General features: G+C 72.6%; 55 protein-coding genes and 2 pseudogenes. 28 read left to right on the forward strand and 29 right to left on the reverse strand.

Features of this window, described 5'->3' with window-relative positions; genetic code table 11:
* Positions 1-6: 6 nt before the first annotated feature.
* Entirely contained in the window at positions 7-1,032 is a 1,026-nt protein-coding gene (locus tag ACH4FX_RS30730; protein WP_398484425.1) for a Ku protein, read from the reverse strand.
* Between the two features lie 150 nt (positions 1,033-1,182).
* Between ACH4FX_RS30730 and ACH4FX_RS30735 the strand changes: the two genes are divergently transcribed.
* The 3 genes from ACH4FX_RS30735 to ACH4FX_RS30745 are packed head-to-tail and all read left to right on the forward strand — an operon-like array spanning position 1,183 to position 3,253.
* Positions 1,183-2,067, forward strand: a complete 885-nt coding sequence (locus ACH4FX_RS30735; protein ID WP_398484426.1) for an SDR family oxidoreductase — start codon at positions 1,183-1,185, stop codon at positions 2,065-2,067.
* Positions 2,068-2,102: 35 nt separating this feature from the next.
* The gene (locus ACH4FX_RS30740) at positions 2,103-2,222 is read left to right on the forward strand and encodes an LPFR motif small protein (RefSeq protein WP_398484428.1); all 120 of its coding nucleotides are present in this window, start codon (positions 2,103-2,105) and stop codon (positions 2,220-2,222) included.
* Positions 2,219-3,253, forward strand: a complete 1,035-nt coding sequence (locus ACH4FX_RS30745; RefSeq protein ID WP_398484430.1) for an SDR family oxidoreductase — start codon at positions 2,219-2,221, stop codon at positions 3,251-3,253. Before ACH4FX_RS30740 ends, ACH4FX_RS30745 begins: the two co-directional genes overlap by 4 nt.
* A gap of 63 nt (positions 3,254-3,316) precedes the next feature.
* On the opposite strand, the gene ACH4FX_RS30750 is transcribed toward ACH4FX_RS30745, so the two are convergent.
* Both ACH4FX_RS30750 and ACH4FX_RS30755 read right to left on the reverse strand, forming a co-directional pair.
* Positions 3,317-3,922 (reverse strand): flavodoxin family protein, encoded by a 606-nt coding sequence (locus ACH4FX_RS30750; RefSeq protein WP_398484432.1) that lies wholly within the window; start codon positions 3,920-3,922, stop codon positions 3,317-3,319.
* A 112-nt stretch (positions 3,923-4,034) separates the two neighbouring features.
* Positions 4,035-4,526, reverse strand: coding sequence for a DUF6328 family protein (locus tag ACH4FX_RS30755; RefSeq protein ID WP_398484433.1), 492 nt, complete (start codon positions 4,524-4,526; stop codon positions 4,035-4,037).
* A 120-nt stretch (positions 4,527-4,646) separates the two neighbouring features.
* On the opposite strand from ACH4FX_RS30755, the gene ACH4FX_RS30760 reads away from it, so the two are divergent.
* Entirely contained in the window at positions 4,647-5,450 is an 804-nt protein-coding gene (locus tag ACH4FX_RS30760; RefSeq protein WP_398484435.1) for an acyltransferase, read from the forward strand.
* 37 nt (positions 5,451-5,487) lie between these two features.
* On the opposite strand, the gene ACH4FX_RS30765 is transcribed toward ACH4FX_RS30760, so the two are convergent.
* Positions 5,488-6,234, reverse strand: a complete 747-nt coding sequence (locus tag ACH4FX_RS30765) for a Mut7-C RNAse domain-containing protein (RefSeq protein ID WP_398484437.1) — start codon at positions 6,232-6,234, stop codon at positions 5,488-5,490.
* A gap of 147 nt (positions 6,235-6,381) precedes the next feature.
* Here ACH4FX_RS30765 and ACH4FX_RS30770 point away from each other — a divergent pair, with 147 nt between their 5' ends.
* The gene (locus ACH4FX_RS30770) at positions 6,382-7,356 is read left to right on the forward strand and encodes a DUF3048 domain-containing protein (RefSeq protein ID WP_398484439.1); all 975 of its coding nucleotides are present in this window, start codon (positions 6,382-6,384) and stop codon (positions 7,354-7,356) included.
* Positions 7,357-7,379: 23 nt separating this feature from the next.
* On the opposite strand, the gene ACH4FX_RS30775 is transcribed toward ACH4FX_RS30770, so the two are convergent.
* Positions 7,380-8,597 (reverse strand): cytochrome P450, encoded by a 1,218-nt coding sequence (locus ACH4FX_RS30775; protein ID WP_398484441.1) that lies wholly within the window; start codon positions 8,595-8,597, stop codon positions 7,380-7,382.
* Between the two features lie 61 nt (positions 8,598-8,658).
* Positions 8,659-8,985, reverse strand: coding sequence for an STAS domain-containing protein (locus ACH4FX_RS30780; RefSeq protein WP_398484443.1), 327 nt, complete (start codon positions 8,983-8,985; stop codon positions 8,659-8,661).
* A gap of 66 nt (positions 8,986-9,051) precedes the next feature.
* Between ACH4FX_RS30780 and ACH4FX_RS30785 the strand changes: the two genes are divergently transcribed.
* From ACH4FX_RS30785 to ACH4FX_RS30795, 3 genes are all read left to right on the forward strand, one after another.
* Complete coding sequence (locus ACH4FX_RS30785; protein WP_398484445.1) at positions 9,052-9,660, forward strand: TetR/AcrR family transcriptional regulator; 609 nt, start codon at positions 9,052-9,054, stop codon at positions 9,658-9,660.
* A gap of 252 nt (positions 9,661-9,912) precedes the next feature.
* Complete coding sequence (locus ACH4FX_RS30790; RefSeq protein ID WP_398484447.1) at positions 9,913-10,479, forward strand: YbaK/EbsC family protein; 567 nt, start codon at positions 9,913-9,915, stop codon at positions 10,477-10,479.
* A gap of 66 nt (positions 10,480-10,545) precedes the next feature.
* Positions 10,546-11,601, forward strand: a complete 1,056-nt coding sequence (locus tag ACH4FX_RS30795) for a helix-turn-helix domain-containing protein (RefSeq protein ID WP_398484449.1) — start codon at positions 10,546-10,548, stop codon at positions 11,599-11,601.
* Here the strand turns inward: ACH4FX_RS30795 and ACH4FX_RS30800 are convergent.
* From ACH4FX_RS30800 to ACH4FX_RS30810, 3 genes are all read right to left on the reverse strand, one after another.
* Positions 11,598-12,086 carry a GNAT family N-acetyltransferase gene (locus ACH4FX_RS30800; protein ID WP_398484451.1) on the reverse strand — a complete coding sequence of 163 codons (489 nt, stop codon included), beginning with the start codon at positions 12,084-12,086 and terminating at the stop codon, positions 11,598-11,600. The two genes, ACH4FX_RS30795 and ACH4FX_RS30800, sit on opposite strands and share 4 nt — an antisense overlap.
* Positions 12,087-13,070: 984 nt before the next feature.
* Positions 13,071-14,192, reverse strand: coding sequence for an epoxide hydrolase family protein (locus ACH4FX_RS30805; RefSeq protein ID WP_398484453.1), 1,122 nt, complete (start codon positions 14,190-14,192; stop codon positions 13,071-13,073).
* 52 nt (positions 14,193-14,244) lie between these two features.
* On the reverse strand, positions 14,245-15,690 hold the full coding sequence (locus ACH4FX_RS30810) for an MFS transporter (protein WP_398484454.1): 1,446 nt from the start codon (positions 15,688-15,690) through the stop codon (positions 14,245-14,247).
* A 78-nt stretch (positions 15,691-15,768) separates the two neighbouring features.
* Here ACH4FX_RS30810 and ACH4FX_RS30815 point away from each other — a divergent pair, with 78 nt between their 5' ends.
* The 4 genes from ACH4FX_RS30815 (at position 15,769) to ACH4FX_RS30830 (ending at position 17,536) form a co-directional block, all read left to right on the forward strand.
* A complete protein-coding gene (locus ACH4FX_RS30815; RefSeq protein ID WP_398484456.1) occupies positions 15,769-16,326 on the forward strand; it encodes a CGNR zinc finger domain-containing protein in 558 nt (185 codons plus the stop codon).
* Positions 16,327-16,570: 244 nt separating this feature from the next.
* Positions 16,571-16,762, forward strand: a complete 192-nt coding sequence (locus ACH4FX_RS30820; RefSeq protein ID WP_398484458.1) for a hypothetical protein — start codon at positions 16,571-16,573, stop codon at positions 16,760-16,762.
* A 34-nt stretch (positions 16,763-16,796) separates the two neighbouring features.
* Entirely contained in the window at positions 16,797-17,297 is a 501-nt protein-coding gene (locus tag ACH4FX_RS30825; protein WP_398484460.1) for a recombinase family protein, read from the forward strand.
* Entirely contained in the window at positions 17,183-17,536 is a 354-nt protein-coding gene (locus tag ACH4FX_RS30830; protein ID WP_398484462.1) for a hypothetical protein, read from the forward strand. Before ACH4FX_RS30825 ends, ACH4FX_RS30830 begins: the two co-directional genes overlap by 115 nt.
* Positions 17,537-17,699: 163 nt before the next feature.
* Here the strand turns inward: ACH4FX_RS30830 and ACH4FX_RS30835 are convergent, their stop codons facing one another.
* Both ACH4FX_RS30835 and ACH4FX_RS30840 read right to left on the reverse strand, forming a co-directional pair.
* Positions 17,700-18,896 (reverse strand): HEAT repeat domain-containing protein, encoded by a 1,197-nt coding sequence (locus ACH4FX_RS30835; RefSeq protein ID WP_398484464.1) that lies wholly within the window; start codon positions 18,894-18,896, stop codon positions 17,700-17,702.
* A 92-nt stretch (positions 18,897-18,988) separates the two neighbouring features.
* Positions 18,989-19,933: an amidohydrolase family protein gene (locus tag ACH4FX_RS30840; protein WP_398484466.1), complete on the reverse strand. Its 945-nt coding sequence runs from the start codon at positions 19,931-19,933 to the stop codon at positions 18,989-18,991.
* A gap of 59 nt (positions 19,934-19,992) precedes the next feature.
* Here ACH4FX_RS30840 and ACH4FX_RS30845 point away from each other — a divergent pair, with 59 nt between their 5' ends.
* Positions 19,993-20,520: a MarR family winged helix-turn-helix transcriptional regulator gene (locus ACH4FX_RS30845; RefSeq protein WP_398484467.1), complete on the forward strand. Its 528-nt coding sequence runs from the start codon at positions 19,993-19,995 to the stop codon at positions 20,518-20,520.
* A 192-nt stretch (positions 20,521-20,712) separates the two neighbouring features.
* On the opposite strand, the gene ACH4FX_RS30850 is transcribed toward ACH4FX_RS30845, so the two are convergent.
* Complete coding sequence (locus ACH4FX_RS30850; RefSeq protein WP_398484469.1) at positions 20,713-21,408, reverse strand: DUF4232 domain-containing protein; 696 nt, start codon at positions 21,406-21,408, stop codon at positions 20,713-20,715.
* A gap of 366 nt (positions 21,409-21,774) precedes the next feature.
* Here ACH4FX_RS30850 and ACH4FX_RS30855 point away from each other — a divergent pair, with 366 nt between their 5' ends.
* Together ACH4FX_RS30855 and ACH4FX_RS30860 are read left to right on the forward strand one after the other, a co-directional pair.
* The gene (locus tag ACH4FX_RS30855; RefSeq protein ID WP_398484471.1) at positions 21,775-22,230 is read left to right on the forward strand and encodes a helix-turn-helix domain-containing protein; all 456 of its coding nucleotides are present in this window, start codon (positions 21,775-21,777) and stop codon (positions 22,228-22,230) included.
* A 9-nt stretch (positions 22,231-22,239) separates the two neighbouring features.
* Complete coding sequence (locus ACH4FX_RS30860) at positions 22,240-22,860, forward strand: YigZ family protein (RefSeq protein ID WP_398484473.1); 621 nt, start codon at positions 22,240-22,242, stop codon at positions 22,858-22,860.
* Between the two features lie 47 nt (positions 22,861-22,907).
* Here ACH4FX_RS30860 and ACH4FX_RS30865 read toward each other — a convergent pair whose 3' ends face one another.
* The 4 genes from ACH4FX_RS30865 to ACH4FX_RS30880 are packed head-to-tail and all read right to left on the reverse strand — an operon-like array spanning position 22,908 to position 25,952.
* A complete protein-coding gene (locus tag ACH4FX_RS30865) occupies positions 22,908-24,017 on the reverse strand; it encodes a serine hydrolase domain-containing protein (RefSeq protein WP_398484475.1) in 1,110 nt (369 codons plus the stop codon).
* Positions 24,014-24,949: a DUF6895 family protein gene (locus ACH4FX_RS30870; RefSeq protein ID WP_398484477.1), complete on the reverse strand. Its 936-nt coding sequence runs from the start codon at positions 24,947-24,949 to the stop codon at positions 24,014-24,016. The genes ACH4FX_RS30865 and ACH4FX_RS30870 overlap by 4 nt, the downstream gene beginning before the upstream one ends.
* Positions 24,946-25,761: a hypothetical protein gene (locus ACH4FX_RS30875; RefSeq protein ID WP_398484478.1), complete on the reverse strand. Its 816-nt coding sequence runs from the start codon at positions 25,759-25,761 to the stop codon at positions 24,946-24,948. The genes ACH4FX_RS30870 and ACH4FX_RS30875 overlap by 4 nt, the downstream gene beginning before the upstream one ends.
* Positions 25,758-25,952, reverse strand: coding sequence for a hypothetical protein (locus tag ACH4FX_RS30880; RefSeq protein WP_398484480.1), 195 nt, complete (start codon positions 25,950-25,952; stop codon positions 25,758-25,760). Before ACH4FX_RS30880 ends, ACH4FX_RS30875 begins: the two co-directional genes overlap by 4 nt.
* Positions 25,953-26,294: 342 nt before the next feature.
* Here ACH4FX_RS30880 and ACH4FX_RS30885 point away from each other — a divergent pair, with 342 nt between their 5' ends.
* Complete coding sequence (locus ACH4FX_RS30885; RefSeq protein WP_398484482.1) at positions 26,295-26,702, forward strand: RidA family protein; 408 nt, start codon at positions 26,295-26,297, stop codon at positions 26,700-26,702.
* A 61-nt stretch (positions 26,703-26,763) separates the two neighbouring features.
* Here ACH4FX_RS30885 and ACH4FX_RS30890 read toward each other — a convergent pair whose 3' ends face one another.
* Positions 26,764-27,309 (reverse strand): cysteine hydrolase family protein, encoded by a 546-nt coding sequence (locus tag ACH4FX_RS30890; protein WP_398484484.1) that lies wholly within the window; start codon positions 27,307-27,309, stop codon positions 26,764-26,766.
* Position 27,310: 1 nt separating this feature from the next.
* The gene (locus ACH4FX_RS30895; protein WP_398484486.1) at positions 27,311-28,789 is read right to left on the reverse strand and encodes an aminotransferase class I/II-fold pyridoxal phosphate-dependent enzyme; all 1,479 of its coding nucleotides are present in this window, start codon (positions 28,787-28,789) and stop codon (positions 27,311-27,313) included.
* Between the two features lie 350 nt (positions 28,790-29,139).
* Here ACH4FX_RS30895 and fdh point away from each other — a divergent pair, with 350 nt between their 5' ends.
* The 8 genes from fdh (at position 29,140) to ACH4FX_RS30935 (ending at position 38,612) form a co-directional block, all read left to right on the forward strand.
* Positions 29,140-32,388, forward strand: coding sequence for a formate dehydrogenase (gene fdh / locus ACH4FX_RS30900; RefSeq protein ID WP_398484488.1), 3,249 nt, complete (start codon positions 29,140-29,142; stop codon positions 32,386-32,388).
* The gene (locus ACH4FX_RS30905; RefSeq protein WP_398484490.1) at positions 32,385-33,323 is read left to right on the forward strand and encodes a 4Fe-4S dicluster domain-containing protein; all 939 of its coding nucleotides are present in this window, start codon (positions 32,385-32,387) and stop codon (positions 33,321-33,323) included. The genes fdh and ACH4FX_RS30905 overlap by 4 nt, the downstream gene beginning before the upstream one ends.
* Positions 33,320-34,408 (forward strand): NrfD/PsrC family molybdoenzyme membrane anchor subunit, encoded by a 1,089-nt coding sequence (gene nrfD, locus ACH4FX_RS30910; RefSeq protein WP_398484492.1) that lies wholly within the window; start codon positions 33,320-33,322, stop codon positions 34,406-34,408. Before ACH4FX_RS30905 ends, nrfD begins: the two co-directional genes overlap by 4 nt.
* Positions 34,405-34,791: a hypothetical protein gene (locus tag ACH4FX_RS30915; RefSeq protein WP_398484494.1), complete on the forward strand. Its 387-nt coding sequence runs from the start codon at positions 34,405-34,407 to the stop codon at positions 34,789-34,791. Before nrfD ends, ACH4FX_RS30915 begins: the two co-directional genes overlap by 4 nt.
* Positions 34,792-34,941: 150 nt before the next feature.
* A complete protein-coding gene (locus tag ACH4FX_RS30920) occupies positions 34,942-35,520 on the forward strand; it encodes a MarR family winged helix-turn-helix transcriptional regulator (protein ID WP_398484495.1) in 579 nt (192 codons plus the stop codon).
* Positions 35,511-36,848 (forward strand): FAD-dependent oxidoreductase, encoded by a 1,338-nt coding sequence (locus tag ACH4FX_RS30925; protein ID WP_398484497.1) that lies wholly within the window; start codon positions 35,511-35,513, stop codon positions 36,846-36,848. The genes ACH4FX_RS30920 and ACH4FX_RS30925 overlap by 10 nt, the downstream gene beginning before the upstream one ends.
* Positions 36,849-37,050: 202 nt before the next feature.
* Positions 37,051-37,458 carry a YciI family protein gene (locus tag ACH4FX_RS30930; protein WP_398484499.1) on the forward strand — a complete coding sequence of 136 codons (408 nt, stop codon included), beginning with the start codon at positions 37,051-37,053 and terminating at the stop codon, positions 37,456-37,458.
* An 8-nt stretch (positions 37,459-37,466) separates the two neighbouring features.
* Positions 37,467-38,612, forward strand: coding sequence for an RNA polymerase sigma factor (locus ACH4FX_RS30935; RefSeq protein WP_398484530.1), 1,146 nt, complete (start codon positions 37,467-37,469; stop codon positions 38,610-38,612).
* A gap of 40 nt (positions 38,613-38,652) precedes the next feature.
* On the opposite strand, the gene ACH4FX_RS30940 is transcribed toward ACH4FX_RS30935, so the two are convergent.
* Together ACH4FX_RS30940 and ACH4FX_RS30945 are read right to left on the reverse strand one after the other, a co-directional pair.
* Positions 38,653-38,982, reverse strand: a complete 330-nt coding sequence (locus ACH4FX_RS30940; protein ID WP_398484501.1) for a branched-chain amino acid transporter permease — start codon at positions 38,980-38,982, stop codon at positions 38,653-38,655.
* Positions 38,975-39,724, reverse strand: coding sequence for an AzlC family ABC transporter permease (locus tag ACH4FX_RS30945; protein WP_398484503.1), 750 nt, complete (start codon positions 39,722-39,724; stop codon positions 38,975-38,977). Before ACH4FX_RS30945 ends, ACH4FX_RS30940 begins: the two co-directional genes overlap by 8 nt.
* 62 nt (positions 39,725-39,786) lie before the next feature.
* Here ACH4FX_RS30945 and ACH4FX_RS30950 point away from each other — a divergent pair, with 62 nt between their 5' ends.
* Positions 39,787-40,245: an Lrp/AsnC family transcriptional regulator gene (locus tag ACH4FX_RS30950; RefSeq protein WP_398484505.1), complete on the forward strand. Its 459-nt coding sequence runs from the start codon at positions 39,787-39,789 to the stop codon at positions 40,243-40,245.
* 236 nt (positions 40,246-40,481) lie between these two features.
* Here the strand turns inward: ACH4FX_RS30950 and ACH4FX_RS30955 are convergent, their stop codons facing one another.
* The 6 genes and pseudogenes from ACH4FX_RS30955 to ACH4FX_RS30980 all read right to left on the reverse strand — a co-directional run bounded on the left by ACH4FX_RS30955 (position 40,482) and on the right by ACH4FX_RS30980 (position 48,148).
* Positions 40,482-40,853, reverse strand: a complete 372-nt coding sequence (locus ACH4FX_RS30955; protein ID WP_398484532.1) for a hypothetical protein — start codon at positions 40,851-40,853, stop codon at positions 40,482-40,484.
* Between the two features lie 379 nt (positions 40,854-41,232).
* Positions 41,233-42,231, reverse strand: coding sequence for a helix-turn-helix transcriptional regulator (locus tag ACH4FX_RS30960; protein WP_398484507.1), 999 nt, complete (start codon positions 42,229-42,231; stop codon positions 41,233-41,235).
* A gap of 127 nt (positions 42,232-42,358) precedes the next feature.
* The gene (locus ACH4FX_RS30965) at positions 42,359-44,314 is read right to left on the reverse strand and encodes a helix-turn-helix domain-containing protein (protein WP_398484533.1); all 1,956 of its coding nucleotides are present in this window, start codon (positions 44,312-44,314) and stop codon (positions 42,359-42,361) included.
* A 97-nt stretch (positions 44,315-44,411) separates the two neighbouring features.
* Complete coding sequence (locus ACH4FX_RS30970) at positions 44,412-45,812, reverse strand: MFS transporter (RefSeq protein ID WP_398484509.1); 1,401 nt, start codon at positions 45,810-45,812, stop codon at positions 44,412-44,414.
* Between the two features lie 61 nt (positions 45,813-45,873).
* A complete protein-coding gene (locus ACH4FX_RS30975; RefSeq protein WP_398484511.1) occupies positions 45,874-46,671 on the reverse strand; it encodes a 3-hydroxybutyrate dehydrogenase in 798 nt (265 codons plus the stop codon).
* 168 nt (positions 46,672-46,839) lie between these two features.
* Positions 46,840-48,148 (reverse strand): annotated as a pseudogene (locus ACH4FX_RS30980) (3-hydroxybutyrate oligomer hydrolase family protein).
* Between the two features lie 258 nt (positions 48,149-48,406).
* Between ACH4FX_RS30980 and ACH4FX_RS30985 the strand changes: the two are divergent.
* The 3 genes and pseudogenes from ACH4FX_RS30985 to ACH4FX_RS30995 all read left to right on the forward strand — a co-directional run.
* On the forward strand, positions 48,407-49,189 hold the full coding sequence (locus ACH4FX_RS30985; RefSeq protein ID WP_398484513.1) for a CoA transferase subunit A: 783 nt from the start codon (positions 48,407-48,409) through the stop codon (positions 49,187-49,189).
* 1 nt (position 49,190) lies between these two features.
* Positions 49,191-49,850 (forward strand): 3-oxoacid CoA-transferase subunit B, encoded by a 660-nt coding sequence (locus ACH4FX_RS30990; RefSeq protein ID WP_398484515.1) that lies wholly within the window; start codon positions 49,191-49,193, stop codon positions 49,848-49,850.
* Between the two features lie 219 nt (positions 49,851-50,069).
* Positions 50,070-51,137: pseudogene (locus ACH4FX_RS30995) on the forward strand (alpha/beta hydrolase family esterase); the annotation flags it as partial.
* Between the two features lie 128 nt (positions 51,138-51,265).
* Here ACH4FX_RS30995 and ACH4FX_RS31000 read toward each other — a convergent pair.
* From ACH4FX_RS31000 to ACH4FX_RS31010, 3 genes are all read right to left on the reverse strand, one after another.
* Positions 51,266-51,508, reverse strand: coding sequence for a WhiB family transcriptional regulator (locus ACH4FX_RS31000; RefSeq protein ID WP_398484517.1), 243 nt, complete (start codon positions 51,506-51,508; stop codon positions 51,266-51,268).
* 214 nt (positions 51,509-51,722) lie between these two features.
* On the reverse strand, positions 51,723-52,754 hold the full coding sequence (locus tag ACH4FX_RS31005; RefSeq protein WP_398484518.1) for an SMP-30/gluconolactonase/LRE family protein: 1,032 nt from the start codon (positions 52,752-52,754) through the stop codon (positions 51,723-51,725).
* Between the two features lie 179 nt (positions 52,755-52,933).
* Positions 52,934-54,316, reverse strand: a complete 1,383-nt coding sequence (locus tag ACH4FX_RS31010; protein ID WP_398484520.1) for a DUF5685 family protein — start codon at positions 54,314-54,316, stop codon at positions 52,934-52,936.
* Positions 54,317-54,604: the final 288 nt, after the last annotated feature.

Below are 54,604 nucleotides of genomic sequence, written 5' to 3' on the forward strand. Positions count from 1 at the left end.
CGCGGGTCAGGAAGCCTTCGCTGCGCTCCGGCCGCCGCTGCCGGACAGGGCGTCGAGGAGTTCGTCACGCGTCATCGAGGACCGGCCCGGAATGCCGGCCTCGGTGGCGCGTTCGTACAGCTGGGCCTTGTTCAGCCCCGAGAGACCGGCGGTGCGTGCGGCCTTTCGGCCGGCGCCGCCGTCTCCGCCGGTACGGCGCTTTCCGGTACGGCGCCGTGCCGTTCCCGTTCCGGTGTCCCGCTTCCGTTTCGCCGTGCCCCGGGCCGAATCGACGCTGGCCTGCAAAGCGCTCATCAGATCCACGACATTCGTCGACTCCGGCGGCTCCTGGCCCTTCTCCACCGTTTCGCCCGCGCGTTTGGCCTCGATGAGCCGGCGCACCTGTTCCTGATATGTGTCGTGATACTCCTCGGGATGCCATTCGGTGCTCAGCGCCTCGATGAGCTGCACCGCCGTCTTCAGCTCCCGGTCCGGGATCTTCGTACGGCCGGGCAGGTCGCCGATCTCGTCGTGCGGATCGCGGATCTCGTCCGCCCAGTGCAGGGTGTGCAGGGCCAGAATGCCGGCCTCCGCCTTCACCGCGACCAGATAGGCGCGGTTGCGCATGACGAACGTGGCGATACCGGCCTTGTCGGACTCCTTCAGGGCCCGGTGCAGCAGGGCGTAGACCTTGGCGTAACCCTTGCCCCGCGGGCCGAGGTAGTACGTGGTGGCGAAATAGACCGGCTCGACCTCGTCGAGATCCACGAAACCGCTGATCTCCAGCGCCTTGGACCGGCCGGGCGCGATGTCGTCCAGTTCCTCCGGCTCGACCAGGACGTACGCGTCACCCGCGTCCACCCCTTTGACGATCTCCTCGGCCGGCACTTCTTTCCCGGTGCGCTCATTGACCCGCTTGTTGCGGATCCGGTCGGACGTCCCGCGCTGGATCTGGTGGAAATGCACGGTGTGGCTCTCCGTCGCCGCGTACATCCGCACCGGCAGATTGACCAGCCCGAAGGACAGCGAACCGCTCCAAATGGCTCGTGCCATGATCTGCACCACCTCCGGGACCATCGCACGCCGGATACCGGTCCGCCGCATCCCGGCGACGGCACACGGACCGGAAAGAAAATGACACCACGTGTTCGCCGGGGCAGGACGGGTACCGCGTAGACACATCCGTGTTTGGAGGTATCGACGATGACCGGAAACGACCAGCGGAATCCCGTGGACGAGCACCCGAAGCCGGAATTCCCCCAGCAGGACCAGCCGCATCCCGGCGCGACGGACGACATGGCGCCGCGGCCGGACCACGGCGAGACGTCCTACGAGGGCACCGGGCGGCTGCGCGACCGCCGGACGCTGATCACCGGCGGGGACTCGGGCATCGGCCGGGCTGTCGCGCTCGCCTTCGCACGGGAAGGGGCGGACGTCGCCTTCACCTACCTGGAGGAAGAGGAGAAGGACGCGCAGGAGACCGTCCGGCTGGTCGAGGACGCCGGGCAGCGCGCCCTTGCGGTGTCGTGCGACGTCCGCGCGGAGGAGCAGTGCCGGAGCCTGGTGGACCAGGTGGTGCGGGAATTCGGCCGTATCGACGTCCTGGTCAACAACGCGGCTTATCAAATGGCGCAGTCCGACGGTATCGAGGGCATTTCCACAGAGCAGTTCGACCGGGTGATGAAGACGAATCTCTACGGCATGTTCTGGCTCTCCAAGATGTCCCTGCCGCATATTCCCGAGGGCGGCAGCATCATCAACACGACGTCCGTCCAGGCGTACCAGCCGAGCCCGCACCTGCTCGACTACGCGACCACCAAGGGCGCCATCGTCACCTTCACCCACGGACTGGCCCAGGACCTCGCCGCCCGCGGCATCCGCGTCAACGCGGTGGCTCCCGGGCCGGTGTGGACGCCGCTGATCCCCTCGACGCTGCCGGACACCACCGAGTTCGGCAAGCAGAGCCCGCTGCAGCGGGCCGCCCAGCCCGTGGAGATGGCCCCCGCGTACGTCTTCCTCGCGTCCCAGCAGGCCAGTTACATCACCGCGGAGATCGTCAACGCGACCGGCGGCACCCCGCTGCCGTGACCGCACAGCCGTATCCGCAGCCCAAGGAGGTTCCCATGCTCAGCGCCATCGCCGATGTGTTCCGCGCCATCGGGAACGCGATCGCGACCGTCGTCACCCTGCCCTTCCGCGCCATCGCCCGCCTCTTCGGCGGCGCTTCGCGCGGCGCCCGGTGAGCCGCCGGGACCGGGCCCGGGCGCGGACCGTCGTCGTCACGGGTGCCAGTGCCGGGGTCGGCCGGGCGACGGCCCGGCACTTCGGCGCCCGGGGCGCCAACGTCGTGCTGCTCGCCCGCGGCCGTACCGGACTCGACGCCGCGGCGGCCGAGATCGAGGAGCGGGGCGGCCGGGCACTGGTGGTGCCCACCGACATGGCCGACCCGGACCAGGTCGAGGCCGCCGCCCAGGCGGCGGAGGACGCCTTCGGGCCGATCGACGTCTGGGTCAACTGCGCGTTCAGCACGGTGTTCGCGCCGTTCACGGAGGTCACGGCGGAGGAGTACCGGCGCGCCACCGAGGTCACGTACCTGGGTTTCGTCAACGGCACCCGGTCCGCGCTGCGGCGCATGCTGCCGCGGGACGCGGGCGCGGTCGTGCAGGTCGGCTCCGCCCTCGGTTTCCGCTCCGTCCCCCTGCAGTCGGTGTACTGCGGCGCCAAGCACGCCATCAACGGCTTCACGTCCAGCGTCCGCACCGAACTGCTGCACCGGGGGAGCCGGGTCGCGGTCACCGTCGTCCAGCTGCCCGCCGTGAACACCCCGCAGTTCTCGTGGGTGCTCTCGCGCCTGTCGAAGCACCCGCGGCCGGTGGCCCCGGTCTACCAGCCGGAGGTGGCCGCGCGGGCCGTGGTGCACGCGGCGGCCCACCCACGGCGCAAGCAGTACTACGTCGGACTCTCCACCGTGGCGACGATCCTCGGCAACCGGGTCGCGCCCGCCTTGCTGGACCGCTATCTCGCCCGTACGGGGTACGACGCACAGCAGATGGACGAACGGGCGGGCACCGACCGGCCGGTGAACCTGTGGCAGCCGGCGGACGGCCCGGACGGCCGGGACCACGGCGCGCACGGCATCTTCGACGACAGCTCCCACCCGCACGCGCCTCAAGCGGCCCTGGCCCGCCACCCCTTCCTTCTGGCAGCCGCCTCGGCGGCGGCCGGAGCGGCGGTGAGCGCCGTGCTGAAGGCCGGACCGGGCCGACGCCGCTGACCCGGCGGGAACGGCCGGCCGGGCACCGCGTCCCCTCGGCGGGGAGGCGGTGCCCGGCACCGGTCAGGACGACGGCGGGTAGCAGTACTGGCGCAGCAGCCGCACCAGATGTACGGCGTTGACGGCCAGCGTCCGCGTCGTGGACGCCACCGTCTTCGGCCGCTCGTCCAGGTCCTGGTAGTCCGTGCCGTGCTGCGCCTCGCCCACCCAGTACGTGACGGCGTTGGCCGCGAGCGAGAAGCCCAGGTCGTTGAGGCCCTGGAAGAGGTCGGCGCTGACCTTGTGGGCGCCGTCCTCGTTGCCGACGACGGCGACCGCACCGACCTTCCCGTACATCAGCTGACGCCCCTGGTCGTCGGTCTCGGAGATGTCGGCGTCCAGCCGCTCCAGGACCCGCTGGCACAGGCTGGAAGGGTGGCCGAGCCAGATCGGGGTGGCCAGCAGCACGATGTCGGCGGCCAGGATCTTCTCCCGCAGCCCCGGCCAGGCGTCGCCGTTCCCCATGTCCACGGCGACACCGGGACGGACGTCGTGGTCGGCGATGCGTACGGACTCGCACTGCGCCCCGAGGCCGCCCAGCTCGGCCAGGACCTGGTCCGCCAGCAGCTGGCTGCTGGAACGGGTGGGGGACGGGTTCAGGGTGCAGACGAGGGCCAGGGCCCGGATCATGGTGACTCCTCTGAGGTCGGCAGGGCGTACGCACGCCGTGGTGTCCCCGGTGGGACCGTACCCCGGGTGCCCGCGCCCCGCCGTCCGGCGCGGGCCGACGGGCGGACCGCGCTCACTTCCTGGCGGCGTACCGGTGCCGGGCCCAGGCGGGCAGCGCGAACCAGCACAGCAGGAACCACGCCACCAGGCCCGAGACGATCCACGGGACGGCGCTGTCGTGCAGCGCGACGCGCAGGATGAGCAGGAACGCGGAGATGACGGTGGCCAGCAGGAGCAGCAGTCCGACGATGGTCAGCCGGGAGGCCCAGGTGACCGTCTCCGGCTTGATGTGCTGCCCGGTGACGAACCGGTGGAAGGCGACCGGGCCGATCAGGGCGCCGGTGGCCGCCGCGCCCAGGCACAGCGTCACTACGTAGATGGCCCGCTCGGTGGCCGCGAGGGTGGGGAAGCGGGGGGTGAAGACGACGGTGAGCAGGAAGCCGAAGAGGATCTGCACGCCGGTCTGGGCCACCCGTACCTCTTGCAGCAGTTCGTTCCACCGCCGGTCGGCCCGTTCCTCGGCCGACTCGTGGCGGCCGTCGGAAGCCTGCCGCGCGGGTTCCATGGACCTCACGATAGGCGCGCTGCCGGGCGCTGTCCCGTCGGCGGCGGCGCGCCGACGGTGGGGCGAAGATCACAGCGGGCGGCGGAGCGGGCGGCGCGCCGGGCTGAGTACGGTGAGCGGGTGCCGAAAAAGCAGAACGTGTTCTCATCCGTGGTGGCCTGGCGCCGCCGGGCCGTGTCCCGTGCGGTGCACCGCGGAGCGCGCTGGGTACGGGAGGCGGGCGCCGTCACCGCCGAGCGCCCGGGACCGTACCGCTTCCGCCGGCTGGGGGGCGGCGCCCGGCTGGCCTACCCGCAGGGCACCGTCTTCGGCGAACCGTGGATCGAGATCGGCGAGTACTGCATCATCGCCCAGGACGTGACGCTGACCGCCGGCATGATGCCCGGCCTCGACCTCGGACCCGACCCGATCCTCACCCTCGGCAACGGCGTCGTCCTGGGCCGCGGCAGCCATGTGATCGCCGACGTCCGGCTGACCATCGGCGACGACTGCTTCTTCGGCCCCGGCGTGTACGTGACGACCACCAACCACAGCTACGACGACCCCGAACTGCCGGTCGGCAAGCAGTGGCCGCGCAGCGAACCGGTCGCGATCGGCCCGGGCAGCTGGGTGGGGACCGGCGCGGTGATACTCCCGGGCGCCCGGCTCGGCCGCAACGTGGTGGTCGCGGCCGGCGCGGTCGTACGGGGCGAGGTCCCCGACCATGCGGTGGTGGCCGGGGCTCCCGCCAAGGTCGTCCGCTCCTGGGACCCGGAAGCCGGGTGGCAGCCGCCGCTGCGCACCCCGGCGCCGGTGCCGGTGCCGGAGGGCGTCACGTCCCGGGACCTCATGGCACTGGCGGCGCTGGAGGCGGAGCCGGAGGGCGCGCTGCCGGGGGAGCCGGGGCGCGGAGCGCCGGTACCGAGGTCCGCCGACGCCTCCTGAGCGCGAGGCTACGGGCGCGCGCCCCGCACCCGTCCGGCTACTCGGGCCGGGACGCCGCCGGGCCCCCGAATTCGCGTACCGCGGCCTCCACGACGGCCTCCAGCCGCGCGTGGTGCGCGCCGTGCCAGTACACCCGCTCGCAGGCGGTGCACTGGGCGAAGACGTCGTACGTACGCCGCGTACCGCCCTCCAGCCGCTCCTCGACCGTGCCCTTCTCGGCGTCCTTGAGCAGGCCGTTGCACGCGGTGCACCGGGTCCACGGCGCGAGCTCCGGCGCGAACCGGCCGAGCACATCGCGCAGTTGTTCGTCGGGGCGGTCGCTGTAGACGTACGCCCCCGCCCAGTTCTCGCGCCGCCGCAGCAGCCCGCGGTCCCGGGACAGCAGTACCCGCCGTTCGGCCGCCGACCGCGCGGCCAGCGCCGGGTCGCCGATGTCCGCGCTCTCGTACGCGGCGTCCACGCCCAGCAGCCGCAGCCGCCGCGCGAGGGTCCCCAGATGTACGTCGAGCAGGAACCGCAGCGGAGCACCGGGCACCCGCTGCGGCCGTTCGACGGCGCACACCTCGACGGACTCGCCGTCCCGCGGCACGTGCGCCACCGCCGTCTCCCGCCCGTCCACGAGCAGCCGGCCCACTTCGGTGAGCGGAACGCCCAGCGATTCCACGACGTGTCCGAGGGTGGACGACCCGTCGGTGCGCAGCGCGGTGCGGCCGGCGCGCCGCTCGGAGGGGATGAAGAGCCGCAGCTCAGGGGCGACAGTGAGATGGATTTCGGGTCGGTTCACGCCGCCAGCATGCCATCGCGCCGCGCCGCGGCGCCCACGGGTCCCGGACCGCGGCCGTCCGCCCCGCGCGGCCCTGCGCCCTCTCGCCACCCGGCCGTTCCTGTGGTGTCCTCGACGGACGGGGCGGTGCCGGACGGGAGGACCACGGTGCGGGCGACGAAACGTACGGTGTCGGCAGGGGTGGTGCTGCTCTGCGTCCTGCTGGCCGGCGCGGTGAGCGGCTGTCAGCAGCAGGGCGCCGACGGGCGCTCGCCGTTCACCGGAAAGGCGGCACGGGCCGCGCCGGTCCTCGCCGTGAAGATCGACAACGTACGTGCCGCGCGCCCGCAGACCGGCCTCGACGGCGCGGACATCGTCTACGTGGAACGGGTCGAGTCGGGCCTCTCGCGGCTGCTGGCCGTCTACTCCTCCCGGCTGCCCCAGTCCGTCGGCCCGGTGCGCAGCGCGCGCGAATCGGACTTGGAACTGCTGCGCCAGTTCGGCCGCCCCGCGTTCGCCTACTCAGGTACGCAGAGCAAGCTGGACCCGGTCGTCGAGGCCGCACCGCTGTACCCGCTGCCACCCGGCAAGGCCGGCGACGCCTACAGCCGCAGCCGGGACCGCGAGGCGCCGCACAACCTCTATTTGCGCCCCGAACGCGCCCTGAAGGCGGCCCCCGGCGCGAGCACCGCCCGCGACATCGGCTTCCGCTTCGGCGCCGCGCCGCAGGGCGGTCGGAACACCTCCTCGTACACGGCCCGTTATCCGTCCGCCCGCTTCACCTTCGACTGGTCGGCGGAGCGGCGCGGCTGGCTGGTGTCCATGGACGGCGACCCGGTCCGCGCCACGGACGGCGGGCAGCGCCTCGCGGCCCCCACGGTCGTCATCCAGGGCGCACGGATCCATGCCTCGCGCTACCACGACCGCTGGGGTGCCTACTCCCCGTACACCGAGACCACCGGCGCGGGACCGGCCCGCGTGTTGCGCGACGGCAAGGCGTACGACGCCCACTGGTCCCGCCCGTCCCCCGGCGGCGGCACGGACTTCACCACCTCGTCGGGTGCCCGGCTCACCTTCGCACCCGGCCAGGTGTGGGTGGTCTACGTACCGGAGGAGGACATCACGGGCGCGGGCGGCCGTTGATCCTTCGGCGGCCTGGGCCTGGGTCACACCGCGACCGGCAGGCCGCGCAGCCCCCGGATCACGAAGTTCGGCCTGCGTTCCGGTGTGGCGGCCAGCCGCAGGCCCGGGGCCCTGCGGAGCAACGCCGCCAGTGAGGCGGCCAGTTCGATGCGGGCCAGGGGAGCGCCGATGCAGTAGTGGATGCCGGCGCTGAAGGAGAGGTGCGGGTTGTCCTTGCGGGCGAGGTCGAGCCGTTCGGGACGGTCGAAGGCCGCCGGGTCGTGGTTGGCCGAGCCGAAGAGCAGCGCCACCTCGCTGCCGCGCGGGACGACCGTGCCGCCGATCTCGATGTCGTCCAGCACCCAGCGTTCGAAGAGCTGGAGCGGTGTGTCGTAGCGCAGCAGCTCCTCCACGGCGGTGGGCAGCAGGGCGGCCGGGTCCGCGCGCAGGGCCGCCAGCTGCGCGGGGTGGCGGAAGAGCGCGTACCAGCCGTTGACCGTGGCGTTGACGGTCGCCTCGTGCCCCGCGTTCAGCAGCAGCACGCAGGTGGAGATCAGCTCCTGCTCGCTCAGCGACTCACCGCCGTCGTACGCGGCGATCAGCCCGGAGACCAGATCGTCACCGGGCGACCGGCGCCGAGCGGCGATCAACTCCTTCAGATACCCGGAGAATTCCCGCGAAGCCGCCACCGCCCGCCGGGCCGTCTCCTCCGTCGGATTCAGCTCGTACATCCCGCAGATCGCGGCCGACCAGGGGCGCAGCAGCGGCCGGTCGCCCTCCGGGATGCCGAGCATTTCGGCGATCACCGCGACCGGCAGCGGCTCGGCGACCCGCGCCGCCAGATCGCCGCCGCCCTCCGCGACCAGGTCCTCGACCAGCCGGTCCGCCAGGGCCTCGACGTACGGCCGCAGCCGCTCGACCGTACGGGCCGTGAACGCCTTCGAGACCAGACGGCGGATCCGGGTGTGGGCGGGCGCCTCCAGGTCGAGCATGCCGTTGTCGTTCAGGACGTGGAACGGCTCGTGCTCCGGCGGCGGGGCGCTGCGGCCGAACTCCTCGTCCGTGAAGCGGTGCCGGTACGTACGGCCCAGCCGGCGGTCGCGGAGCAGTGCCGAGACGTCCGCGTGGTGCGGGACGAGCCATTGGCCCGACGGTTCGAACCAGTGCACCCGGCCGCGGGCGCGCAGCTCGGCGTAGGCGGGGTACGGGTCGGCGACGAAATCCGGCGACCAAGGGTCGAAGACGGCCTGGACACCTTCCATACGCGGAAGGTAGCCGCCGCCACCCGGGTACGGCCAGCCCGGCGCCGTACGGGCCGCGGCGTCAAGGACGGCGGGCCAGTTCCCGCACCCGGCTCGGCTGGCTGCCCCAGTTGCGGGTCTGCGCCGGGATGCGGTGCCGGTGCCCGAAGGCGTGCAGGCGCTCGACGAAGTGCAGGCCGGCGGAGTCCATGAAGGTGACCCCCGCGATGTCCAGGGTCACACCGGCCGGGACGGCCGGCAGCCCGTTCAGGGCCTGGTCGAGCAGGCGTACGGACGTGAAGTCGATCTCTCCTCTGGGGCTGAGCACGGCGCGGTCGCCGTGCAGGCGGGTGCGGACCGTCAAGATGTTCGCGAAGTCCGGGCCAGACAGTTCTGTCTCAGGGGCCATGCCCTTACCGTGTCAGGGTCGGACGAGCCTGTCCACAATCACCACCACGTTCGTCAGGGGGACACGATGGCTTCAGGGGACGCGATGGCCGCGAGGGCCACGGCGCCGTCCGCCCGTCCGCCCGCCCAGGCACGGGAACGCATCCTGGAGACGGCGTACGAGCTGTTCTCCCGGCGCGGCATCCGCGCGGTCGGCGTCGACGAGGTGATCGCCCGCTCCCAGGTGGCCAAGGCGACCCTCTACCGCAACTTCCCCTCCAAGGACGCCCTGGTGCTGGCGTTCCTCCAGCGACGGGAGGAGCGCTGGACGCAGGGCTTCGTGGCGGCCGGCGCGCGGCGGCGGGGCGCCACCCCGGAGGAACAGCTCCTCGCCATCTTCGACGTGTTCGACGAATGGTTCCACCGGTCCGATTTCGATGCGTGCACCTTCATCAACGTCCTGCTGGAAATGGGCTGGGACCACCCGCTGGGCCGGGCGAGCATCACCCACCTGGAGAACATCCGCACCCTCGTGCGGTCGCTGGCCGAGGAGGCCGGACTCCGGGACACCGAGGACTTCGCCCGCTCCTGGCACATCCTGATGAAGGGATCGATCGTCTCGGCGGCCGAGGGCGACACCGAGGCGGCCCGGCGGGCGCAGCAGATGGGGCGGATGCTGATCGCGCAGCATCGGTGAGGGGGCGCTGGCGATGAGGTGTGCTGGTGCTGGGGCGTGCTGCTGTCGCTGAGGAGTGCTGCCGATGAGGCGCGCTGTCGCTGAGGAGTGCGGGCCGGGCTGAGGCGTGCCGCGTCCGGTGAGCGCGCTGCGGAGCGAACGGCCGTCGGCGCGATGACGAGAGCGGTGCCGATCGCGCGCCCCGCTCACCGGCTGAGACGGCGCGGCGGACGGCCCGGCGGACGGCCCGGCCGGACTGTTAGCTTGGGCGGTATGCCCGAGCCCATGGATGCCTTCGAGGAGGTCCGTCCCGCCCTCGACTGTCTGGACCTGCTGACCGAGCCGGTCGCCGCGGCGATCCGCGGCTGGCGGGGAGCCGTACCGGTCGAGCAGTTCCACTACGTGGACACCGACCCGTCGATCGCGGACACCAACGTCCTCGTAGAGCACCACGGACCGTGGCTCCTGGAGCAGTCGGCGAACTGCGTGGTCGTGGCGGGCAAGCGCGGCGGAGCCGTCACGCTCGCCGCCTGCGTGGTCCTCTCGCACACCCGGGTCGACGTGAACGGGGCAGTGCGCCGCCAACTGGGCGCCCGCAAGGCGTCGTTCGCCCCCATGGACACCGCCGTCGGCGAAACCGGCATGGAATACGGCGGCATCACCCCGATCGGGCTGCCCGCCGCCTGGCCGCTGCTCCTGGACGCCGCCGTCGCGGACATTCCGTACGCACTGATCGGCAGCGGCAGCCGGCGCGGCAAACTCATCGTGCCGGGCAAGGCACTGGCCGAACTGCCGGGGGCGACGGTCATCGACGGGTTGGGGACGGTGCCGGGGGAGTAGCGGCCGGATGCCGTGGTTCGCCGGCGGCGTTGCGCTTGAGCGGGCGGTTGCCCGATCATTCGCGCCATGGACACCAGGGGGAACACCGGTCCGGCCGGGGCCCGCGACGTGACGGAGTTCCTCGCCATGCTGCGGGAGCTCAAGGAGCGCCGCGGACTCACCTACCGGCAGCTCGAACAACGCGCCGCCGAGCAGGGCGAGGTGCTCGCCCGCAGCACCCTCGCGGACATCCTCGGTGGGCGGCGGCTGCCGCGCCCGGAAGTACTGGCCGTCTTCGTGCGCGCCTGCGGGGAGGGCGAGCGGCTGGCGGCCTGGCTGGACGCCCGTGAGCACGTGGCCGCACAGGCCCGTAAGCCGTCGCAACCGGCGGCAGAACCGGCGACGGAACCGACGACGGCGGGACAGTCGGACGCGGAGCGCGTGATGGACGTGGAGCGCGTGACGGACGCGAAGCCCGTGACGGACGCGGCGGTGACGGCCCCGGCGCACCCCCGGCGTCGCCTCCTCCCGTCCCGCGCACACCGCACGCCCCTGCTCCTCGCTGCGGTGGCCGCCGTGGCGGTGGCCGCCGGCGCCACGGCCTGGGCGCTGACCCCCGGCAAAGCACCGCAGAGCGCTTCCGGTGGGACATTCGGCGCCCAGGCCGGCGCGAGGGAAGCGGCGGCCCCCACCGGCTGGATACGGATTCGCCCCGCCGTGGCACCCGCCCTCTGCGTGACCGACGGCCCCGTCCAGGACAAGCGGTACGGCGCGCTGGTGGCCGTACAACGGCCGTGCGGGGACGTCGCACCACAACGCACCACGCTGGAACCGGTCGGTCCGAACACCTACCGCATCGCCTGGGTACACCCCGACCACGGAAAGGGCTGCCTGAAGGCCCTGTCCGGCGGCGCGGCGGACGGATTGCTGGAGCCGTGGGACGCCTGCGGCAAGGCGAGCAGCTTCCGCGTCGAACGGGAGCCGTCCAGTGCGGGCGCGAAGTCCGGCCGGTACGTCTTCCGTGCGGACGGGGAGCAGTGCCTGGGCGTCCGGGACTCCGGTACGGCCACCGGCGTCGAAATCATGCTCCAACCCTGTACGGGAAGCACCGCCCAGCAGTTCCTGATCGACCGCGCACGTTAACCCGCAACCCCGCGCCACGATCGCAGATCCAGTGACAGGGCCGTGGAGTGCTCGGCGAAGCCGAGGCTGCGGTAGAGCGGTTCGGCGTCCGGCGTCGCATGCAGATCCACACGCGTCACCCCGCGCGCCGCGAAATACTCCAGCAGCGCTTCGGTCGTGGCCCGCGCGTAACCGCGCCCGCGGTGCTCCGGGTCCGTACAGACGTTGAAGACGAACCCGAACAGACCCGAAGGATGCCCCGGCGCCGGCAACCGCTCCTCGACCCGCCCCACCGCACACGCCGCGAGCCGATCCCCGTCCCCGGCCTCCACGACGAACCCGACGAGCCCCGGCACGTCCGCCGCCAACTGCCGGCGCCCGGCCTCGACCGCGTCCCGCTCCCAGTCCCCGGGCTCGTCCCGCCCGTTCATCGCCCGGAACATCAAACGCCGCAGCCGCACGATCTCGACGGCGTCACCGGGGACTGCGGCACGTATCGCGATCACGACCGGACGGTAACCCATCAAGACCGGTACGGGCACCCGGGATATGAACGGGGAGCCCGGGGCTCAGGTCAGGCGGGGTATCTCGATGGGGTAGCGCCGAGGTAAGCCCAAGAGTCGCCAGTACTTGATCTTGGCGTGTGTGCTGCTCGACCCGCTCGACGCAGGCCGGCAACCGGGAGCGCGGTGACGCGATTTTCGTACCCGCGGCGGGCCTTGCGCTGGGCCGGGAACGCTGTGGGGCCGTCGAGCGGTTGGCAATGGTCGAGGAGTTGGCGGTGGACCACAGGCGCCGCGGGGACGCGGAGCGGGTAGCCCTGACCGCGCCGTACGGCTTGGCCGTGGTCGAGCGCGGCGCACTCGGCGGGCTCCGGTTCGGCGGCGCGGGGGAAGTCGGCGACCTTGCCGGGCATGTCGAGGGTGACCGGCGGTTCCGGGGCCCGGACGCCCTGGTCGGCGGCGGTGTGCTCGGGCAGAAGGCCGGCGACGGCCGTGCGGGCGGCGCCGCGGCTGACACCGTGCTCGCGGGCGAGAGCGGCGAGGGGCCGGCCGCCCAGGTATGCGGCGCGTACGTCGTCGATTCTGTCAGCCGGGGTGGCCGGGCGACGCCCGCCCTTGACGCCCTTGGTCTCGGCGGCCCGCAGCCCGTCCTAGGTCTCGGAGACCCGGCATCCCCTCCCGCAAGGCCTGCCCGGGGCCACAGCCTGCCTCTAAAACGTAGGACAGCTTCTCAGTTTGCCCTTTGACCTCGGTCAGCGCCGTGAGTGCCGGGTCATTGGTTCTGCTCCATCCGACTGAACCAGTGGCTGTTTGCCCTGGTTGGCGCCGCCCCTGACGCCATGACGGGCCGCTATGAGCACCGACATGTCTCGTACCGTAGTGCTCTTCCGTCATTCGAAGGCCGACTCCTCGTTCGAGGGCGATGATCACCAGCGTCCGCTCGCCGAGCGCGGCCGTCGTTTTGCCGGTAACCCGGGGGACGGACAGTCAGCGGAACAGGCGGAAGAAGCCGCGCACCTGCTTGACCAGCGACTCCGGCTGCTCCAGCGCGGCGAAGTGGCCGCCGTGCGGCAGCTCCTCGAACCAGCGCAGGTCGGTGAACCGCAGCTCGGCCTCCCGCCTCGACGGGCGGGTGATGTCGCGCGGGTAGACCGACAGCCCGGATGGTGCGGTCACCTTGTCCCGGAAGTTGGCGAAGCTCTCCCAGTACAGGCGCGCCGACGACGTGGCCGACGCGGTGAACCAATAGACCGAGATCTCGTCGAGGATCGTCTGCCGCGACAACGCGTCCTCGGGATGGCCGTCGTTGTCCGTCCACGCCCAGAACTTCTCGGCGATCCAGGCGGCCTGTCCCGCCGGGGAGTCGGTGAGGCCGTAGCCGAGCGTCTGCGGCCGGGTCGCCTGGATCGCCGAGTACCCCCGGCCGGTGCGCTGCATCTCCTTCTCGGCTTCGAGATTCGCGAGTTCCGCGGGGGTCGGGTCGTCGAACGTGCCCGCCGCCACGGATCCCAGGTTCAAGTGGACGCCGACGACCCGCTCGGGCGCCACCTCGCCCAGCACCCCGGACACCGCCGAACCCCAGTCACCGCCCTGCGCGCCGTACCGTTCGTAACCCAGCGAGACCATCAAGGTGTCCCAGGCGCGGGCGGTGCGAGTGACGCCCCACCCGGTCGTCGACGGCTTGTCGCTCCAGCCGTACCCGGGCAACGACGGCGCGACCACGTGGAACGCGTCCGCCGGGTCACCGCCGTGCGCGCGCGGGTCGGTCAGCGGGCCGAGGACCTCCAGGAACTCGAGCACCGAACCCGGCCACCCGTGCGTGAGCACGAGCGGGAACGCGTCCGGCTCCGGCGAGCGGACGTGCAGGAAGTGGATGCCCAGCCCGTCGATCGTGTCGCGGTACTGCGGGAACACGTTCAGCCGCTCGGCGAACCCGAAGTCGTAGTCCTCGGCCCAGCTGCGGCACAGCTCCTGCGCATACGCCAGCGGCAAACCCTGTGACCAGTCGTCCACCGGCTCGCGCTCGGGCCACCGTGTCCGACGCAATCGTTCACGCAGGTCCGCGATCTCGGCTTCGGTGATGCCGACCTCGAACGGCTCGGCGGACATGGCAACGCTCCTCACTGGTCAAGGCGTTATCGGATCGGATGCAGGTGGACCGTCATCGCGGCCTCCCGCGCGTGGCGTCGGGTGGGGGACGGTGTTCGGCGGTAGGGCGCCGGGTCAGGCTGAGGACGAGTCCGGCCAGGGGCAGTGCCGCGAGCACGGCGAGGGCCACCGGCGCCGGCACGACGCCGGACAGACCCGCGACAGCGGCCGGACCGATCCCGCCACCCAGGGCGTTCATGAAGTTGAGCAGGCTCTGCGCGGTGTGGCGGTCGTCCGCGGCGACCAGGTCCGGCGCGAGGCTCATCACTACGGCTTGGGTGCCGGCGAACCCGCACACGGTCAGCGCCGTGCCGACGACGATCAGGACCGGTCCGGTGGAGATCGCGACCACGAGCACGCCGACGACGGTGAGTGCCGCAAGCCCGGCCGATACCGGCCGACCGGTGAACCGGTCGGTCAAGGTGCCGACCAGCCGCCCGGCCGGCACCGAGCAGGCGGCGGCCGGGACCAGGAGCACGCCGGCTTGCAGGGGGCCACCGCCCGTGGCCTGCTCGATCAGGGACGGGGCGCGGAACAGCACCCCGTAGTAGCCGGCGAAGACGGTCCCGCCGATGAGCCCGGCCGCAAGGAAGCCGCGGGATGCGATCACCCGCCGGGGCACGAACCCGTCGGGCGTGGTGCGCACGCGCCACCACAGCCCCACGGCGGCGAGCGCCCCGGCGACGGCCACGACGAGCGTGACCGGAGCGGGCAGGCCGACCGAGTGTGCCTGCAGCAAGGTGATCAAGGAGCCGGCGAGTACCGACAGCACGGCCGCGCCGACGATATCGAGTCGCCCGGACGAGCCGTTCCGCTCGCCGCTACCGCTCCGCGTCAGCGCGCGCCTACTCGGCAAAGCGGCCAGCAGGAGGGGCAGCGCGAGGACCGGGACCGCGAGCACCGCACGCCACCCGAGCCATGCGGTCACCGCCCCGCCCAACAGCGTCCCGCACCCCGACGCGGTCGCGCTGGCGGCCGCGATGATTCCCAGGGCGCGGATCCGTTGCCGCCCGGGAAGGGCGGTGGCCGCGGCAAAGACGGCGATCACGGTCGCGCCCGCGCCGGCGCCGCCGATCAGCCGGCCGACGATCACCACGGACAGTGTCGGCCCGGCCCCGGCGAGCGCGGAGCCCGCGGCGAGCGCCACGACCCCGGCGACGAGGATGTGGAAGGGGCTCCAGCGGGCCAGCAGCCGACCCGCGACCGGCATCGCGAGCGCGGAGGTCAGCGACCACGCGGCGAGAATCCATGCGGTGGCCCCGAACGGCACCGTGAGTGCGCGGCCGATGGCCGGCAGGGCCACCGACGGCGCTCCCAGTGCCACGTACATCGGCAGCACCAGCATCCCCAAAGTCAGCCCCAGCCGACGCCCGTCCGAGGCGTCGGCTCCCTCCGGTGCCGGGGCCTCTTCAGGCGGGATGGCCTGCGGAGTCGTCCCCCGCCGGACATGTTGTGACATGCTAAAGCTCCTTTGAGTGTCACGTTACGGAGCAGCGAGGAGACACGTCAAATGCGGGATGCGTGTTACAGGCCAGAGGTGGTCCAGACGGCCGTCGACCTCGCCAACACCTTGAGGCCGATCAAGGGAGAGGATGAGCTTGAGACCGTGGAGCAGCTCCGGGATTTCCTTGACGACCATCCCGTAGCGGTGCCTCCGAGCGCGGCGGCGGACCAAGGGACCGGTCCGTGGCATCTCACCCGCGCCGACCTGGCGGAAGTCCGCGCGCTGCGCGAGACGGTGCGTGAGGTGCTCGAACGGGCGAGCACGGACGCGGTCGAAGCTGCGGCTCTGATCAACGACGGCCTGCGCCGAAGCCGCGCCACCCCGGTACTGCGCCACGAGGACGACCGCTGGTGTACCGAGGTGACCTCCGACACCGACCGCTGCTCGGCGCACCTTGCCGCGACGACGCTCAGCGCACTGGCCTCCGTGATCGCCACGCTCGGTCCCGCTCGTCTCGGCGTATGTGCCGGGCCGACCTGCCGGGCCACCTTCGTCGACCTCTCGCGCAACGGCTCGAAGCAGTACTGCACCCGCACCTGCGCACACCGGGCCAGCGTCGCGGCCCACCGGAGCCGGCGCAGGCCGCGTTGAGCGCCGGCACCCGACCCTGCCGGACCGGCTCCGGGGTCTCTCCGAGCCCGCCTTCGACGAACTCGTTCGGGCCTCCGAGGGCGTTCCTCGCGACGCGATCCACATCGCCGCGAAAGCCGCAAATGCAGGCCCGAGGCCGCAAGATCTCCGTTCCGATCGTCCAGGACACAGCGCGAGCCTGGTATCAGTCCGACAAGGCGCGTGCTCTCCGCGCGTATCCCGAGCCGGACCGACTGACGTCTGGGTGATCGGCTACGTTGCCTACGTCGATCTGCTCCACACCAACTACGCTCCCCAAGGTCTCTTGCCCTTCACAGGCGACGACGGCAAGGAGCAGCACATGGGGCTCGACGTTTCGGTCCAAGACCTTCGCGCGAGGCAACGGGCAAGCCTCGACCTCGACGTCCAAGCAACGGCGGATCTCAAGCAAGGTTGAGCCGAGCCATGGGGGCCGGTGCCGGAAGCAGACCATGGGCACCCGAGCAACACAGCCGGACTCGACACCGGATCCGGGTGGCCCAAGCCTCGGGGCCGGGACGACGTGCACACCGTGGGCCGTACGGGCAGCGGATGCCCGCACGGCCGCAGCCCCTACGCAACGACATGGCCGGGTGGCGGACCTGGTTTACAAGCGGGTCTCGACCGACCAGCAGTCGACCGCCCGGCAGAACCTCGTCCCGGCCGAGGCCGGCATCGAGGACCCGGTCGTCTTCGAGGAGGACCCGGGCACGTCCAGCCGCCTCCACCCTTTCAAACGACCGAAGTTCGGCGAGTTGCTGGCGTACGTGCGGCCGGGCGACACCGTGCACATCTCCGAGATGTTCCGCCTCGTACCGGTACCGGCCACATCCTCGACGTGCTCGACGTCCTCCACCGCGACCGCCTTGCCCTGCGCATCCACGACGGCGCGTTCTCCGCGATGGACCTTACTGTCCGCCACCCGCGCGCCGGCGAGCTGCTGTCCACTGTGAAGTTCACGGTGCAGTCCCTCGCCGCCGGGGAACTCCAGCGCGGGCCCACCTACGACGGACTGCGCGCCGCCGAGGCCAGGGGTAGCAAGGGCAGGCGCCGCCCTGCCGTACACCGCCGACTCCTCGCCTGCTGCCAGCCACTCGACGGCGCCCAAGGCGTCCCGGTGATCCCGGCCCAGCGCAAGGCCCGCCGCGAGTACGAGAACCGCGTCAGCGCTCTGGCGAGTGGTGCACCATAGCCGGCCTTCCGGGGCCAAGATCATTCCGTGGCGGCTTTCTGGCGTACCTGGGTCACACCCCTTGGAGACCAGATTGGCCACGTGTGACCGAGCGCGGCAGATGGCCTGGTTGGTCAACCTCGATGCTCAACCCAGGTGGAGCGTGATGCGGTGGTGAGCGGCCTCAAAGCAAGGCCGCGATGCCGTCCCGGTCCTCGGGAAGCCCGGCCGCGCGGAACCACAACCTGTTCCCGGCGATGCCGCCTGTCGCCTCGTCGGTGTCCACGAAGGCCCGCAGCAGGTCGCGTTGGGCGGAGGTGAGCGGGTGGGCCGGGTCGTAGCCACCGGGGAAGGCTCTGAACAGGATCGGCCCGCGCTCGTGGTCGGTGCATGACCCACCGCCGGCGGCCACGATGGCGACGGCCACCGGCGCCACCTCATCGAACGATTCGGCCAGGGCGAGCGCGGAACGCAGCACGGTGAACCGGAACCATCCGTCGAGCCCGGGCAGTGGATCGGGGAACCAGCCGTCCGTCGCTCGCGGGTCCCGCAGTGCGTCGAGGAGGACGGCGAGAGCGCGTGGCCGATCGAGACGGTCGGGTCCGAGCGCGGCGCAGACCCGCACGGCCGGGTCGGAGTCGGTGAGCAGGTCGGAGGTGTCCACTCCCCACACGCCGAACGCCCGCGCCACACCCGCTCGTTCCCGTCGGGCCTCCACGGACGCGGCGCCCAGCCGGGTCCGCAGCAGGGCGGCGGCCTGCGGCACCCGGTCGGCGAGCTCTGGGGTGGAGAGGAGCGGCACTGCGGCGCCGAGCGCGGCCTCACGGACGTGGGGATCGGCAGCGGTGAGGAGCGGCTCGACAGCGTTGTACAGGGCGGGGCGTATGCCCCGGCACGCGTGCAGTGCGGCGATCTCGTCCGGGCCGTGCTCGCGGCGCGTCTCGTCGTGCCAGGGCTCCCACTGCCAGTGGGTGCGGTCCCTCGCCGGATTCTCCCCATAGGCGGCGGACTCGGCCACCTGCCCCAGCCAGATGAGCAGGGCGGCCCGCAGGCTGCGGGGCGGTCCGCCGTCCCAGGGGAAGTGCCCCTCGTGTTCGGTCAGGCCCATGGGGTGGTCGAGGATCGCGGCGACGAACAACGCCACGGGCGCGGTGACGGTGTACAGCGAGCCCTGGTGCACGGCCATGTCCAACGCGGCCAACGCCTTCGACCTCACTCCGGGCTCCTCGTCCACGAGAGAACACAGAGTGATGGGCACGTCCTCAGCGGGCCCGTAGGCGTGTTGGAGGGAATTCCAGTCCGTCTCCAGCAGCAGTTCGCGGGCCGCCGTCGGCAACCCGTTCAGGATCCGCGCTATGCGGGCACTCTCGCCATCCGTCATGCCCGCACTCTGCCAGCAGCCACTGACAACTCCCCAGGGAGGCGAGTGGCGTACCAGGCCGCCGGGCCGGCCCGAAGCCTCTGTCCGCGGAGTCAGCGGGCGAGGCGGGGGAAGAGGATCTCGGCGTTCTTGCGGTCGATGGCGTCGGCCTGGCCCGGGGCGTAGTCGGGGTAGGTCTCCAGGTAGTGGTTGTAGTAGCTGCCGGCGTCCTGCGGGGCGAAGGGCCAGTCGCTGCCGTAGAGGATGTGGCCGGGTTCGGCGAAGGCGAGCAGGGCGGGCAAGGCGCTGGGGCTGGCGGACAGGGCGGTGTCGAAGTAGAACCGCTTCAGGTCGCGCAGGATGTCCTCGGCCGTGCGCTCCCGGTCGACGACGGTGGAGGTCAGGCCGGTGAAGCGGTACGCGGCGTAAGGGAGGAAGCCGCCGCCGTGGGAGAGGATCACCCGTACGTTCGGGTAGCGGTGCATGACGCCGTTCAGGACCAGGTTCAAGGCGCTGCGCGTGGTGTCGAAGACGTAGTCGGCGAGCGGGGCGGGGGTGCCCGGGAGCAGGTCCATCGGGGGCTGGGCGGGGTGGATGAAGACGTTTGCGCCGCGGCGGTCGAGTTCGGCCCACAGCGGTTCGAAGTCGGGGTCGCCGAGGTAGCGGCCGCGGGCGTTGGACATCAGTACGACGCCGTCGGCGTGCAGAGTGTCCAGCGCGTGGACGGCCTCCGCCACGGCGGCGTCGACGTCGGGCAGCGGGAGGCCGGCGAAGTGGCCGAAGCGGTCGGGGGAGTCCTTGACGACCTCGGCGCCGTACTCGTTCACGGCACGGGCGAGATCCCGGGCCTGCGCGTCGTCGCCGAGGTGGACGCCGGGAGCGGTGACGGACAGGACGCCGGTGGCGATGCCCTGCTCGTCCATCATCGCGATCGCGCTCTTCGGGCTCCAGCCCGGGATGGCCCAGCCGCCGGAGTCCAGGCCCTGCGCGGCGAGGGTCTCGGCCCAGACGGGCGGAACGATGTGCTGGTGGACGTCGATGCGAGCGGGGAAGGGCATAGTGCTTCACTCCCTAACGCTTAGCTTGCTAAGCAATTTCATTTAGTAAGCTAACAGTCATGCGAGAAGCAGGCAATCCCGAGACCGGCAGCACCCCTGACCTGCCCGTGGATCCCGGCGTCGAAGAGCTGGCCCAGGCCGCCGACCGGCTCTTCTACGCGATGCGACGCTCGCGGTCGGCGACCGTCGGCCAGTCCGCCGCCGGCCTGTCCATGGCCCAGCTGGCCCTGCTCGCCCCCCTGGCCGAGGACGCCGACGGCGAGGGCCTGCCCGTCGGCCGCCTGGCCGCTCACGCCGAGGTCAGCGTGCCCACCGCCACCCGCATGCTCAATCAGCTGGAGGGCAAGAGCGTGGTCACCCGACGCCGCTCACCGCACGACGAGCGCCGGGTCCTCATCCGCCTCACCCGGGAAGGCGCCGAACACCTCGCGGTCATGCAGGCCCAGCTGCGCGCACGCCAGTACGCGGCCCTGTCGCAGTTCACTCCGCAGGAGCAGCACGTACTCGCCGCACAGCTGCACCGCCTGGCCGGCCTCATCAACGAGACCCTTCCCAAGGCCGCCGGATCGGCGGCGGACGAGGGCTGAGCATCCAGGCGACGGATCTCGCTGACCTGACCCCCGGCCCGGCCCCAACGCCGGGCACCGCAGGCCCTCCACACCGCAGAAGTTCCGCAGTCTCAGGGGCGCTGCCGTCCCTCATGAACATCGAACACGGCCGCGACAGGGCACCGCTCAAAGCCGTGTACAACCGCTGTCGCAACTCGTGAACACAGCCAGTCAGAAGTTGTACGGCTTCTTGGTGTTCCAGTTCAGCACGTCGGCCTCATTCCAGCTGAACTGCGGCTTCTCGCCCTTGGCGTCGACAGAGTAGAAGGGGCCCTCGCGACCGTCCGCGCCGCGCAGCGCGATGGCGAACGACTGCGCCGTGTGATTCTTCGAGCCGTAGTCGAAGAGGTTCACCGCGCTGTATACCTTGCCGCCGGGCTGGAGCGTGATGTGCTTGTCGCCGCCGGGGTTGTCCTTCTTCGAGTGCGGCAGTGCGGCGCCGTCGACGTCGCCGAGCTTCACGGCCGGGTACGAGGTCACCCAGCACGGCTTGGCGCCCTCGTTCGACGCAGTGACCAGCAGATGGTCGCCCTGCTGCCCGGCGAACCGGTGCACCGCGGTGACCAGCATCTCGTCGCCGCGGCACTGCCGGGCGCCGGCCGCCTGGCCCTTGCTCGCGGCCTCGTCCGTGCGGCCCGAGGCGGCCTCCGAGCGCACGCCCTCCTTGGTGTCACCGCCGCTGCCGGCCTGCTCCGCGCCGCCCTTGCCCTGCCCGTTGGACGCGGAACGGCTCTGTGCGGTACCGGCGGTGTTGTCGCCGCCCGCCGCCGTCGAGCCGCTCTCGGCGCCGCCGCAGGCGGTCAGGCCCAGCGCCAGCGCGGCAGTGACGGCGGCCAGGGTGGCGGTACGAATCCGGGAAGTACGCATGATCGGGGTCCCCCTGCGCTTCGTGCGGGAACATTCTTGGGCCGTTCCCGCGGTGTGGACACCACATTTCCCGGAGCCACTGACGTTCCGGAAACGTCCCACTCACGTCCCGCAAACACACCCCGCGCGAACGGGTGAGCCCCAGCCGCGGGCGACCTGGAGTTCCGCACCGTGGCCCTGCCGCCCGCACGCGGCCCCTGAACAGCCTCACCTGTCCCCATGGCCACCACCGACCGGCAGCACCGTTCGCGCTCAAACGGCCAAGTGCCACGCTCACCGGCCAATTGAAGGGCTCAGCCACGCCACGCTCTTCCTCGCTTTGGCCGGTGCATCGGACCTCGGGTGTCCAAACGATGGCAGCCTCAAGTGATCAACGCACCGCCCACGGTTGATCATGTGATCGTGGAGGTACAGGTGCGTGACTACGGGTTCTCGTCGGCTCAGCAGGACGAGATCTGGAGACGCTGGCGCGCAGGGCAGTCGTTCAGCTTGATTGGTCGGGCGCTCGGGGCGCCGATGCACCACGTCCGCCAGTTCCTGTACCAGAGCGGCGGCATCCGTCTCACCCCGCAGCAGCGCTCCGAGCGGCATCTGGCCGGCAGCGAGCGCGAGGAGATATCCCGCGGTATCGCGGCCGGAGAATCTGCTCGGCAGTTGGCCAAGCGGCTGGGCCGATCCCCTTCGACCGTATCCCGCGAGATCGCACGCAACGGCGGCCGGGATCGCTACCGGGCCGCGTCTGCCGATGCGGCCGCCTCGACTGCGCGGTCCTGGCGGCCGGGTGGCGGGCGTCGTGCATCAGGTGTTTGCTGCGCCGCATAGGGTGGGCTGATGCAGGAGCAGTACCGGACTCTCGCGCGCGAGGGTGTTCACGAGATCGAGATCAGCAAGTCCCGCTTCATCTGCGCGCTCGCCCCCGTGGCGACCGAGACCGAGGCCCAGGACTTCATCGCGCGCATCCGCAGGGAGCATCCCACCGCGCGGCACAACTGCTTCGCGTACGTCCTCGGGGCCGACGGCGGGGTGCAGAAGGCCAGTGACGACGGTGAGCCGGGTGGCACCGCGGGCGTCCCGATGCTCCAGATGCTGGTGCGCCGTGAGGTCAGGTACGTCGTCGCGGTCGTCACCCGCTACTTCGGCGGCATCAAGCTGGGCGCCGGCGGCCTGATCCGTGCGTACGGGGGCGTCGTCGGTGAGGCCCTGGACGCGCTGGGCACGGTGACCCGTCAGCGCTACCGGCTGGTCACCGTCACCGTGGACCACCAGCGCGCGGGCCGCGTGGAGAACGACCTGCGGACCACCGGGCGGGCCGTGCGCGAGGTGACGTACGGGTCCGACGTACGGATCGAGGTCGGGCTGCCGGAATCGGACCTGGACGCGTTCCGTGCCTGGCTGGCCGATGCGACGGCGGGCACGGCGGGGCTGGAGCTGGGCGGCGAGGCGTACGGGTAGGTCCGCCCGGCGGCCGGGTAGGCCCACCCGGTGGCGTCGTTCCCGCGTCAGCCGTCGGCCGAGGTCCGGAGCAGGTGGGACAAGGTGTCGTACGCCTGCTGGATGAGCGGGGCTCGGGGGCCGGGCGTGGAGTTGGCCAGGACGACCAGGGCGGTCTCGTGCCGGGGGCTGAACCCGGCGAAGGCCGTACAGCCGAGGGTGCCGCCCGAGTGGTGGTACAGGTCGGAGCCGTCGGGGCGCGGCCGGACGTTCCAGATCAGGGCGAGCCGGGACGTACTGCGCGGGAGGACGAGCCGGGGGCGGACGACGTCCTCCAGAGCGGTGCGCAGCGGGGCCGACGGCACCCCGGTGACGGGTGCCGCCCCCGGGCCGATCAGGGCTTCGGTGAAGGCGAGCAGGTCCTGAGCGCTGGAGCGGACGGCTCCGGAGCCGGGCAGGCCCGGGATGCCGAACGGCGGCCGGGGACGGCGGTGCCAGTGGCCGGTGACCTGAGTGGCGCCGGAGGGCGGCTCCGGTGTGGCGTTGGTGTCGTGCAGGCCCAGGGGGCGCAGGACGCGGGCCGCGAGCAGGTCCTCGTACGGAAAGCCGCCGGCCGCGCCGCACAGGGCGTGCCCCAGGAGGCCGACGCCGAAGTTGGAGTAGCGCACCCGGGTGCCCGGCCGGGCCCGTAGCCGGGTGCGGGCCAGGGAGCGCAGCACGTCCGCGCGGCTGAACCCGGCGTACGGGTTGGTCAGGAGCCGCCGGGAGGCGGAGCGCAGCAGGCCGGGAGGCAGCCGGGGCAGGCCCGAGGTGTGGGTGGCCAGGTGGGTGAGGGTGATGTCCGCCCCGCCCGCGGGAACACAGGTGCCCGGCGGCAGGTGGCGGACGGCGGGGTCGTGGTGGCCCACGTCGCCCCGGGCGGCCAGCTCGGCGAAGAGCAGCGCGGTGAACGTCTTGGTGAGCGACCCGATTTCGAAGCGGGTGGACGGCTCCACGGGCACGCCGCCCTCGAACGCGGTGCTTCCCCGGACGGCGAACGACCGCTGACCGCGCCGGTAGAGGCCGACGGCGACGGCGCTGGCGCCCGGCGCTGCGGACAGCAGTTTCTCGGGCAGGCCCCGGGCCGTGGCCGGTCCCCAGGCGAAGGGTTCCGTCGCGGCGGCCGGTGCCCCGCTCATGAGCCGGGCTGCCGGGGATCGTCCAGGGCCCGTACGAGAGCCACGGTTCCGGCGATCAGCGCCACGACGGTGGGGTGCTGGTGGGCCTCGAAGCGCTGGGCCGCGTCACCTTCGACGGGCTGGTCGTCGCGGGGGACCAGGCCGTCCTCGTGCTGGACGGCCGCCAGCCGCTGCCAGTCGTCGGCCTCGGCCCAGGGCTCGGGCAGACAGGTGCCGACGATCATCAGCTCGGCCATCAGGTCCCACTGGCCGGCCTCCGCCCAGATGTCGGTCCACACCGGCAGCCAGTGGGTGAGGTACTCCGCGAGGTCCACTGGCAGGCCGCCGGGCAGCCGCCCCCAGTCGGTGAGGTGGAAGGCGGCGTGGGTGACGGAGTAGCCGGTCAGCCAGTCGATGTGCCAGGGCTCGGGCGTGGCGCCGAGCCAGGTGGCCCGGGTCAGCCCGGCCCAGTCGTGGGCGCCGGGGCCGTGGTCGAGCCCGACGACGCGCGCGGCGTTGGCCACCGCGAGGCGCCGGTTGGGCACGTGTTCCACGGCGTGCGTGGCACGCAGCGCGACGTGGTGCCTGAGCAGCCGCTCCAGCTCCGGGTAGCGGTAGCCGCCGCGGTTGAAGTGGGCGTACGTCTCCATCGGGTCGGTGGTGAGCGGGTGGCGCAGCAGCCGCTCGTACAGCAGCGCGCCGCTGTCCAGCTGGTCCCAGCAGAAGTCCAGCAGTTCGCGGGCGAGGCCGAGATCCGTCGTGCCGGCGACGCCGCTGCGCAGGACCAGGGAAGCGGCGAGGGCCGTCTCGCAGAGGGACTTGTACGCGTCCCCGTCGCTCGTGAGCTCGGACCGCGGCACGTCGTACAGTGCGCCGTACTCGCGGTTGGCGTGCAGCCAGGCCAGGGCCCGGGAACTGATGGTGTGCGCGGTGCGTGCCCGGACGGAGGTCATACCGCCTCCAGGCCGAGCAGCCGGCGGGCGATGGCCGTGTCCAGCGCGGTGCGTTCGCCGCCGCCGACCAGGCCGATGTACTCGGTCAGCAGCGCGGCGTCCAGCGGCGGCTCGGCCCCGTCGGCGTGCAGCCAGGCCAGCCAGCGGGTGATGCGGGCGGCGGTGGGGAAGTCGCGCCGCAGGGTGGCGCGGGTGGCGCCGCGGGCCAGGCCGAGGACGCCGGACCGGGCGGCATCGTGCACCGGGCCGTCCAGTCCGGGCAGGGCCAGCGAGGCCAGCTGCCCCATCCGTACGGACCAGGGCACCCAGCCTTCCTGTACGGAGCCGCCCGGGCTGTCCAGGGCGTCTGCGGGCGTGGCCGGCAGGCGGCGGGGTGCGGTGTCGTCGCACCGCGGAGGGCCCTGGGGGAGGGGTGCCGCCGGTGCCGGGGAGCCGGCCGGGCCGAGGCGGGACAGCGAGGTGGCCAGGCCCCAGTCGACCCAGGCGACGGTCCAGGGCTGCTCCGGGCCCCGGGGCGGCGCGGGAGGCGGCGGATCGGCGGGCGGCAGGGCGCCGAGGGCCAGGCCGACGGCGGCCGTCTCGCCCTCGGACGGGCTCCGGCCGGTGAGGATGTACGGGGCGAGGACGTCCGCCCCGAGGACGCGGACCGCTCCCAGCGCGACGGCCGGGTCGCCTCCCGGCTCCGACGCCGCGGCCTCCATGTGGGGCGCGGCCACGGGGGCGCCCTCGGCGCCTTGCAGGGCGTCGAGGGCGCGGCGGGCCAAGTGGTCCGCCGATCGGCTGTAGGCGGTTCGCGAGCGCTCCGAAATCACCGGCGCTTCGTTTCCTTGGGCTCCTTGGGGGAGAGGAGGAGGCCCAGCAGCAGGACCCCGACACCGCCGGCCGCCGCCTCCGGAATGGGAATCGGCGCGTCGCTCAGCGGCGCTTCGGGCTGGGTCGCCACCCACCCCAGGGTTTCCTCGTCGAGTGTGAGGCCGGTGGTCTGAAGAGTTTGGGCAAGCATCATTCGCTCCCTCGAAGAGATGTCATCACCAAGGTCCGGTGATGCCCCGATGCCACCTCCCAAACTACGCCTAAATCGACATATAGACCATTGGGGGTAATGCGGGGCGAACGGGTGCCTCGTGTGGCGGCTGTCGGAGTGGCGGCCCTGCGGGAGGACCGCCGGGCAGGCCCGGGAACTGATCAGTCACCATGAGGTTCCTCAGGCACCATGAGGTTCCTCAGTCACCGAAAAGTGCGTTCTTCCCTGCCAACGGGCGCTCTCTTACGGTTCTCCAGTAACCACAGGAAACCGAGCGTGCCCTGGCCCGGTCGTACCGGACCCGGGCGGACAGGAGGCGGTATGGCCGTCACGTTGGTGAACCCCGAGGGGCTGCCGGAGATCCCCGCCTACCGGCAGGTGGCGATCGCCTCCGGCGCGAAGATGATCTTCACCGCCGGGCAGGTCGCCTGGGATGCCGACGGGACCACGGTCGGCGCAGGCGATCTCGCCGCGCAGGTCGAGCAGTGCTACCTCAACGTCGGTACGGCACTGGCCGCGGCCGGTGCCACCTTCGACGACGTGGTGAAGATGACCGTCTACGTCGTCGACTGGACCCCGGACAAGCTGTCCCTGTTCATGGAGGGCGTCGCTCGCGCCGCCGAGAAGCTCGGGGTTACGCCGGTGCCGCCCTCCACGCTCCTGGGTGTCGCGGCACTGCACATACCCGAGCACCTGGTCGAGGTCGAGGCCACCGCGGTCATCGACTGAACGGGCCTGCGCTCCGCCGGGGGTTGGCGGCGGGGCGGCGGGCCGGGCGAGACCGGACAGGTCACCCGAAGAGATCCGCCGCCGTCGACTCCGTCACATGGGCGCCCATGTTCCGCTCCATCATCCGCAGCGCCGCGTCGGCGAGATCGGCGTGGATGTGCGCCACCGCGTCGCGCGGGACCGTGACGTCCAGGTGGCGGATGTGCGCGTCCAGGGCCGAGTACAGGACGCACTGTTCGGTGACCTGGCCGCAGAGCACTATGCGCCGGATGCCGTGCTGGCCGAGCAGGTAGGCCAGCGGCGTCTCGTAGAAGATCGAATGCCGGGCCTTGACCACGAACAGCGACGCGTCGTCCGGCCGGACCGGTTCCACCAGATCGGCGTGCGGGCCGTCCAGCGCGGTGCGCACGAGCTCGTCGTGGTGCGAGCGCCACCGGCCGAAGTTGTCATTGACGTAGATGACCTCGACGCCCGACCCGTCGGCGCGGGCGCGCTCCAGGGCGCGCAGCATGCCGGGCAGCGCCTCGCGGACCGAGGGCAGCAACCGCTCGGCGTCCTCGTGCTCGTAGGTGTTGATCATGTCGATCACGATGAGCGCCGTCCGCACGTCAGCCGTTCCCCTCGATGAGCACCCGGATGGTCTTCAGCTCGGGATCGGCCGCGTCCGGCACGTTCATCCCGGCCCGCACCCCGCTCGTCAGATAGCGCACCACGGGTTCGTCGAGCCGTTCCCCCGGCAGGGCGGCCGGGATGCCCGGGGGGTAGGGCGTCAGCATCTCGGCCACGATCCGGCCCGCCGCCGCGTGCACCGGTACGTCCTCGACCGTGCCGAAGTACGCGTCGCGCGGCAGACAGACCTGCTCCAGCCGCAGCTCGCCCGGCGTCGGCACCTCGACCTCGGGCACCGGGCGCAGCTCCGCCGCGTGCCGCGACAGGTCGCGCAGGGCGTCCAGCAGGAGCCCGGTGGTCGTCTCGTCGTCCCCGTGGGTGAGCTGGGCGCCGATCCGGCGGTGGTCGGTGAGGTGGGCGTCGACGGCGTGGTGCTCGCGCAGCCAGTCGGCGGCCCGGTAGCCGGACGTGCCCAGCCCGCTCACGTCGATCACCACGGGCAGCGGGTCGAAGTCGTGGGCCAGGCCCGGGCCGCAGAAATCGGCCCGGTCGTTGACGTGCAGCCCGTCGATGTCCTCGATGGCGGCACGGACCCGCGCGGCCAGGTCCAGGGTCCGGCCCAGCAGGTCCCGGCCGTGCAGGGCCATCTGCCGCCGCCAGCCGTCCAGCCCGGCGTACAGCAGCACCGAAGGGCTGGTCGTGCCGAACAGGTCGGCCCGTGACTTCAGCACGGTCGGCCGGATCAGGTCGCCTCCCAGATGGAACACCGAGCCCTGTTCCAGTCCGCTGCCCATCTTGTGGATGCTGGTCACGCACACGTCCGCACCGGCGTCCATCGCCCAGGACGGCAGGTCCGGGTGGAAGGGCAGGTGCGCGCCCCACGCCTCGTCCACGATCAGCGGGCGCTCCCGCCGGTGGCAGATCTCCGCCAGCGTCCGCAGGTCCGCGCAGGCGCCGTACGGAGTAGGGCTGGTCACCAGCGCCCCGCGCGCGTCCGGATGCTCTTCGAAAGCCCGCTCGAACGCCTCGGCCGACGGCGGATGGGCGATCCGGCGCTCCGCGTCCCACTGCGGTTCCACCCAGATCGGCTGCATGCCGGAGAGGATCAGACCCGACACCACGGACTTGTGCGCGTCCCGGCCCACCAGCAGCTTCTCGTGCGGGCCCGCCACCGCCAGCATGGCCGCCTTCACGGACAGCGAACTGCCGCACGTCGAGAAGAAGGTGTGCGAGGCGTGCACCGCGTCCGCCATCAGGGCCTCGGCCCGCTCCAGCACCCGGCCCCTGCCGAGCCGGTCGTCCAGCCCGCCGGAGGCCAGCAGGTCGCTGAGGAAGACCGCGTCACCGAGCACCTCGCGCACCTGCGGGTCGGCACCGCGGGCCTGCTTGTGCCCCGGCGGGCTGAAGGAGACCTCGCCGGCCTCCCGGTAGCGGGTCAGCGCCTCCAGCACCGGGGTCTGCGTGTGATCGACAGCCATGGCCCAGGGGTTCCCCGGGCCCGCGCGGGTCAATCACCGCACCGTGCGATCCGGCCCGTGGCGCCCCTCACCCGTACGGCACCGGACGGGCGTGTTCCGGTGCCGCGGACCGGGCGCCCGCGTACGGGGCCCGGCGCCGGTGGATCTCACCGCCTCCGGCGGGTTTTCCGAGCCCGGCGCGGGGAACCCGCCCCCGCGCCGCCGGTCCGGCACCGGCGGCACCGGCCCGCCGTACCGGTGCGCCGCCTGCCGCCCCCGCTCGCCCCCGGGGCCCCGGCGGGCGAGTCTTTGAGGAGGCACCGCCGCCGGGCCACCGCTGGGCGGACCGCAGACGCGCTGAAGGAGAAGCGATGGGCGTGCGCAAACGGGTTCGCGACTGGCCCGTTTACCGGCAGCTGACCGGGGGCGACCGGCTGGGCCGGGGCCGCGCCGCGATGTCGCCGTACACCGAGCGGCTGCGCCCGCGCACGGACTCCGCCGACCGGATGGTGCGCTCGGTCTGCCCGTACTGCGCGGTCGGCTGCGGCCAGCAGGTCTACGTCAAGGACGAGCGGGTCGTGCAGATCGAGGGGGACCCCGACTCGCCCGTCAGCCGCGGGCGGCTCTGCCCCAAGGGCTCGGCGACGCTCCAGCTCACCACCGGCGCGTCCCGCCGCCACCAGGTGCTCTACCGGCGCCCGTACGGCACCGACTGGGAGCCGCTGGACCTGGAGACGGCCATGGACATGGTCGCCGACCGGGTCGTCGAGACCCGCCGCCGCACCTGGGAGTGGGAGTCGGACGAGGGGCTCTACACGGCGCGCACCATGGGCATCGCCGGCCTGGGCGGCGCCACCCTCGACAACGAGGAGAACTACCTCATCAAGAAGCTGCTGACCGGCCTCGGCGTGGTCCAGGTGGAGAACCAGGCCCGGGTCTGCCACAGCGCCACCGTCGCCGGCCTCGGCACCTCCTTCGGGCGCGGCGGCGCGACCACCTTCATGCAGGACCTCCAGCACGCCGACTGCATCGTCATCCAGGGCTCCAACTTCGCCGAGGCGCACCCCGTCGGCTTCCAGTGGGTCATGGAGGCCAAGGCCCGCGGCGCCCGCGTCATCCACATCGACCCGCGCTACACCCGTACCAGCGCCCTGGCCGACCTGCACGTCCCGCTGCGGGCCGGCAGCGACATCGCCTTCCTCGGCGGGATCATCAACCACGTCCTGACCGAGGAGAAGGACTTCCGCGAGTACGTCGTGCGCTACACCAACGCCGCCACCCTGGTCGGCGAGGACTTCCGGGACACCGAGGACCTGGACGGCGTCTTCTCCGGCCTGGAGGAGGCGGCGCACCACTACGACCCGATGAGCTGGCAGTACGAGGGCGTGGCCGTACAGGCGCCGTCGGGCGAGGTGGACGAGCAGTACGAGGCCCGCGTCCAGGAGGCGGCCGGTTCCGAGACGCACGGCTCCGGCGGCGCCCGCACCGGCCACCAGGCGCCGCGCGACGAGACGCTGCGGCACCCGCGCTGCGTCTACCAGGTCCTCAAGCGCCACTACGCCCGCTACACCCCGGAGATGGTCGAGCGGATCTGCGGCGTGCCGCGGGAGACGTTCCTGCGGGTGTGCGAGGAGCTGACCGCCAACTCGGGCCGGGACCGCACCAGCGCCTTCTGCTACGCGGTGGGCTGGACCCAGCACTCCGTCGGCGCGCAGTACATCCGGGCCGCGAGCGTCCTGCAACTGCTCCTCGGGAACATCGGCCGCCCCGGCGGCGGCATCCAGGCGCTGCGCGGCCACGCCTCCATCCAGGGCTCCAGCGACATCCCCACCCTGTTCAACCTGCTGCCCGGCTACCTGCCGATGCCGCACGCCCACGCCCACGAGGACCTGGACACGTTCGTCCGCGCGAGCCGCACCGACAAGGGCTTCTGGGGCGACATGCGGGCCTACTTCGTCAGCCTGCTCAAGGCGTACTACGGCGACGCGGCCACCGCGGGCAACGACTACTGCTTCGGCCATCTGCCGCGGCTGACCGGCGCGCACTCCACGTACGAGACCGTCCTGGCGCAACTGGACGGCACCTGCAAGGGCTACTTCCTGATGGGGGAGAACCCCGCCGTCGGCTCCGCCAACACCCGCCTCCAGCGCCTGGGCATGGCCAACCTGGAGTGGCTCGTCGTCCGGGACTTCTCGCTCATCGAGTCGGCGACCTGGTGGCAGGACGGACCGGAGACCGAGACCGGCGAACTGCGGACCGAGGACATCGGTACCGAGGTGTTCTTCTTCCCGGCCGCCGCGCACACCGAGAAGTCCGGGTCCTTCACCAACACCAACCGCTGGGTGCAGTGGCACCACGCGGCGGTCGAGCCCGAAGGCGACGCCCGCAGCGACCTGTGGTTCGTGTACCACCTCGGCCGGCGCATCAAGGAGCGGCTGGCCGCCTCCACCGACCCCATGGACCGGCCCGTACAGGACCTGACCTGGGACTACCCGGTCGAGGGGCCGCTGCGGGAGCCGGCCGCCGACGCCGTGCTCGCCGAGATCAACGGCCACGGCCCGGACGGCGCCCCGCTGACCGCGTACACCGAGCTGAAGGACGACGGCTCGACGAAGTGCGGCTGCTGGATCTACTGCGGCGTGTATGCGGACGGCGTCAACCAGGCGGCCCGCAAGAAGCCGCACACCGAACAGGACTGGGTGGCCGCGGAGTGGGCCTGGGCGTGGCCCGCCAACCGCCGCATCCTCTACAACCGCGCGTCTGCCGCCCCGGACGGCACGCCCTGGAGCGAGCGCAAGGCGTACGTGTGGTGGGACGCCGGAGCGGGGAAGTGGACCGGCCACGACGTCCCGGACTTCGTGCCCGACCGCGCGCCTGATTACGAGCCGCCGGACGGCGCCCGCGGCCCCGACGCGCTGCGCGGCGACGACCCGTTCATCATGCAGGCCGACGGCAAGGGGTGGCTGTACGCGCCCGCCGGCCTGGTGGACGGGCCGCTGCCCACCCACTACGAGCCGCAGGACTCCCCGTTCGGAAACGCCCTCCACCCGTCCACGCCCCGCTCGCCGGTCCGCCGCATCCACCCCCGCGAGGGCAACCGCTACCACCCCAGCGGCGACGAACCGGGCGCCGGCGTCTACCCGTACGTCGTCACCACCCACCGGCTGACCGAGCACTTCACCGCGGGCGGCATGAGCCGCTGGTCGCCCTACCTCGCCGAACTCCAGCCGGAGTTCTTCTGCGAGGTCTCGCCGCAGCTCGCCGCCGAACGCGGCCTGCAACACCTGGGCTGGGCCACGGTCGTCACCGCGCGCAACGCCATCGAGGCCCGCGTCCTGGTGACCGAGCGGATCAAGCCGCTGACCGTGGACGGGCGGACCGTCCACCAGATCGGCCTGCCGTTCCACTGGGGACCGAACGGCGTGGTGACCGGCGACGCCGCCAACGAACTGGTCGCCATCGCGCTCGACCCCAACGCCCACATCCAGGAGGACAAGGCACTGACCGCCGACATCCGGCCGGGCCGTCGGCCGCGCGGGCCGGACCTGCCGAAGCTGGTCGCGGCCTACCGCGAGCGCGCCGGCATCGACGGGACCACCGGGACGGAGGCCCGCGCATGACCGGCCACCTGCTCAGCGGTGTCGAACCGGACCCGGCCGGGGACGCGGGCCACTCCGGCGCACCGCCCCGCGCCGGCTTCTTCACCGACACCTCGGTGTGCATCGGCTGCAAGGCGTGCGAGGTCGCCTGCAAGGAGTGGAACGCCCTCCCCGAGGACGGGCTGTCCCTCACCGGGATGAGCTACGACAACAGCCAGGGCCTGGGCGCCTCGACGTGGCGGCATGTGGCCTTCATCGAACAGTCGGCCCCGGTCGGCGGTGGTCCGCCCACCGCCGACGGCCGTACGGAACTGCCGCTGGCCGACGCCGACGGCGGCACCGGTGGCGGCGACCTGCGCTGGCTGATGGCCTCCGACGTCTGCAAGCACTGCACCCACGCCGCCTGCCTGGACGTCTGCCCCACGGGCTCGCTCTTCCGCACCGAGTTCGGCACGGTCGTCGTCCAGGAGGACATCTGCAACGGCTGCGGCTACTGCGTTCCCGCCTGCCCGTACGGAGTCATCGAACAACACCCCTCCGACGGCCGCGCCTTCAAGTGCACCATGTGCTACGACCGGCTCGGCGCCGGACAGGAACCCGCCTGCGCCAAGGCCTGCCCGACCGAATCCATCCAGTACGGCCCGCTGGACGAACTCCGCGAACGGGCCGCGCTCCGCGTCGACCAGCTGCACGCGGCCGGGGTCACCGGCGCACGGCTGTACGGGCACGAGCCGGCCGACGGCGTCGGCGGCGACGGCGCGTTCTTCCTGCTCCTGGACGAACCCGAGGTCTACGGGCTGCCGCCGGACCCCGTCGTCACCACCCGCGACCTGCCCGCGATGTGGAAGCACGCGGGGGCCGCCGCGCTCTCCCTGGCCGGCGGCCTCGCGCTCTCGTTCGCCGTGCCCGCACTGAAACACCTGGCCGGCTCCACCGGACGGAAGGGAAGGCGATGACCGGCTCCGATGTCACCCGCGAAGGCCCGGAGGGCGAGCGCCCCGGCCGGGCCGCCGCGCCGGGGATGCCGCGCGGCGGGCCCGGAGGCAGCGATTCCGGAGGCCGCCGGAAGCGCGGGCGCCGCCGGGGCCCACGGGGCGAACAGCTCATGTCCCCGCCCGCCGAATTCAGCTCGTACTACGGCCGGCCGGTCATCAAGGCACCCGCCTGGCGCGCCCGGGACATCGCCGGGTACTTCTTCCTCGGCGGGCTGGCCGGCGCCGGGTCGGTGCTGGCGGCCGGGGCCCACCTGACGGGCCGTACCACCACCGCCACCGCGATGAAGATCTCCTCCCTCGCGGCGGTCTCCCTGTCCACCGCCGCACTCGTCAACGACCTCGGCAGACCGGGCCGCTTCGGGAACATGCTGCGCGTCGTCAAACCGACCTCGCCGATGAGCGTCGGCTCCTGGCTGCTGGCCGCCTACGGCCCCGCCGCGGGCGCCGCGGCGGCCTCCGCGGTCACCGGGCGGCTGCCCCGGGCGGGCGCCGCGGCGACCGGCGCCGCGGCGCTCCTCGGCCCCGCCGTCGCCGCCTACACCGCGGTCCTCGCGGCGGACACCGCCGTACCCGCCTGGCACGGCGCCCACCGCGAACTCCCGTACCTGTTCGCCGCCTCGGCGACGGCCGCCGCCTCCGGGATGGCGCTCGTCACCGGCCCTCCACGGGAGACCGCGCCCGCTCGCTGGGCCGCGGTCCTGGCCGCCGCGGCCGACAGCGCCGCGCACCATGCCGCCGAGGAACGGCTCGGCATGGTGGCGGAGACCTACCGCACGGGCCGGGCCGGCAAGCTGCTGCGCACGGCGCGTGCCCTCACGGTGCTCGGCGCCGCGGGCGGCGCGGTGTTCGGTGGCCGCGCCCGCCCGCCGGCCGTGGTGAGCGGGCTCGCCCTGCTCGCCGGTTCCGCCTGCACCCGCTTCGGTGTCTTCGCGGCCGGTATCGCCTCCGCCGAGGACCCGAAATACACCGTCGTACCCCAACGGGCGGCCAGGATGGCCCGCCGCACCACCCCAACGCACAGCGCGGAGAGGACACAGCCCACATGACCCGCACACCCCACAACGACGAGCCGGCGCAGGTCGTGCTCAGCGCGCAGAACCCGGCCGACGCCGAGGCCGTGTTCGGCACGCTGCGCAGCTGCTTCGCCTCCGACCGCGCGGACGGCGACACCCCGCACGGCGAGTCCGGGCACTCCGGACACCCGATGGTCTGGACCGAGAACTTCGAGACGTCCGAGGTGCAGGGCGACGTCAGGCAGGGCTCCCAGCCGTCCGCTCCCGTCACCGTGAACCTCCAGGGCAGTCCGCTGGCCGTGGACCGGCTGCGGGACGTGCTGACGCGGGCGTTCTCCGTCCGTACGGAGGGCACGGTGTCGGGCGACCAGGAGGTCGAGCTGCAACTCGTCCTGGAGAGCTCGGACAGCGGCTGACGCGCTCCGTCGCCCGGACGCACATGTGCCGCGGACCCAGCCTGGGTCCGCGGCACATGTGCGTCCGGACGACGCCTCCCGCACTTCTCTCGGTTTTCATGTATCTTGGAAACCAAGTTAGAGTCGAGTTCGTGAGGGGACGTGCACCGCGTGCCGGAGGAAACCGAGGCGATCGGAGCGGCTCTGGGCCGGGCGGCCCAGGCGTACCAGGGAGCCGTCGACGACTTCGACCGGGAGATCGCGCGTCTCCTGGGCGTCAACGAGACCGACCTGCGGTGCCTGGAGCTGCTGCTGACCGCCGGGCAGGCCACCCCGGGTGAGCTGGGCGGCCGGCTGGGACTGAGCACGGGCAGCGTGACCGCGATGATCGACCGCCTGGAGAAGCGCGGCTACCTCACGCGCACACCGCACCCCACCGACCGGCGCAGCACCCTGGTGCAGGCCACTCCCGGCCTCCAGGAGCGGACCGGCGCGCTGATGGCGCCCTTCATCGAGGACTCCGCCGCACAGGTCTTCGCCCGCTACAGCGACGCACAGCTCGCCCTGATCACGGACTTCCTCGAATTCAGCCGCGGCGTGCAGGAACGGCACACCGAGCGGCTGCGCGCCCTGGCCGCCCCCAAGCGGGGCAGCGGCACGACCGGCCCGGCGCCCGCACGGCCGACCGGTGCCCACGGCCCGCAACCCGTCCCGCCCACGAGCGCAGAGAAGGCAGACCCATGCACATAATGATCATCGGCGCCGGTACCGGCGGCCTCGCACTGGCCCACGGCCTGCGGCGCGCCGGAATCCGCTGCACGGTCTTCGAACGCGACCGCACCCGCACCGGCGGCCTCCAGGGCTACCGCGTCGGCATCGACCACGACGGCAGCCGCGCCCTGTCCCGGCTGCTGCCGCCCGAGCTGTTCGACACCTTCGTGGCCACCTGCGCCCGTACCCCCGACAACCTCACCATGTACACGGAGAAGTACAAGGAAGTACTGTCCCTGACCGGCTTCGCGCGGGCGAGCGGTGACGGGGCCGGCGCGGAACGCTCCGTCTCCCGGATGACGCTGCGCCAGGTGCTGCTCACCGGGCTGGAGGACCTCGTACGGTTCGACAAGGTCTTCACCCACTACGAGCGCAACCCCGACGGAACGGTCACCGCGCACTTCGAGGACGGTACCTCCGCCACCGGCGACGTCCTGGTCGGCGCGGACGGCTCCAACTCCCGGGTCCGCCGCCAGTACCTGCCGCACGCCGAGCTGAAGGACGCCGGAGTGAACGCCCTCGGCGGCAAGGTGCCCCTGACGGACGGGACCCGCGCCCTGCTGACCGAGCAGACGATCGACGGCGTCAACCTCTTCTTCGCCCCCGGCGGATACTCCCTGATCATCCACGTCATGCGGTTCCCATGGGACCAGGACGGCGCGCCCAAGAGCGGCATCGGCGCCACCGACGCCGACCTCATCAAGAACTGGCCGGGCCTCCAGTACGACAACACCCGCGACTACATCATGCTCGGCCTCAGCGGAGCCCGGCAGAACCTGCCCGCCGACATCCTGCAACGCGACGGAGCGCAGCTGCACGCCCTGTTCCAGGACCTGACCCGCACCTGGGACCCGCGCCTGCACCGGCTCGCCGGACTGCTGGACCCCTCGACCTGCTTCCCGATCCGCATCCGCACCTCCGTACCGGTCGAGCAGTGGCCCTCCAGCAACATCACCCTCATCGGCGACGCCATCCACACCATGACACCGGGCCGCGGCGTCGGCGCCAACACCGCCCTGCGCGACGCCCTCCTGCTCTGCCGCAACCTGACCGCCGTACGCGACGGCCGGATGCCCCTGGTCCCCGCGGTCCGCGACTACGAGACCCAGATGATCGACTACGGCTTCGACGCGGTCCGCAAGTCGCTGGCCCAGATGAGCGGCAACGCCCTGATCCACAAGCCCGTCATCGGCCGCGCCGCCCTGGCCGCAACGCGCACCGGCATGCGCATCATCAACCACCTGCCGCCACTCAAACGCAAGATGGCCGCTTCCCAGCAGACTTATCGGGGGCGGGATCGGGGGTAGGGGGCGGGGCTGTCGGCCGGTGGGGCGGGCGAGACGGACCACCAGGCACATCCACGAGATCGGCAGGCACGTTCACAAGCTCCCGAGGCGCCTCTCCGAGAGCCGAAAAAACTCGGTCGGCGATGTCGAGAACCCGGTACTGGCTCCGTCCCCGTAGTGAACGCGACCACAATGGGCCGCACCAGTAACTAGGAGACCCACGATGGCCAAGTACCTGTTGCTCAAGCACTACCGCGGCGCGCCGGCTCCGGTGAACAACGTGCCCATGGACCAGTGGTCGCCGGAGGAGATCTCGGCCCACGTGCAGTACATGCAGGACTTCGCGGCCCGGCTGGAGAAGACCGGTGAGTTCGTGGACGCTCAGGCGCTCGCCTCCGAGGGGGCGTGGGTCCGGTACGACGGCGAGGGCCGCCCGCCGGTCACCGACGGACCGTTCGCCGAGACCAAGGACCTGATCGCCGGCTGGATGGTGATCGACGTCGACAGCTACGAGCGCGCCGTCGAGCTGGCCGGGGAACTGTCGGCCGCCCCCGGCGCGGGCGGCGAGCCGATCCACGAGTGGCTGGAGGTCCGCCCGTTCCTGGCCGAGCCGCCCACCATCACGGAGTGACCTCACCGATGGACGAGGCCCTGCTCCGCAGCCTCACGCCGAGTGTGATCGCCGTCCTCGTCCGCCGCGGAGCCGACTTCGCGGCGGCCGAGGACGCCGTACAGGACGCCTTGGTCGAGGCGGTCCGCGTCTGGCCGGCCGGCCTGCCGAGGGAGCCGAAGGGCTGGCTGGTCACCGTGGCCTGGCGCCGCTTCCTCGACGCGACCCGCGCGGACGCCGCCCGGCGCCGGCGCGAGGACCTCGCCGACGAGGAACCGGCGCCCGGGCCCGCGCCCGCGGTGGACGACACGCTCCAGCTCTACTTCCTGTGCGCCCACCCGTCGCTGACCCCGTCGTCCGCGGTCGCGCTCACGCTGCGCGCCGTGGGCGGGCTGACCACCCGGCAGATCGCCCGGGCGTACCTGGTGCCCGAGGCGACGATGGCGCAGCGGATCAGCCGGGCCAAGCGCACCGTCTCCCGCGTCCGCTTCGACCGGCCCGGCGACGTCGCCACCGTGCTGCGCGTCCTCTACCTGGTCTTCAACGAGGGCTACTCCGGCGATGTCGACCTCGCCGCCGAGGCGATCCGGCTCACCCGGCAGCTCGCGGCCGCGATCGATCACCCCGAGATGGCGGGACTGCTCGCGCTCATGCTGCTCCACCACGCCCGGCGCGCCGCCCGTACCGCGCCCGACGGCAGCCTGGTGCCACTGGCCGAGCAGGACCGCGGCCGGTGGGACACCGCGTCGATCGCCGAGGGCGTCGGAATCCTCCAGGCGGCCCTCGCCCGCGACCGGCTGGGCGAGTTCCAGGCCCAGGCCGCCGTCGCGGCACTCCACGCCGACGCGCCCACCGCCGAGGAGACCGACTGGGTGCAGATCGTCGAGTGGTACGACGAACTCGCGCGCCTGACCGACAGCCCGGTCGTCCGGCTCAACCGCGCGGTGGCCATCGGCGAGGCCGACGGCCCGCGCGCGGGCCTCACGGCGCTCGCGAAGCTGGACGACTCCCTGCCCCGCCACACCGCGGTGGCGGCGTACCTCCACGAGCGCGACGGCGACCTGACGACAGCGGCACGCCTGTATGCCGAGGCGGCCGAGAAGGCCCCCAACCTGGCCGAACGCGCCCACCTGACACGCCAGGCGGCCCGCCTCAACGCCCGGAGGTGCCGTTGAGGGGGCGCGCTTGCCTGCGTGCGTCTGCGTCAGGCGGGGCTCAGGACGCGAAGACCACGCTGGCCAGGAGCACGTGGACGGCGGTGCCGCCGAGGATGCTCAGCAGCGCGTTGCGGCGCCACAGATGCAGGCCGACGGTGACGGCCAGCGCGATCAGCGGAGCCAGGCTGCGTGCGTGGGAGAGGGAGACGTCGCGGAGGTTGTACGCGAGGAGGATCACCATGACGCCGGCGGGCATGCGGGTGGCCAGGTACCGGACGGTCTCGCTGGCACGCAGGGGCGTGAGGACGGCGAAGGGCAGGGCGCGCAGGGCCCAGGTGACGGCTGCGGCGACGAGGATCGCGGCGATGGCGTAGCGCGTGTCAGGCATGGTGCGGCTTCTTGATGGTGGTGAAGTGGCGGGCCAGGAGGGCGGCGGCGAACAGGGCGAAGGCGGCCAGGAGCATCTCGCCGGGGAAGAGGAGCCGGGCGGCCAGGGCGCTGAGGAGGGCGAGCACCGGGGTGGGCAGGTCGCCGCGCAGGTCCCGGACGGCGTCGACGGCGAGGACGGCGAACAGGGCGGTGAGGGCGAAGTCCAGGCCGGTGACGCTCTCCGGGATGAGGGAGCCGAGCAGGGCACCGGCGGTCGCGCTGCCGACCCAGTACAGGTGCAGGAACAACTGCAGGCACAGGATGCGCCGGCTTGGCCAGGAGCGCGCCTCCTCGCCCGTGGCCAGCGCGAACGCCTCGTCGCACAGGGCGAAGGTGCTGTACGTCTTGCCGAGCCGGCCGGTTATGCGGTGCAGGGGGAAGGACAGCGCGTAGAAGACGTGCCGGACGTTCACCATGAACGCGGACACCCCGATCATCGCCAGCGGGGCCGCGGCGGTGACCAGGCCGATGAGCAGGAACTCGAACGATCCGCCGAAGGCGAGCAGCGCGGACAGCCCCGCCCACCACCACTCCAGGCCCGACTGGTTCACGAGGGCTCCGAAGGCGAGCCCGACCGTGACGAAGCCCAGGCCGGCGCCGGCGGAGTCCTTGAAGGCCGCAAGCGCCTGGGACGGTGTCGGGGACGGATGGGCGGGTGCGGGCCGAGCTCGGCCCCCGGTAACGGCAGGGCTGGTTTCCATGGCGAAATTTTAGAAAGATCGTCGCCTTATATGGTTACCGGTTGTCGCTCTATGCTGAGGGTGTGAGCAATGAAGTGAGCCTCGACGCGGTCGATCGCGACATTCTGTTTCATCTGAGCCGGGACGGGCGGCTGACCAACGTCGAGCTGGCCAAGCGGGTCGGCCTGACTCCGCCGCCCTGCCTGCGCCGGGTCAAACGGTTGGAAGAGGCCGGCGTCATCACCGGCTACCGCGCCGTCATCGACCCCGGGGCGGTGGGCCGCGGGCTGGAGGTCCTCGTCGCCGTCGAGATCTACGCCCAGGACCGCCGGAGCTTCGAGGAGTTCGAGAACACCGTGGCCTCCTACGAGGAGGTCATCGAGTTCCGCCGGATGTACGGGCGCCCCGACTACTTCCTGCGCGTCGCCGTCGCCGACCACGCCGCGTACGAAGCCTTCCTCACCGGCAGACTCAGCTGCCTGCCCGCCGTACTGCGCCTGGAATCGCACATGACCATGAAGGAGATCAAGACCGGGCCGTAAGGGCCTGCGTCCGGACCGCGACAGCCCAGCCGGTGCCGTGCGCCGTACGTCTTCGTCGGACGTGCCGACGGCCCCCGGCCCACCCCACCGCGGACGAAGCGGCCCGCGCCCTGAGGGACATCGACGGCGCCGGAACTGGGTTCAGGGGCTTCCTTGAGTCGCGCGGGCACGTCGCGGTGCGCAAGGGGTACGTCGGCAAGCGCCCCCCGCACCTGGGCGAACCTCGGCGACGGGGCTCAGGCCGCGCCGTCCGGCAGGCGGCTGTCCGAAGAGGTCCTCGTGTCGTCCTGTGCGGTGCCGGGACCGTCGAGGAAGCGGAGCAGTACGGCGGCCTCCGCGCGCAGCCGCGCGGCGCGGTCGGCATGCGCGGGGTCGGTCAACTGCGCGGCAGCCTCCAGCCGTTCGCCGGCCTCGGCGCGCACCACCGCCACCACGCCGCGCTCGCTCAGCTCGCACCGCGCCGCTTCGGTCGCCCCGGCACCGACCGGCGCGTGCTCAAGGGCCACACCACGGAGCGCGGCTTCGTCCACGGGCGCCGCCTCGGCGTTGTCCAGCGCGGCCAGTGTTGCGCGCAGGGCACTCACCGCGGCCTTGTCGCGGGCGCGCATCGCTTCCGGCAGGGCTTGACGCATACGAAGACGTACAGACATGCCGGTGACCTTATGAGCCGTGCCCCTGGTTCCACAACGCGTTATATGTGCAGGACAGGCTTGCCGCCTGATCTGCGGCGCTGGGGGAGGTGCGGAGATGGACACAGGACCTGGCGCGTTCGTGTCGTTTTCCGGCTCACCCCGCCCCCGCGCCGCGTTTCGCGTGCTGTCTCCGGAGCCGTACGGCCGGAAGATGGAGAGCCGGACGGCTGCGTGGGCAGCTGCTCGGCCGACTGCGCCGGCCCGGACCCCGCTTGCGCGGCCAGGGCGGTGGAGGCCGGCCGTCCAAGTCGGTCCGGTCTTCGCCGTTCTCTGCGTTCGGCCCGTCGTCGGGCGGTCATGTGCCGCGCAGCGTGTGCAGCGGTGAGCATCCGTAGGCGCTGCGGTAGCGGGCGGCGAAGCGGCCTTGGTGGGCGAATCCCCAGCGGTACGCGATCGCGGCGACGGTGGCCCCGCTGGACGGTTCGGCCTTGACCAAGTCCTCGTGCGCATGCGCCAGTCGGACCCGGCGCAGATAGCCGGTGGGGGTGGTACCCAGATGACGGCGGAAGGCATGTTGCAGCGCGCGCGGGCTGACGCATGCCGCAGCGGCGATCTCCGTCAGGCCGATATCGGCGTCCGGCCGCCCTTCGATGAAGGCCACCGCACGGCGCACCGCCGTCGGCGCCGCGCACAGCTCGGTGGGGCCCTCAGCGGCGCGGCCGTAGGTCAGCGTGTTCGGGAAGGCGGCCAGTGTGGCCGCGGCCAGGAGGCGGGCCGCACTGCCGACGAGCAGCGGCTCGTCCGCGGCTTCGGGGCGGACCAGGAGGTCGTCGGCGATGAAGGCCATCGTGCGCTTCCACTGGGCGGCCAACGCGGCGTTGGCGGGCCGTAAGCCGGTGAAACGCAGCGGCCTGGCGGCCGAACCGGGCGCCGGTACGGCGGTCGCGGTCAGCAGCTCGGGCGCGATCGGTACGGCCCGTAGTTGGACGTTGTACAGGTGTCCGCTGTACGGCTCGTCGGGCTGGGAGGCCAGCAGCAGATCCCCGGGGCCGAAGTGCTCGCTGTCCGCGCCGACGGTGTGCTCCACGAAGCCCCCGGCACCCTTCACCTCGGTGATGACCAGAGGTCTGCGGGGGCCGGTGCGGTAGCTGACATCCGCCGACAGCTGTAAGTCGTCCACGGCGAAGGTGCCCGCGTCACACCGCCGGTGCCTGATCCGACCGTCCGGACTGAACGCGTTGACCCGCAGCTGAGCTCCGTAAGCGGCCAGGAAGTAGGTACGGCACATCTCCGGATCGGTGGTGGAGAACTCGACCGGACGGAACACTGACGGATTCGCGTAGTTCGTCACCACGATGAACCCCCTTGCCAGGCACGAAGAAACGCCCTTGGGGCGCGGCCTACGCTGCCACCGTAGCCGTCCGCGTGTCTCTGCTGACAGCGCTCTCCTGACCGTGTCGGGCCTGGTCTTCGCGGAGCGGTCAGGACGCGCTCCCGGCCGGTGGCGTGGGCCCGGGCAGGCCGTGGTGGGTCAGGCGGTGCACTTGCAGGGCGAGTTGGAGTTCAAGCGCTCTGGCGGGGGTGTTCCAGTCGGTGCCGAGGAGTTGCGCAATCCGGTCCAGACGCTGGACCACAGTGTTGACGTGCACGTGAAGAGCATCTTTCGCTTTGGACAGGCTGGCGCCGTGGGCGTAGTAGGCGCAGAGGGTGCGGACGAGTTCGGTGCCGCGCTGCGCGTCATAGGCGAGTACGGGTCCCAGAACGCGTTGTACGAAGCCGTTGAAGTCCGCCCGGTCGCCGAGCAGCACGCCGAGGAAGCCCAGCCCGGTGGGGTCGGCGCCTTCCCCGGTGCGGCCGAGGGCATGCAGGGCGTTGAGGCAGCGGGTGGCTTCGGTGTACGTGGCCGGGATCCGGTCGGGGCCGGCCACCGGCCCTGCGGCTCCCACGGTGACGGGTGATCCGACGGCGTGCCCGAGGTCCTTGGCCAGTCCGGCGGCGAGGGGACCGGCGTCGGACGAGGGAACGAGGAGGGCGACATGGCCGTCGCGCACGGCCGCGAGCCCGCCCAGAGCGCGGGCGCGGCGTACGGCTTCGGTGATCAGGCCGGAGCGCAGCTCGGCACCGCTGTCCAAGGTGAGGACGGCGTGCGGCCGGGCGAGGTTGATGCCGAGCTTGCGGGCGCGGATGGACAGGCTCGCGGTGTCGCTGCGCCCGTTGGGGCGGCCGGCGGTGAGGAGGTCGTCGAGGAGTTCGCCGCGGACCCGGTCCTCGGCCTCCGCCACGGTGCGGTGCAGGAGCAGCAGGAGGGCGGCGACGAGGGCGGTGCGTTCGAACAGGCGCCGGTCGGCGTCGGTCAGGTCGGCGCGTGCGGTCAGGGTGATGCTGCCGAGGACTTCGGAGCCGGCCAGGACGGCGCACACCCAGGTGCCGTCCACCGGGACGGCCCGGCCGCCGGCGCGGGAGGCGGCGATGCCGTGCGGGGACGGGACGAGGGGGGCGGTGCCGACGCGGGCCATCTCGGTGCCGTCGGCGTCGTGGACGGCGAGACCCCCGTCGAGGAGCGCCGCGATCTCGCGGGCGAGGGCCTCGACGCTGCCGCCGCGCAGTACCAGGTCGGTGAGCCGGTCGTGGGCGTCGGCGGCGCGGCGCAGCGCGGTGCTGTGGGCACGGGCGGTCTGGTTGGCCGTGTTGAGGTCGACGAGGGCGGAACGGGTCTCCTCCAGCAGGCGGGCGCTGTCGATGGCGACGGCGGCGTGGTCGGCGAAGGAGCTGAGCAGGGCGATGGCGTCCGGCGGGAAGTCCCGGGGCGTGCGGTCGGCGGCGAAGAGCACGCCGATGACGCGTTTCCCGACGCGCAGGGGGACCCCGAGGATGCCGCGCAGTCCTTCCTCCAGCACTGCTTCGTCGATGGGACCGGTGTGTTTGAAGCGGTGATCGGTGCGGTAGTCGGCGCTGGCGTACGGGCGGGCGGTCTGGGCGACGAGTCCGCCGAGGCCCTCGCCCATGCCGAGGCGCAGCTGCTGGAAGCGGGCGGAGACCGAGCCGTCGGTGACCCGCATGAAGGTGTCCTCGGCGACGGGGTCGTTGAGGGTCAGGTAGGTGACGTCGGTGCCGAGCAGGGTCCTGGCCCGGTGGACGATGGCGTGCAGGACCGCGTCCAGGTCGCGCAGGGCCGCCAGGTCGCCGGCGGTGTCGAACAGGGCGGCCAGTTCGGCCTCGCGCCTGCGGTGCTGGTCGAGGGTGCGGCGGATCTCCAGCGCGGTCCGCGTGGCTTCTTCGAGGACGGACCGGTCCGCGGGGGAGAGCTGCGCGGCGGATACCTCCGCCGGCGGGCGGGTGAACCTCTCGGCGGGCGCGCCGGAGGCGAGCAGGGTGAGCAGCTGTCCGAGCGCCACCATTCCGCCGTGTGCCGAGGTGCCGTGCGTGCGGTCTTTCATGGCGGCCATGATGGCTCCTTCCGTACGGGTGCGGCCGGGCCGGGACGCGTCGCCGTCCGCCCTACCGAGGCGTCCCGGCGGGCCGGAACAGACCGGTTCACGCCCGGTCGGTGCCGGCGACCGGGGACGTCACGTGCCGTGTCCCCGCCGCGGAGCCGGTGGCCAGCGGCCGGGTGAGGTCCCGGCCGGCGGTCTCCCGGGCGAGGGCGACGGTGATGGTGCTGACCACCGCGGCCAGGCAGAGGTAGAGCGCGACGGGGACGGCGGAGCCGTACTCCTTGAGGAGTTGCACCGCGATGATCGGTGCCAGCGCGCCGGCGACGATGGAGGCGAGCTGGGAGCCCACCGAGGCACCGGAGTACCGGACCTTGGTGTCGAACAGCTCGGAGATGAAAGCGGCCTGCGGCCCGTACATGGCTCCGTGCAGCAGCAGCCCGGCCGTCACGGACAGCGTGATCATGGGGAACGACCGGGAGTCGAGCAGGGCGAAGAAGGCGAACGCCCACAGCGCCATCCCGGCCGAGCCGAACAGGGTGACCGGTTTGCGCCCGACGCGGTCGGAGAGCGCGCCCCACAGCGGGATGGTGACGAAGTGGACGGCCGAGGCGATCAGGACGGCGTTCAGCGCGGTGCTCTTGGGCAGGTGCAGATGGGTGGTGACGTAGACCAGGAGGAAGGAGGTGAGGACGTAGTACGAGATGTTCTCGCCGAACCGGGTGCCGACGGCGGTGAGGACCTCCTTCCAGCTACGGCGGAACACCTCGACCACCGGGGGCTTCTCCTTGACGCCGCGGACGGCCTCGGCCCGCGCTGCGGCCTGGGCGGCCAGGAAGACGGGGGACTCCGAGACGGACACGCGGATCCACAGGCCGATCACGACCAGCACGCCGGAGAGCAGGAACGGGACGCGCCAGCCCCAGGCGAGGAAGGCCGCGTCCGACTGGACGGCGGCGAGCAGGGCGAGGACACCGGTGGCCAGGAGGTTGCCGCCCGGAGCACCCGCCTGGGGCCACGCGGCCCAGAAGCCGCGCCGCGCGTCGCCGCCGTGCTCGGAGACGATGAGCACGGCCCCGCCCCATTCGCCGCCCAGCGCGAAGCCCTGGACGAGGCGGAGCACGGTCAGCAGCACCGGCGCGCCCACGCCGAGCGTGTCGTAGGTGGGCAGCAGGCCCATGGCGAAGGTCGCCGTGCCCATCATGAGCAGGCTGATCACCAGCAGTTTCTTCCGGCCGAGCCGGTCGCCGAAGTGGCCGAACACCACGCCGCCCAGGGGCCTGGCGGCGAAGCCGATCGCGTAGGTGACGAAGGCGAGCAGCGTTCCCACGAGCGGGTCGCCGGTGGGGAAGAACAGGGTGTTGAACACCAGCGCGGCGGCTGAGCCGTAGAGGAAGAAGTCGTACCACTCGATGGTGGTGCCGATCAGGCTCGCGCCGACGATACGGGCGATCCCGCCGGAGCCGCCGGTGGCGGCGGGCCCGGTGGCCGGGGTGTCGGTCATGTGTCACCAGTTTTCGTGGACGGGACGGGGAGAAGTGCACCGGGTTCCCGGGCGGCGGGGGTCAGTTCGCTCCCCAGCCGCCGTCCAGGGGCAGGGAGGCTCCGGTGATGGAGCGGCTGTGCGGTCCGCACAGCCACAGGGCCGCGGCGGCGACCTCCTCGGCCTCCAGGAGCCGTTTGACCGGGACGCGGGCGAGCAGGACCCCGGAGAGGACGTCGCCGGCGCTGATGCCGTGGGCTGCGGCCTGGTCGCGGATCTGCTCCTCGACCAGGGGGGTGCGGACGTAGCCGGGGCTGAGGCAGTTGCTGGTCACGCCGTGTCCGGCGCCCTCGATGGCGGTGACCTTGCTCAAGCCCTCCAGGGCGTGCTTGGCTGCGACGTAGGCCGACTTGTACGCGCTGGCCCGCAGCCCGTGGACGCTGGAGATGTTGACCACGCGGCCCCATCCGGTGGCGTACATGTACGGCAGCACGCGGCGGATCAGCAGGAACGGGGCGGTGACCATCACCTGCTGGATGCGGGTGAAGCGCTCCGGGGGGAACTCGGTGATCGGCGCGACGTGCTGGAGCCCGGCATTGTTGACGAGGATGTCGATCCGGGCGGGCAGTGTGCCGATCACGGCCGGGTCGGCCAGGTCGGCGGTGTGCGCCCGGCCCCCGATCGCCCCGGCGACCGCCTCGGCCTTTTCGGGACTCAGGTCGACCACGTGGACTTCGGCGCCCGCCTGGGCCAGGGCGGTGGCGCACGCCTGGCCGATGCCGCTGCCGCCGCCGGTCACCAGTGCGGTACGGCCGGACAGGTCCACACCGTACGGGGCGGACGCCATCGCCCTGGGCGGGGAAGGAAACTCGCTCGTCATGGCCGGGAACAGTAGGGTCGCCGCCCCGCCTCTCCTATGGACGCAACCACCACAACGGGCCGTTGAACAGTGGTGGGCTCCGCCATAGGCGTGCCGGAGGAGGAAGGACCGTTCGCCCGGTGGCACGCCGGTCGGGCCCGTGGGCCGTTTCCGCCGGGCCGCAGCCCGTCATCGCCCCAGCGGGCAGCTGGTCAGGAGGGTGACCGGGCCGGCCGTGGGCGGGCGGGGGATGGTGCGGCCGGCCGGCGGACGGTGGCCGTGGGCGAGCCACTCCTCCAGGGCGGCGAAGGCCGAGCGGCGGCAGGGGACGAGCGGCCGTAGCCGACCGGGGAAGGCGTCCACCAGGGCGTCGGTGTGGGTTCCGCCCTCGACGCGGTAGTAGCGGTCCAGGCCGCCGCGGCCCGTCGCGCGCACCAGGCGGGCGTAGACGTCGGAGTTCCGGCTGATGGGCAGCAGTACGTCCAGGGTGCCCTGCACGGTGATCAGCGGCCTGGCGATGCGGCCGGTCAGGGCGATCCGCTCCCCGGCACGGCGGACGTCGGCGGGGCGGGAGGCGTAGGAGTGGTCCGCGTCGCAGGCCGGGGTTCCTGACGTGCAGTACGGCGTGCCCGCCTCCGCGGGGCCGTCGAAGACAGGGTCGATCTCCTCGCGGTAGATGCGCTGGGTGAGGTCCCAGTACGCCTGGTGGTGGGGCCACAGGAATTCCGACCCGGCCGGGAAGCCCGCGCGGTGCAGTGCCGTCCGGGCCCGGCGGGCACCCGGGCCACCAGCGCGTAGGCCGGGTAGTGGCGCGGCGCGGGCGGCAGGAACGTGAGCAGGTTCGGCCCGACGGCACGCCACAGCGTGCCTTCCCAGCCCACCCCGCCGTCGTACAGCTCCGGGTGGTTCTCCAGCTGCCAACGTACGAGGTAGCCGCCGTTGGACATCCCGCTCGCCAGCGTGCGGACGGGCGGGCGGAGGTAGCGCTGGGCGACCACGGCGCGGGCCGCGCAGGTGAGCTGGGTCAGGCGCGTGTTCCACCCGGCGATGGCCCGGTCGTTGGCGTACTGCTCACGGTTGCCGGGCGTACCGCCACGACCAGGCCGCCGTTCCAGCGGTCGGGCAGTCGGATGACGAACTGGGCGTCGTGGTGCCGGCCGTGGTTGGAGTTGGTGGTGGAGTCGTCCGGGAAGTAGCCGTCGATCTGGATACCGGGCACGCCGCTGGGGACCGCTACGGAAGGCGCGGCCACAGCCGCCGTCGGCGCGAGAGCCAGAGCGGTGAGGGCAAGAGCGGTGAGCGACAGAGGGGTGAGGGCCAGAGCGGACAGGGTGGTGCGCCGTCGCGGGCGCGTGGTCACAGCGCGGTGCGGGACCATGCGTACCTCCGGGGTGGGGGCGGTAACGGAGCGGAGGGTAGGCGGCTCGGGTACCGGACCGACATGGGTGTCTTCGCCACGGCGACGGTCTGCGCGCAGGCGTTTGCCACCATGCCGGATCACTGGATCAGCAACGGCCCCGCAGGCTGCGTACCCGCGGCTCGCGGAGCACCCCCGGCGCGATCACCCATGGCGGAGTGCCTCGAAGTGTGGCTGGGGCCCATGGTGAGCGGGGCCGGCCGTTCCTAGGGTCGGTGCCGAGTTGATCGAGCAGGCAGTCGGCTGCCCGGGCACCGGTCGGCCGGCGCCCGTTGCGAAGGGAACTCCCGGCCGCCCGCCCGATGGTCAGGGCCGACGCCTCCGGTGGAGAGGGAACGTATGGGTCTGGACAAGACGGTCGCGGACACGGCCGAGGCGGTGGCGGACATCCCTGACGGGGCGTCACTGGCCGTCGGCGGCTTCGGGCTGTGCGGCATACCGAGCGCACTGATCGGCGCGCTCCTGCGCCGGGACGTCGCCGGGCTGCGGATCGTGTCCAACAACTGCGGCGTGGACGACCGGGGACTGGGGCTGCTCCTGCGGGCGGGCCGTATCGCCCGGATGACCAGCTCGTACGTGGGGGAGAACCAGGAGTTCGCGCGGCGGTACCTCGGCGGGGAACTGGAGGTGGAGCTGGTGCCGCAGGGCACCCTCGCCGAACGGCTGCGCGCCGGCGGCACGGGCATCCCCGCCTTCTACACCCCGGCCGGGACCGGGACCCGGGTCGGCGACGGCGGGCTGCCCTGGCGGTACGGGCCGGACGGGAGCGTCGCGCTGGCCTCCCCGCCCAAGGAGAGCCGGGTGTTCGGGGGCCGTGAGTACCTGCTGGAGGAGGGCATCACCACCGACTTCGCGCTGGTACGGGCGGCCGTCGGCGACCGCTACGGCAACCTGGTCTTCCGTTCCTCCGCCCGGAACTTCAACCCGCCGGCGGCGATGGCCGGCCGTGTCACGGTGGCGGAGGTCGAGCACCTGGCCGAGCCCGGCGAGCTGGATCCGGACGAGGTACACCTGCCCGGCGTGTTCGTCCAGCGTGTGGTCCGGGTGCCACCCGATGATCCCGCGGCCGAGCGGCGCGTCGAACGCCGCACGGTGCGTACCGAGCACGAGGGCGGTGCCTGACATGGCCCGCACTCGCGCGCAGATGGCCGCCCGGGCCGCCCGGGAACTGGCCGACGGCACCTACGTCAACCTCGGCATCGGCCTGCCCACCCTCATCCCAGGCCACCTGCCGCCCGGCGTCGAGGTGGTCCTCCAGTCGGAGAACGGCATCCTCGGTGTGGGTCCCTACCCGAGCGAGGACGAGGTCGACAGCGACCTGATCAACGCGGGCAAGGAGACGGTGACGGCGCTGCCGGGCGCCTCGTTCTTCGACTCCGCGCTGTCCTTCGGCATGATCCGTGGCGGTCACATCGACGCCGCCGTGCTCGGTGCGATGCAGGTGTCCGCGTCCGGTGACCTCGCCAACTGGGTGGTCCCCGGCAAGATGGTCAAGGGCATGGGCGGTGCCATGGACCTGGTGCACGGCGCCCGGCGGGTCATCGTCCTCATGGAGCACACCGCCAAGGACGGCAGCCCCAAGCTCGTGGCGGAATGCACCCTGCCGCTCACCGGCCGCGGCGCGGTCCACCGCGTCATCACCGATCTGGCTGTCCTCGACATCACGCCCGAGGGCTTCCGCTTGGCGGAACTGGCGCCCGGTGTGACGGTCGAAGAGGTCCGGGCCGCCACGGCAGCCGAACTGACCGTGCCCGACCGGCTCACGGCGCCGCTTCCCGGGTGAACCGGCCGTGTGTCGCGGCCGATCCGGCCACTGGCCTATTAGCAGGTATCGCGCCGTGGGCGCAACCCTTCCGGGTGCCCCCGGCGCCGGCCGCACTGTGGTGCCCGTTGCCATGTTCCGGTCACCTTGTCGTCTCCTACGGTTCCGGACACCCGGGCCACTGCCGCTGCACGTACGGCAACGGGACCAGGAGCAACGCACGTCGTCAAGGGAGCCGCCATGCCGTCACATCCGATCCACACGAACCCTCCGGCGCCGCGGAGCGGACCGCCGTCCCGCGCCGCCCGTCCGGCGCTGCCCGCGAGCCGCGGCCGCCGCATAAGGGTGTCCTCCCGCCTGCTCGCCGTGGCCGCCCTCCTCGTCGGTGGCCTGCTGGCCGCACCTGCACCGGCCGCCCAGGCCGCCGTCGGCCTGACCCGGGTGAGCAACTTCGGTGCGAACCCGGGCCAGTTGAACATGTACCTCTACCGGCCCTCGGGACTGGCCGCGAACGCGCCCGTGGTCGTCGCGCTGCACGGCTGCACACAGAACGCCCAGACCTACGCCGACCATTCGGGCCTGGTGGAGACCGCCGACCGCGACGGCTTCCTGCTCGTGTTCGCGGAGACCACGTCCACGAACAACCTGAACAAGTGCTTCAACTGGTTCCAGAGCACGGACAACCGGCGGGGCCGGGGCGAGGCCGCCTCGATCCGGCAGATGGCCGCCCACGCGGTCTCCGCGTACGGTGCCGACCCGCGGCGGGTCTACGTCACCGGCCTGTCCGCCGGAGGCGCCATGGCCTCGGTGATGCTCGCCGCCTACCCCGACGCCTTCGCGGCCGGCGCCGTCATCGCCGGGCTGCCGTACGACTGCACCAAGGACACCGGCCCGTTCACCTGCATGAACCCCGGCGTCGACCGCAGCCCCGCGCAGTGGGCCCAGCGCGTGCGCGACGCGTACCCCTCCTACACCGGGCCCCGGCCCCGCGTGGCGATCTGGCACGGTGACAAGGACACCACCGTCGTCCCCCGCAACGCCGGCGAGCTGCGGGACCAGTGGACCGCGGTGCACGGTCTCTCGCAGACCCCCACCCGCACCTCCACCATCGGCCCCGACGGCACCCGGCACGAGGAGTACGCCACCGCGGACGGAACGGTCGCCGTCGAGGTCAACCGGGTCCCCGCCATCGGCCACGGCACACCGGTGGACCCCGGCAACGGCCCCGAGCAGTGCGGCAGCACCGGCGCCCCGTACTTCCACGACTCCATCTGCTCCAGCCACTGGATCGCCGCGTTCTTCGGACTGCGCTGAGCCGGTGACAGCGGAGCCCGGCCCGGCGCCGACGCGGCCGGCGCTCTTGCCGGACGACGGGCCGGCCGGCGCGTTCTTCTCAGGGGGCGGCGCACCGGTGCCGTGGTGCTTCCGGGCATGCCTCAGGCCGCCCGCCGCTTCCGCACGGCGGACAGGGTGCGGCGCTCGACTTCGTCCGTACCACCCCAGATGCCGTGGTTCTGGCCCGTCTCCAGTGCCCAGTCCAGGCACTCCGCGGTGACCGGGCACTGCCGGCACACCGCTTTGGCGTCCGCCTGTTGCTGGGCGGCGGGGCCCGTCACTCCTACGGGGAAGAAGAGTTCCGGGTCCTCCTCAAGGCACGCCGCTCGTTCCCACCACTCCATGTCTGCCTTCCCTCGCCGTGATCGCCAGGAGATCGTTGTCGGTAGCCACAGGCTCCACGAGGGTGCGCGCCGGGCCGTGCCCGCGCGGGGACGGCATGCCGGCCGGCCCGGCGCCGGAGGGGCGGCGGGCTCATGCGGCCGGCTGGTGTGGCGCCCTGTTGTCTGAGACCGCACGTGGGAGCCTGGAGGTCCCGGGTTCCCTGGCGGACGGCGTTCAACCGTCCGATACGGATGGGAGTTCGCATACGGCGAGGGCGCGTTCGTGGAGACTGCCCAGCACCAGGCAACCGTCGTGTTCGCAGACGCTGGTGACCATGCGGTAGTCCGGGCTGCGGCGGCGCAGGTCGTGCACGATGCGGCCGGACGTGTCGAGGGCCAGGACGCCGGTGAGGGGGCCCGGCCGCGGCCGGACGTGCCGGGCCACGCTCCACGCGGCGTGGCGCACCGCCGGTTTCGCGCGGTGCAGGCGTTCCAGACCCGTGGAGCGGGCCCCGGCCAGCGCCACCCAGAACAGGCCGCCCGGGCCGCGCGACATGTTGTCGGGGTAGCCGGGCAGGTCGTCGGCGAGTACGTCATGCTGTCCGGTCCGCGGCCCGGCCAGCCACAGTCTGGTCAGTCGGCGGGAGCCGGTCTCCGCCACGATGACGAAGGATTCGTCCGGCGCCAGCGCGACACCGTTGGCGAACTGGAGTCCGTCCAGTACGACTTCCGGCCTGCCGCCGGGGCGCAGCCGGACCAGGTGACCGGTGCCGGAATGCTCCAGGATGTCGCCCAGCCAGTCCTCCAGCGGGTAGCGGCGGCTGGAGACGCTGAAGTAGACGGTGCCGTCGGCTGCCGCCGTGGCGTTGCTGCAGAAACGCAGCGGGGCGCCGTCGACGGTGTCGGCGAGCGTCCGCACCGTACCGTCGGACGGCTCGACGCGCAGCAGCCCCCGGCGCGCGTCGCACACCAGGACACCGCCGTCGGGCAGCGGCTCCAGCCCGAGCGGCCGGCCACCGGTACGGGCGACCACCTCGGCCCGCGGCGCGCCCGCCGTTCCCCCTGGTACACCGGCCGTTCCGCCGGGCGCGCCTGCTGTGTCCCCCGGGAAGAGGTCCAGGCGGAGCACCCGCCCGTCCTCCACTCCGGTCAGCACCCGCCCGGCCGAGTCCACCACCACGTCCTCGGGGCCCCTCCCGTCCAGCGGCACGGTCCGCAACGGCGGCATGGGGCGGGGGACCCGGTTCGTCTCCTGTGTGTTGGCCATGCCCCCCTGACTACCCGGGCGCGACGGCTCGTACCAGGGCCCGGCAGGCCGGACCGGCCACGCGACGGGCCGGACGGCCGGCCCCGTCCGCGACGCATTGCGGCGTGGGGTCCGGTGCCGCGGGCCGGCCGGTGTACCAGCCCCAGCGCGGCCGGCGAAGAGAAGGGCGGTGTACGGGATCAGCAGTCGCAGCAGCTGCAACCGTCGCAGCAGCAGCAATCACCGCAGCAGTCGCACGCGTCGCAGCAGTCACAGTCCCGGCAGCAGCCCTCGCGCTTCTTGCGCGACCACGGGCCCTCGTACTCCTCGGCGCAGCAGAGCTGACACGTGCAGCAGAGCCCGATGGCGACCGCGCAGCCGGCCAGGAAGCCGCGGGGCTTCTTCGGCGGGTGAGGGGTGAGATGGGGCATCCGGCCACCCCAGCCCCCTGAGTCGCCCGAACCACCCGAGCCGCCCCAGCCCCCGGAGCCACCCGAGCCGCCACCATGGCCCGCCCCCGCACCCCCGGGCGGCACGGGCCCGCCCGTCGCGTACGGATTCTGCGGGCCGTTCAGGTGCTGCGGCGCGTGGGCGTACGGGGCACCGGCCGGCAGCTGTCCGTACGGGGACGCCTGCTGACCGGGTTGGCCCGGCCCGTAACCGTTTCCGTACGGGTTCCCGGTCTGGCCCTCGTACGGCCCGGTCCCGTGTCCCTGGTGGGCGCAGGATGCCGTACCGAAAGCGCGGTCCACCGATCGCCGCAGTTCGTGCACCAGCAGGGTGTGCACCAGCTTGGAGTCGGCGAACTCCACGTCGCGCAGCGCGAGCCGGATGCCGTGCAGCGCGTCGTCGCACAGCCGGCGGGTCTGCGCCATGGAGGCGCCGGTGGCGGTGATCGGGTTCCAGGCGCCCTCGGCGGCATCCGCCGTACGGTCCTCCACCGCGTCGAGGAGGTGGGCCAGCCGCCCGAAGAGCCGGCCGGCCTCGGCCAGTGGCGCGGCGTTGCCGGGCCGGCCGGCCAGCACGGCGGTGTGCGCGAAGGCCGCCGCGGTGGCCGTCTCGGTCGGCTCGGTGATGACCGTCAACGGCGTGCCGGCGCCCGCCAGTTCCTCGATGCCCACCTGCCGGTCGACCGCGTCGACGAGGACGGCCGTGTCGAAACCGAGCGCGGCGCCGGTGCGCGCCCCGGCCCGGTCCCAGCCGGCGGCGACCTTGCGCGCGGCGGCGGCCACCGGGCGGCGGCGCAGCAGCCCGTTCCGGTCGGCGACGTGGTCCCGTATCTTCGCCGAGGCGAGCACCAGCGAGACCGACGCGGCGAGCCGCGCGCCCTCGCCCTTCGCCACCGAGGCGGTGCGCATACCGCGCAGCGGGCAGGGGCCCGCGGTCCGGCGCCGGTCCGCCACCCGGCCGGTCTGGGCGTCCACCAGGACGGAGACGATCAGTCCGTCGTAATTGGTGACCACCCGGGCGAACTGCCCGTGATCGGCGCGCAGGGCGAGGCACAGCCCGCACAGATGGGCCATCCACTCCGCCTTGAGTCCCTGGGACAGGCGGTGGGTACAGGGCCGGACGATTCCGAACACGTGAAAGAAACCCCCGTAAGACATCGATGACGATCGGTCGTGGCTGGAAATCGTATTACCCGGGCGGGATGGGCCGGTGGCGGTGGCGGTGGCGGTGCCGGGGTGGCGCGGGTGGCCACGGGGGTCCGCCGGATCGGCCGGCGGGCGTGCCGGGGCGGGCCGGACGGGGCAAGCACGAGGCACGACGACCGAAGCCGGAGGAACAGCCATGAGGGACGCCGTGACGGCGACGACCGGGCCGGCACCCGCGCGGGCCCGCCCGTCCACGCGCACCGCCCGCGACACCCG

Source organism: Streptomyces sp. NPDC018019 (assembly GCF_044327805.1).
Classification (GTDB): Bacteria; Actinomycetota; Actinomycetes; order Streptomycetales; family Streptomycetaceae; genus Streptomyces.

Coding starts and splice junctions, on each gene's coding strand:
- fdh (WP_398484488.1), top strand. CDS start 29,140: ATGGGCGTGCGCAAACGGGTTCGCGACTGGCCCGTTTACCGGCAGCTG.
- nrfD (WP_398484492.1), top strand. CDS start 33,320: ATGACCGGCTCCGATGTCACCCGCGAAGGCCCGGAGGGCGAGCGCCCC.
- ACH4FX_RS30780 (WP_398484443.1), bottom strand. CDS start 8,985: ATGGCCCCTGAGACAGAACTGTCTGGCCCGGACTTCGCGAACATCTTG.
- ACH4FX_RS30795 (WP_398484449.1), top strand. CDS start 10,546: ATGGACACCAGGGGGAACACCGGTCCGGCCGGGGCCCGCGACGTGACG.
- ACH4FX_RS30880 (WP_398484480.1), bottom strand. CDS start 25,952: ATGCTTGCCCAAACTCTTCAGACCACCGGCCTCACACTCGACGAGGAA.
- ACH4FX_RS30775 (WP_398484441.1), bottom strand. CDS start 8,597: ATGGAAGGTGTCCAGGCCGTCTTCGACCCTTGGTCGCCGGATTTCGTC.
- ACH4FX_RS30975 (WP_398484511.1), bottom strand. CDS start 46,671: ATGACGAGCGAGTTTCCTTCCCCGCCCAGGGCGATGGCGTCCGCCCCG.
- ACH4FX_RS30945 (WP_398484503.1), bottom strand. CDS start 39,724: ATGGAAACCAGCCCTGCCGTTACCGGGGGCCGAGCTCGGCCCGCACCC.
- ACH4FX_RS30965 (WP_398484533.1), bottom strand. CDS start 44,314: ATGAAAGACCGCACGCACGGCACCTCGGCACACGGCGGAATGGTGGCG.
- ACH4FX_RS30840 (WP_398484466.1), bottom strand. CDS start 19,933: ATGCCCTTCCCCGCTCGCATCGACGTCCACCAGCACATCGTTCCGCCC.
- ACH4FX_RS30735 (WP_398484426.1), top strand. CDS start 1,183: ATGACCGGAAACGACCAGCGGAATCCCGTGGACGAGCACCCGAAGCCG.
- ACH4FX_RS30990 (WP_398484515.1), top strand. CDS start 49,191: ATGGCCCGCACTCGCGCGCAGATGGCCGCCCGGGCCGCCCGGGAACTG.
- ACH4FX_RS30940 (WP_398484501.1), bottom strand. CDS start 38,982: ATGCCTGACACGCGCTACGCCATCGCCGCGATCCTCGTCGCCGCAGCC.
- ACH4FX_RS30930 (WP_398484499.1), top strand. CDS start 37,051: ATGGCCAAGTACCTGTTGCTCAAGCACTACCGCGGCGCGCCGGCTCCG.
- ACH4FX_RS30810 (WP_398484454.1), bottom strand. CDS start 15,690: ATGTCACAACATGTCCGGCGGGGGACGACTCCGCAGGCCATCCCGCCT.
- ACH4FX_RS30740 (WP_398484428.1), top strand. CDS start 2,103: ATGCTCAGCGCCATCGCCGATGTGTTCCGCGCCATCGGGAACGCGATC.
- ACH4FX_RS30835 (WP_398484464.1), bottom strand. CDS start 18,896: ATGACGGATGGCGAGAGTGCCCGCATAGCGCGGATCCTGAACGGGTTG.
- ACH4FX_RS31005 (WP_398484518.1), bottom strand. CDS start 52,754: ATGGCCAACACACAGGAGACGAACCGGGTCCCCCGCCCCATGCCGCCG.
- ACH4FX_RS30860 (WP_398484473.1), top strand. CDS start 22,240: ATGCAGGAGCAGTACCGGACTCTCGCGCGCGAGGGTGTTCACGAGATC.
- ACH4FX_RS30845 (WP_398484467.1), top strand. CDS start 19,993: ATGCGAGAAGCAGGCAATCCCGAGACCGGCAGCACCCCTGACCTGCCC.
- ACH4FX_RS30925 (WP_398484497.1), top strand. CDS start 35,511: ATGCACATAATGATCATCGGCGCCGGTACCGGCGGCCTCGCACTGGCC.
- ACH4FX_RS31000 (WP_398484517.1), bottom strand. CDS start 51,508: ATGGAGTGGTGGGAACGAGCGGCGTGCCTTGAGGAGGACCCGGAACTC.
- ACH4FX_RS30895 (WP_398484486.1), bottom strand. CDS start 28,789: ATGGCTGTCGATCACACGCAGACCCCGGTGCTGGAGGCGCTGACCCGC.
- ACH4FX_RS30985 (WP_398484513.1), top strand. CDS start 48,407: ATGGGTCTGGACAAGACGGTCGCGGACACGGCCGAGGCGGTGGCGGAC.
- ACH4FX_RS30935 (WP_398484530.1), top strand. CDS start 37,467: ATGGACGAGGCCCTGCTCCGCAGCCTCACGCCGAGTGTGATCGCCGTC.
- ACH4FX_RS30850 (WP_398484469.1), bottom strand. CDS start 21,408: ATGCGTACTTCCCGGATTCGTACCGCCACCCTGGCCGCCGTCACTGCC.
- ACH4FX_RS30805 (WP_398484453.1), bottom strand. CDS start 14,192: ATGTCCGCCGAGCCGTTCGAGGTCGGCATCACCGAAGCCGAGATCGCG.
- ACH4FX_RS30755 (WP_398484433.1), bottom strand. CDS start 4,526: ATGGAACCCGCGCGGCAGGCTTCCGACGGCCGCCACGAGTCGGCCGAG.
- ACH4FX_RS30955 (WP_398484532.1), bottom strand. CDS start 40,853: ATGCGCGCCCGCGACAAGGCCGCGGTGAGTGCCCTGCGCGCAACACTG.
- ACH4FX_RS30730 (WP_398484425.1), bottom strand. CDS start 1,032: ATGGCACGAGCCATTTGGAGCGGTTCGCTGTCCTTCGGGCTGGTCAAT.
- ACH4FX_RS30970 (WP_398484509.1), bottom strand. CDS start 45,812: ATGACCGACACCCCGGCCACCGGGCCCGCCGCCACCGGCGGCTCCGGC.
- ACH4FX_RS30825 (WP_398484460.1), top strand. CDS start 16,797: ATGGGCACCCGAGCAACACAGCCGGACTCGACACCGGATCCGGGTGGC.
- ACH4FX_RS30915 (WP_398484494.1), top strand. CDS start 34,405: ATGACCCGCACACCCCACAACGACGAGCCGGCGCAGGTCGTGCTCAGC.
- ACH4FX_RS30905 (WP_398484490.1), top strand. CDS start 32,385: ATGACCGGCCACCTGCTCAGCGGTGTCGAACCGGACCCGGCCGGGGAC.
- ACH4FX_RS30885 (WP_398484482.1), top strand. CDS start 26,295: ATGGCCGTCACGTTGGTGAACCCCGAGGGGCTGCCGGAGATCCCCGCC.
- ACH4FX_RS30750 (WP_398484432.1), bottom strand. CDS start 3,922: ATGATCCGGGCCCTGGCCCTCGTCTGCACCCTGAACCCGTCCCCCACC.
- ACH4FX_RS30865 (WP_398484475.1), bottom strand. CDS start 24,017: ATGAGCGGGGCACCGGCCGCCGCGACGGAACCCTTCGCCTGGGGACCG.
- ACH4FX_RS30785 (WP_398484445.1), top strand. CDS start 9,052: ATGGCTTCAGGGGACGCGATGGCCGCGAGGGCCACGGCGCCGTCCGCC.
- ACH4FX_RS30870 (WP_398484477.1), bottom strand. CDS start 24,949: ATGACCTCCGTCCGGGCACGCACCGCGCACACCATCAGTTCCCGGGCC.
- ACH4FX_RS30790 (WP_398484447.1), top strand. CDS start 9,913: ATGCCCGAGCCCATGGATGCCTTCGAGGAGGTCCGTCCCGCCCTCGAC.